Here is a 56,809-nt window from a genome sequence, read left to right on the forward strand (position 1 = left end):
TCATCGAACTGCCGGCGCGCGCGCCCGCCCCCCCCCCGGCGGGGGGCCGCCCCCGCCCCCCCCCGCCTGCCATTCGCGAGGCTTTGCCTTAACTCGACGTCCGCTCATCTGGTCACGGAATAGACTGGCGCGTCCGGAACCCGGACGTCTGTCGGCGGCACGTTGACATGCGCCGTATGCATGAGTTGATTTTTTTAATGAATTGGTAAGACCGGACGAATTACGGTCGAATGGCGGGCGCTACGCGCCGGATGCGGCTCCGACTGTAGGGGCCGCCGCTCTTTCGTTAAAAAAGTCATGAAAGGAGAAACATGAAATCCCTGCTTGCAAGCCTGACCATTGCGCTGCTGGCTATCTCATCCGGCAGCGCGATCGCGAAGGATTGGTCGACCGTGCGGTTCGGTGTCGACGCGAGCTATCCGCCATTCGAATCGAAATCCGCCGACGGAAAGCTGGTCGGCTTCGACATCGACCTGGGCAATGAAATCTGCCGCCGCGTGAACGCAAAATGCGTGTGGGTCGAAAACGCGTTCGACGGGATGATTCCCGCGCTGAAGGGGCGCAAGTTCGACGGCGTGCTATCGACCATGTCGATGACGCCGGCGCGTCAGGCGCAGATCGCGTTTTCGTCGAAGGTATTCCGTATTCCGACGCGCCTCGTCGCGAAGAAGGGCTCGACGATCACGCCAACACCAGAAGCGCTGAAGGGCAAGCGAATTGGCGTAGAGCAGGGCTCGATCCAGGAAACGTATGCGAAGACGTATTGGGAGCCGGCCGGCGCGGTGATCGTGGCTTACCAGGATCAGGATCTCGTTTACTCGGACCTGATCGCTGACCGCATCGATGCATCGCTGCAGAACGCGGTGCAGGCCGACGTCGGTTTCCTGCGCACGGCGCGAGGCAAGGATTTTGCGTTTGCCGGCAATGCGCTCTACGATGCGAAGACGCTCGGAAGCGGTACCGCGATCGGTTTGCGCAAGGAAGACACCGACCTGAAGGCGAAGATCGACAAGGCGATCGCCGACACGCGCGCGGACGGCACATACGACAGGATCGCGAAAAAGTATTTCGACTTTGACGTCTACGGGCAGTGAACGCGGCAACCTTCGCTAAGCCCGGAATGTCTTGCCCAGCTCGTGCTTCGCTAGCCGGAAATAATGCCGGAAGTTGTAGATGAGCGGCGACCACTTTTCGGCGTCGATATGGTTGCCGCCCTTGATAAACGCTTCGCTCGCATGCACGCGAAGAATCTCCACTTCCGCCGCGACGCCGCCGCCGAGCTGTTGAAGCTTCTCGCCACCCATCGTGTGAATATGGCGCACACGTGCCTCCAGATGGACAGGGCACTCCGCTGCGCGCAACGGCTTCACCTGCTCGCTCGCGAGCTGGCTCAAGCCTGCCACGTCGAACTTGCACTTCTCGAAGCGGAACTGCTTCGCCTTGATGTCCGGCACCGGATCCTTGCCGGTGAGCGGGGCCAGCTTCTCGACATGCCGCCACATGTCGGGTGAGGGCAGATTGATCACGCACTCCGGATGACGTGCGAGGTTTTCAGCGGTTTTCGTTTCGTCGAGCAGGCCGAGCATCAGTGTCCAGCCGAGCGCCCAGAACGAGGACATCGGCGCGAGATTGGTCGTGCCGTCTTCGTTGAGCGAGCTGACCAGCGCGACGGGCGTGCCGAAGTAGAGAATCTTCGGCTCGATCGTACGGAATGTATCGTTAGCCATTCGAGGTCCTTTGTAGAAGTCCGTTCGTGGTAGACAGGAGCGGATCATCAGTCAACGGGCGTCGCCACAATCGCTCATGACGTCCGGGTGTCCATCAACGTCATTCTCAAGGTTTGCAATCGTCGATGTTTCAGGCTGTTTCGAAACGTGCTCGCCATTGCGAACCCGCGCGGAGTATTAGGGAGCCGGGAGCAAGCGTGATTCCCGCGATAGGGGAGCACCTGGTCGCGCAAGGCATGCGGCTTGCTGTGGCGCGATGATGTCCCCGCTTAAGCAGATACCTGTCACGAAGCATTGGCAACCGGTGCGGCACCGTACCGACGTCTCATACGGATTCACGCATCCTGAAGGTCTTGTACGCTGCGCGATATCACTGATCGGAAGCGAAGCGTTCGGATCGGCACTACGTTGTCGTAGAAAGAAGGTCAACTTGTTCGATACTTCACTCGCATTCCTCTCAGACGGTCTGCTTGCCCTTTCCGGGTGGCAGATCCTGTTAGCTACGCTGATTTCGACGCATGTCACGATTATCAGCGTAACCGTCTACCTGCACCGGTGCCAGGCTCACCGCGCGCTCGACCTGCATCCTCTCGTCAGCCATTTTTTCCGGTTCTGGCTGTGGATGACGACCGGCATGGTGACGGGCAAGTGGGCTGCGGTCCACCGCAAGCACCACGCGAAGTGCGAGACACAAGAGGATCCGCACAGTCCACAGATCAGGGGCATCTGGAAAGTACTGCTCGGCGGTGCCGAACTCTATCGCACTGAAGTGAAGAACGAGGAAACACTTCGCAGGTTCGGCCACAGCACGCCGGTCGACTGGATCGAGCGGAACGTCTATGCGAAGTATCCGAACCTCGGCATCAGCCTGCTGATCGTGATCGATGTCGCGCTGTTTGGAGTCGTCGGCGTGTCGGTGTGGGCCGTCCAGATGATGTGGATTCCTTTCTGGGCTGGCGGGGTAGTCAACGGGCTGGGTCATTTCTGGGGTTACCGCAACTTCGGTCCTCCGGATGCGAGCACGAATGTGATCCCGGTTGGTATCCTGATCGGCGGCGAAGAACTTCACAACAATCACCACGCGTATGCGACATCCGCAAAATTGTCGAACAGATGGTACGAGTTCGACATGGGCTGGATGTACATTTGCGTCCTTGCCGCGCTCGGGCTGGCCACGGTCAGGAAAGTGGCGCCGAGGCCGCATCTGGTCAAAGGCAAAGCGGAGATCGACGACGATACGCTGCAGGCCGTACTTCGAAATCGCTTCGAGGTGATGGCAAGCTATGCCCGAACAGCTGAGCGCGCATTCCGGCAGGAACTGGCACATGTGAAACACACGAGCCGCCGCGAGAAAGCCCTGCTTATGCGTGGCGTAAGACACTGGTTTCGCGACGACGGGCAGGCAGGTCAAGCCAAGGCGTATCAACCTGTGCCCAAAGGGCTATACGACAACGCCCCGACGCTTCGTGTCTACGTCGAATTGCGCGAGGATCTGTTGGCAATCTGGGCGCGCTCGAATCTCTCTCGTGAACAGCTACTCTGCCAGTTGCAGGACTGGTGCCGTCGTGCGGAACAAAGTCGCATCGACGCCCTGAGACAATTCTCGCTACGTCTTCGTCATTACGGCTGACGCCTGGGTTTAGACCATTTCCGGGTACGCGCATGTAGATGCGCATAAAACGGTGATCAGAAGCGGATTTCCCGAACCGGTACGCCACCGTACCGACTTCCGCTCACTGCACGAGCACCGTCATTGCAAGGTCCTGGCGTAACGCAACTACAGGAAACGAAGCAATTTCTCGAGTCACGATCTCCGTGACCGATCTACTTTGCCTTGCCCGGTGACTTGCGCTGCAATGGCGCAATGGCTCGCGGGAAAGCATTTTTCAAGCACGCACCAAAGCGTGCGAGGAACACGTGATGTCAACTACCGATTCGATTCTGGAGGAACCCCAGTCATTCCTCCCACACCCCAGTGTGGCGGCTTACGCCGCAATATCCGGCATGGATGCCTATCGCGCGCTGGTTGCCGAGGCAGAGCGCGATTACACAGGATTCTGGGCCCGTCTCGCACGCGAAACGCTGCAATGGAAAACGCCGTTTTCTTCGATTCTCGATGAATCCCGCGCGCCGTTCTATGCATGGTTCAAAGACGGGACCCTGAATGCCTCGTATAACTGCCTCGACCGCCATGTTGAAGCGGGTAACGGGGACCATGTCGCCGTAATTTTCGAAGCCGACGACGGTACCGTCACGCATGTCACCTATCGCGCGTTGCTTGAGCGGGTGAGCCGTTTTGCCAACGCGCTGCGAACCCGCGGTGTGAAAAAAGGCGACCGCGTGGTGATCTATATGCCGATGTCGATCGAAGGCATCGTAGCCATGCAGGCCTGCGCGCGGATCGGCGCGACCCATTCAGTCGTGTTCGGCGGCTTTTCGTCGAAGTCGCTCAATGAGCGGATTGTCAATGTGGGGGCGATTGCGCTCGTCACCTGCGATGAGCAGATGCGCGGCGGCAAGGCGTTGCCTCTGAAGAACATTGCGGACGAAGCCCTCGCGATGGGCGGCTGCGACGCGGTGAAGAGCGTGATCGTCTATCGGCGCACGGGCGGCAAGGTCGCGTGGCATGAAGGGCGCGATCTGTGGATGCATGAACTCACGCAAGCCGAAGGAGACGTTTGCGAGCCGGAGTGGGTGGGCGCGGAGCATCCGCTCTTCATCCTCTATACGTCCGGTTCGACCGGCGTGCCGAAGGGCGTCCAGCACAGCACGGGCGGTTTCCTGATGTGGGCCGCGCAGACCATGAAGTGGACGTTCGACGCAAAGCGCAGCGACGTGTTCTGGTGTACCGCCGACATCGGCTGGATCACCGGCCATAGCTATATTGCGTATGGTCCGATGGCGATCGGCGCAACCCAGGTCGTGTTCGAGGGCGTGCCGACGTGGCCGAACGCCGGCCGTTTCTGGGAGATGATCGCGAAACACCGGGTGACGGTGTTTTACACCGCACCGACCGCCATCCGCTCGCTGATCAAGCTGGCCGAATCCGATCCGAAGGTTCATCCGGAGCGTTTCGACCTCTCGACGCTGCGTCTGCTCGGCACGGTCGGCGAGCCGATCAACCCGGCTGCGTGGACGTGGTTCTATGAGCACGTCGGTCACAGCCATTGCCCTGTTATCGACACCTGGTGGCAAACCGAAACGGGCGGTCACATGATCGCGCCGATGCCGGGCGCCACGCCGCTCGTGCCGGGCTCGTGCACGCTGCCGTTGCCGGGCATCATGGCCGCGGTGGTCGATGAGACCGGGCGCGATGTGCCGAACGGGCAGGGCGGCATCCTCGTCGTCAAACGTCCATGGCCTTCGATGCTGCGCAACGTATGGGGCGACCCGGACCGCTACACGAAGAGCTACTTTCCTGAAGACCTCGGCGGCAAGCTGTATCTCGCGGGTGACGGGGCGGTGCGTGACGAAGACACGGGCTACTTCACGATTACCGGCCGGATCGACGACGTGCTCAACGTATCGGGCCACCGGCTCGGCACCATGGAGATCGAGTCGGCACTGGTCGCCAATCCGCTGGTTGCGGAGGCCGCTGTTGTCGGGCGCGCTGACGATACGACCGGCGAAGTCGTCGTCGCGTTCGTGGTGTTGAAGGGCGAGCGGCCAACCGGGGACGTGGCGATCAGAATTGCGAATGAGCTGCGCAATTGGGTCGGCAAAGAGATCGGGCCGATTGCAAAGCCCAAGGAAATCCGCTTCGGCGAGAATCTGCCGAAAACCCGTTCAGGGAAGATCATGCGCCGTTTGCTGCGTTCGCTTGCGGCCGGCGAAGAGATCACCCAGGACGTATCCACGCTGGAAAATCCGGCCATTCTCGATCAGCTCGGGTGATTCGTCGCCAGCGGCGGGGGATCGCCGGATTGTTTTTTATCTTCAGGAGCAGGCCATGGCCAGCGCACCGAACCGAACACCACTCGCGAACCCCGCGCCACTGGGTCTCGCTGGCTTTGCACTGACGACGTGGCTGCTGAGCATGATCAACGCCGGCTGGTTCTCGGGCGAGTCGATGGGCCTCGTGCTCGCCTGCGCGCTAGCCTACGGCGGGACCGCGCAGGCGATTGCCGGCGTGATGGAGTTGCCGCGCGGCAACACCTTCGGCGCGACCGCCTTTCTGAGCTACGCGGCGTTCTGGTGGTCATTCGCACTCTTCGTGTTGTTTCTGCACGATAAAGTGCCGGCCGCTTTCGTTGGCTGGTATCTGTTTCTGTGGGGTGTGTTTACGTTCTATATGTGGCTGGCCACGTTTCGTTCGCCCCGCGCGCTGCAGGCTATCTTTCTGGCGCTGTGGATCACGTTCGGCTTGCTGGCGGGTGGCGAGTGGACGGGTTCGGTCCTCTTGCGGATGGCCGGTGGTTACATGGGACTTGTCACGGCGGCGCTCGCGTTCTATCTGTCCGCAGCCGATGTGATCAACGAGGTGCACGGCCGGATAGTCATGCCGATTGGCGAGCCACAGGTCTTCAGCCGGCACGCCGTCGCGCTCTGACGAAAGAGGCATTGAATCCGGCTGCCGTATCAGCACGAGCATCGTGACGCCGCGTGCTGCGATCGCGCGTGAGTTCTCGCACGACCCGCACCCCACGCATGCAACCGGAGTTATCGAAAATGAAGGCACTCGTCTATCTCGGCCCGGGCAAGAAAGCGGTTGAAGACCGTCCCAAACCGGTAATCGACGCGGCCACCGACGCCATCGTCAAGATCAGCAAGACGACGATCTGCGGAACAGACCTGCACATACTCAAGGGCGACGTCGCGACCTGCCAGCCGGGTCGCGTGCTCGGGCATGAAGGCACGGGCGTCATCGACGAGGTGGGCCCGGGCGTGACCACGTTCAAGCCGGGTGAGCGCGTTCTCATCTCATGCATCAGTGCTTGCGGCAAGTGCGAGTATTGCCGCAAACAGATGTACTCCCATTGTGCGAGCGGCGGCTGGATTCTAGGTAACAAGATCGACGGCACGCAGGCCGAATTTGTCCGGATCCCGCATGCGGATACCAGTCTTTACCGCATCCCCGACAACGCCGACGAAGAGGCGCTCGTGATGCTGAGCGATATCCTGCCGACGGGTTTCGAATGCGGCGTGCTCAATGGCAAGGTTGAACCCGGCAGTACGGTGGCCATCGTCGGTAGCGGGCCGATCGGACTCGCGGCGTTGCTCACGGCCCGCTTCTATTCGCCTGCCGAAATCGTCATGGTCGATCTGGACGACAACCGGCTGGAGACCGCGAAGCGTTTCGGTGCGACCGCGGTGATCAACAGCACGGACGGCAACGCAGTGAAGGCGATCATGAAGCTCACATCCGGGCGTGGCGTCGATACTGCCATCGAAGCGGTGGGCATACCCGCCACCTTCGAATTGTGCGAGGAGATCATCGCGCCGGGCGGCACGATTGCCAACGTCGGCGTGCATGGCGTGAAGGTGGATCTTTATCTGGAGCACCTGTGGGACCGGAATATCACGATCACCACGCGGCTGGTCGATACCGTGAGCACACCCATGCTGCTGGAGACGTTGCGCTCCGGCAGGCTCGATCCCAAACTTCTGATCACCCATCGCTTCACGTTCGAACAGATCCTCGATGCGTATGAAACCTTTGCGCACGCGGCCGACACCCGCGCGCTCAAGGTGATCATCGCGGCCTAGCTCGCCGCGATGCATGGGGCGCCATTAGCCGGGCAGTTCGTACATCGCGGCGGCGATGTCGGTGTGTGCGGGCCTCGCGGTCTCTGTGACCGCGGTTTGCGCTTGCCGGCTCGGGACGAGCAACACGGGCAGGCTTGCGCTGCGCACGACGCGCTCGGCCACGCTGCCCAGAAACAGACGCTTGAAACCCCGTCGCCCGTGCGTGCCGAGCACCAGCAGGTCCGCATTGAATTCGTTGGCCGAAATGCGGATCCGTTCCGAGATGTCTTCGCCGATCGGCGCGACGTCGACGATCCGCGGTGTGCCGGCGACGTTTTCGTGCTTCATTCGCGCCAGCGCATCCGCCATCAGTCTTTGGCCTTCTTCAATGCAGGCATCGCGCAGGATCGTCGGATCGTAACCGGACGAGTCGTATGCCATCAGGGGATTGTCGACCACATAGAGCGGCTGCAATTGCGCGCCATTGTCGTGCGCGAGTTGCAGCGCGCTGTCGAACGCATGTTCAGACGTCTCGCTGCCGTCGATCGCTACCAGAATGCGTTTATACATGTCGGCCTCGGAAGAATTCGTTCGGACGGCGAGCGCCGTCGTGGGATTCGCTTGCCTGCGCGCAGAGCGCCGCAGCCTCAATGTCGCCGTTCGATGTCTTGCCGAACGGTCTAGGCGAGGCGTTCGCGCCTTGCACGGCGCGGATTCGAAGTGCGGCCCTATGTTATTTCAGATTGTTGAGCTCGGCACGCGCGAGCGTCTCAACCGATTCCCACGCGACATCTTCATGTTCGAAGAACGTGTCGAGTTTGATGAGTTCCTTGCCCTTTGACGCGCCTTTCCGAACAAGACACACGCTCGCGACCCAGCCATCGGCAACATGATCCTTGACCGTCATGTAAGCGTCGTGTGTTCTGCCTGAAATGATTCTGTCTGCCATAGTGCCGCCTGTCTGATTGATCGACAGCCACAGTGGCCGTCGTCGCTGCAAGGTAATGCTCGCGGTTCGTCGATAACCGTCGGCGCTGCTACATCCCGAACTTATGTTCCGCAATGTATTTGTCGCCATATGCGAGTGCAGCCTCATAGCCTTGCTCGCTGGTTGCAAAAACGCCGATGTCGTAGTGCTTGTCGGCCGAAGGAAGGCAGCCTTCCACAGCATGCCGAAGATGAAAATTGAAGGTGCCGTCCTGCAGCTCCATGCATTCGGGAGTGAATGTATGAATACGGGCCTGATACAACTTCTGGATGTTTTGCCTCATGACCTGCTCCTGCCTTTTATGCCTTGAATACTCGCGTGTGCGATCGGGCCAGGACCGCCTGAACCGGGCGAGAACGGTGGTCTGCGCGGCGCACTCATTCCGATGCAACCCGCTCGCCGGCGCCGGCATCCAGCCAATAGCCGTGTTTGCCGTAAAACTGGTGCAGTTCAACTTCGTAATGCCGGTCGATCGGCATGGAGTCGTCGTAAGCGGGGCTATTCTTGATGACGTCGCGCGTCAATGCCGTCGATACGGTCGACTCGACCCAGTCGACTTCGTCTATCCAGTGAGTGGCGATGAGCACGGCCTTGCCGCCGGGCCACCAGTTGCGCGTCTCTACGACCAGGTAACGAATCGCCCAGTCGGTATCGTCGTAAATGAAATCCGACACGTGGCCGATACTGCCGTCGGCTGTTTTGACGTGATAGCCCTTGACCTCGTCGGTGCTGCGCAGATGAACGTCGGGTGGCGGGTTGTTCGCGTGCAAGGTTGGCCTTGACGGCGTATCGAACAGGGCGTCCGGAGCCACCCCTGTCGGGTCATAGGCCGGATAGGCGCCCATGCCCCACAGGTTGGGGCCGCCCCAATACGTCGGATAGCTGTAGTAGCGCAGATACTCGATCTCGTGCTGCCGCGATACCGGCTTGTGGGTGTCCAGCATTGGACTGTCCCTCACTTGCTGGCGGGAAAGGCCGACATGCACGATTTCCGATCCGGGGTCGGTGTGTTTCACGGCATACGGCGAAACCAGCACCTGCCGTTCATTGAGCCAATTGCCTGTTTCGACCACCAGATAACGCACACCCCATGACTCGTCGTCGAAATAGGCCTGACTGACTGAGCCAATGTCGCCGTCCACTGCGCTGACGGTGCTGCCGTGCAAGTCTCGAACGCTTCGCAACATGGTTTCTCCACCCTGTGTGTCGGCGAGGGCGGGCATGGCGCCGCGTCCCTCGGTCTTGAATGTCAAAGCGACGCGAGCCTGGTGACTTTGGTGCCTTGCAGCGACGCACCCGCCATCAGCCCGGTATTGGTCAGCACGAAAGCTTCGACCTGTCCGGTGACGGTGCTGGTGTCGAGATTGCCGTTTGCGCCGACCTTCAGCACGGCCACGGAAGCATCGCCGCCAGCCGACCATCCGTCTCTGCTGCGGAAGCGGGTCAGCGACTCGTCGGTCATGAACAGGAACACGATCGCGCGCGACTGCGCGCCGATCTGCCAGCCGATTGAACCGGTCGCCGTGCTGTAGTAGCCGATGGTGTGTCCGCCGACGCGCAGCGAACCCTCGCCATACTGGCCGCCGACCACGAAGCCGGCGTCGATGACCGACGGAAACGTCAGTACCCCGCGTGCCTTACCGACCAGTTCACGCGAGCCGTTCGCCATGCCATAGAGGCGCGCCAGCGTGGAGTCGACGCCTGCATCGATAGTGCGGCGCTTGTCCATTTGCTCGCTGCGGCTCGCGTCGGAAGAAGAGGTGGTGGTGCAACCTGAGAGCGCCGCGCCGAGTGCCAGAAGCGATCCGGGCGTACTCCAGATGAAGGTTCGTCTAAGCATGATTTTCTCCCCGCTGGTCGACGATAGAAAACACGTTACGCGCGGGCACGGGAGAAAGCGGTACGACAACGTACAGACGCCTGTCTATGTTCGAACGCACAAACCGCGCCGATCTCGCGAGATTCTTCTGACGCCGGTGGGCACTGGTCCGCCGAGGTTCGCCGCATTCATCAGACGTGGGCTAAAACCTGGCCGATTTGCCGCGCAACGCGGTCGTTTTTTCCGGTCCGAACCGCACCGTACAGACTTACCGGACTGCATCGGCGAATCTGTTGTTTCAACCTGTGTTCGTTACGCGATTTCCTGATCGTGCCAGCGACGCAGGCATGGCGAACCGCGCGGTTCTGATGCTTTGCAAGCAGCCTGCTTTGGTTGACCACCAGCCCGAAACGCGCTTCTCGTCGCTCTTCGTTGCCGACCCAGGCGCGAAATGGGGATCAAAATGTCAGCACATCTGGCGTCCACCGAGTCCTTTTCGGACGGCTCTGCCTTCAACTATTTCGTCGTGACAGATGCAATGATGACGCGTGGCACGCGGGCGGCCGCGGATAACTCCGTGGAGGACGCTTGCACGACGGCTCTCGGCGGCGCGGCACCGCCAGTCAGCAACCAGATCCTGGCGATGGTGGCGCATGAGCTGCGCGGCCCGTTGACGCCGTTGCGGCTCGCCAGCCAGTTGATCCGCCACGCGTCGGCTGAACGCCCGGAGATACTCCGCTTGATCGATATGATCGACCGGCAGGTGAACGGAATTGCACGGTTGGCGCAAGATTTGATGGACGCGACCCGTGTCGATCGTGACGCACTTCGTCTCAGCAAGGCCGACATCGAGATCGCGGCCCTGTTGGCCGACATCTGCGAGATCACGGCAGCCGCCGCCGCCGAGAAAAACCAGGTTTTCACCGTGTCGATTCCCGACGCGACTTTGCGCGTTGAAGGCGATCCCGTCCGCTTGACGCAGGCCGTCAGCAATCTGTTGCATAACGCGGTGAAATACACGCCGGTCCGCGGCAATATACGAATGACCGTGCTTGCAGAAGGAAACGATCTTGTCATCAAGATCAATGACGATGGTTCGGGGATTTCGGCCGTCCTGCTGCCGCATATTTTCGAGCTATTCGCACAATCGAGCAGAACGATCGCCGCCAGTGCGGGCGGCCTCGGCATTGGCCTCGCGGTCGTGAGAGCCATTGCTCAATCTCACGGTGGCGCGGTGTCGGCAACCAGCGCAGGTCCCGGGGAGGGCAGTGAGTTCACGCTCAGGTTGCCGATTGTCACGTCCGGCGGCGCCTTTTTTGGCAACGTATAAGTCGAACCAACGATTGCCGTTCAGCCGATGCGTTAGTTCGGGAAGGCCGAGGACGGCCATGGTTTTCGAAGGTCGTGCAATCCGCATGCACGGCGTGTCGTACCGCGAACTCATGCCAGGACGCGGATCGGCGCGTAATTTCGACGCGACTTATAATCTTTTTGCGTATCGCGCCAGATCTCGAGTAACGCGAAGATTACCGCATCGTGACGCGCTGCGGCACAAGCCGCAAAGGTGTTGGAGCATTCCTCCTTCTATCCATATTCACCCGTCAGGAAATCGTCGGCGAAAGCGGCGCGGTTCCGGGCGAGCTGCGGAGAGTGTGAAATGTCTCAAGATCACCGTCAAAACGAAAACCATCTGCTGGTAGTGTTGCCTGACCTGGAGTGGGAACGTCTGTCGCCGCATCTGTTACTCGTGGAGATGCCGCTCGGCAACGTCGTCTACGAATCCGGCGATCGCCTCAATTACGTTTATTTCCCGACCACCTGCATTGTGTCGCTGCTCTATGTCATGGAGGACGGTGCGTCCGCCGAAATCGCGATCGTCGGCAACGAAGGGCTTATCGGCATCGCGCTTTTCATGGGTGGCGACACCACGCCCAGCCGCGCGGTCGTACAAAGCGCGGGGAAGGCGTATCGCCTGGACGCTCAAATCCTGAAAGAGGAATTTCATCGTGCAGGGCCTGTCCAGCGCCTTTTGCTGCGCTATACGCAGGCGTTGATCACCCAGATGGCGCAGACCGCTGTTTGTAACCGTCACCATTCGATCGACCAGCAGTTGTGCAGGTGGCTGCTGCTCAGCATCGACCGCCTCTCGTCGAACGAACTGAAGATGACGCAGGAACTGATCGCCAATATGCTGGGCGTGCGCCGCTCCGGCGTAACCGAGGCCGCACTGAAACTGCAGGATGCGGGTTTGATCCGGTATAGCCACGGCCATATCGAGGTATTGGACAGGCCGGGACTCGAAAAGCGTGTGTGCGAATGTTACAGCGTAGTGAAGCGTGAATTCGACCGGTTGCTGCCCGCTTTGAAAGCGCTATAGAAACGGCGTGAACGGGAGAGCGAATTGGACGATCCTTTCGACCTTCAGCGCTTTATCGACGCTCAGGATCCGCTGTACGCGCAGGTATGTGACGAACTGCGCAACGCGCGTAAGCGAAGCCACTGGATGTGGTTCGTGTTTCCGCAGATCCACGGGCTTGGAACCAGCGCAATGGCGCAACGGTTCGCGATTTCGTCGCTGGCCGAGGCCGATGCTTATCTGCGCCATCCGATACTGGGTGAGCGGCTGAGGGAATCGACGCGACTCGTCAACGGGGTCGATGGTCGTTCAATCGAGGAAATTTTCGGGTATCCGGATTACCTGAAGTTTCACTCGTCGATGACGCTATTCGATCGCGCGGCGATCGACAAAGAGCCCTTTGCGGAAGCGCTCAGGAAGTATTTCCATGGCCAAGGCGATCCTCTAACGCTGGAGCGCCTCTAGCAGGCGCTTGCCGGGCCGGCGCAAGGTCGCTACGTCCGACATTGATTCAACTCACCCTCGACCGACCACCGCTCGGTTGAACAGTTAAGCCTTGTCCAGGACGCTTCGCGAGCGTACAAAGTATCGAATGCATTTGCGAGGCGGCCCGTCATCGATTGCCGGTGCTGTAAGCGATGTAATGTCAATGGCGGGGTTGGACAACCATGAACGAGAAAGACATTCACTCAGCCAGCACAGATCGCAGCGCGCGCCGCCGGAACGTCGTCGCGGGTCTCGTTTACGTGTTCGAGCAGGTCATGCCGGACCCATTCGTCCTTGCAATTGGCTTGACCCTCGTGGTGGTCCTGCTGGCCATGGCCTTCGCGCCGCACGCGTCGCTCGCCGTCATCCTGAGCGCGTGGTATGGCGGCACCTTCAACATTCTCGGCTTCGCGCTGCAGATGATCCTGATTCTCGCGACTGGCTATGCGATCGCCGACGCACCCCTCGTCCAGCGCGGACTGCGGGCGATGGCTGCGGGCGTGCGCACGCCGACGCGCGCCGCGCTGTTGGTCTTCCCGATCGTCGCGGTCGCCGCGTGGCTCAACTGGGGGCTCGGCCTGGTTGTCGGCGCGCTCCTGTCGCGCGAAATCGCGAGGCGCGTGAAAGTGGATTTCGCATGGCTCGTTGCGGGCAGCTACTCCGCGTGGTCGGTCTGCAATAGCGGCTTGTCCAGTTCAATCGCGTTGTCACAGGCATCGCACGGCAACGCATTGAACCTGGTCGAGAAAGCCACGGGACAGGTGATTCCGTTGAGTGAGACCGTGTTCGCGCCGTTCGTCTTCATCCCGACGGTGCTGGTCGTTGTCGTCATGACGGCGATCTTCATCTGGATGCACCCGAAGCAGGAGAATGTGGTCGCTTTCAATGAAACGCAGCCTGAGCCCGAAACACAGGCAGAGGCCGATCCCCATGCCAGGGACGCGAAGACATCGTCATTCGCTGCCCGCGCCGAGCGCTCCGTGCTCGGCACGCTGCTCCTGCTGGCGCTGGGCCTGGGCTATCTCGCGCTGACGTGGTCCAGCAAGGGCTTCGAGTTGGACATCAACACGACGATCCTCATCTTCCTGCTGGCAGGGCTGGCGCTGCAGCGCACACCGATCGCTTATGCCGATGCGATTCGCCGCGCCGCGCGGCAGACCGGATCGATGTTGCTTCAATATCCGATGTACGGCGGCATCATGGGCATCATGACGGGGACCGGGTTGGCGTCGACGATTGCCAAGACGTTTGTGGCCATTGCCACCCCGGTGACGCTTCCTGTCCTGAGTTACTTCAGCTCGCTGATCATCACGCTGCTCATTCCCAGCGCCGGCGGACACTGGGCTGTTCAGGGACCTTTCGTTCTTCCCGCCGCATTGAGCCTGCATGCTTCGGTTCCGCGCACGGCAATGGGCGTTGCCATGGCGGAAAACGTCTCGAACATGCTGCAACCGTTCTGGGCTGTACCCGTCGTTGCGATCGCTGGCATTCGCATCCAGCGTGTCATGGGCTATACGGCGATCACTTTTGTCGTATCGCTCGTTATCTATGCAGCGGGGCTTTGGCTGATTCCGTGATTCGACTGCACGTGCGCCCGGCAGAAGCAGCTGTCGGCATGCGGTGTACCTACATTGACGGACCTGGTTCAGAAGCTCACGTGCGTCGCTCGGAGGCGGGTGGACATGGTCTGATGAAATGCTCGTTCAATCAGGCTCGACATGCACACGCGCTCGGGTCAGCGACGCGTGGGCCTTTTCTTTTTGGGTTTCGGCGGCGCGAGCGCAGCGGTCCAGAAAGCGGTGGTCCCGCGCTTCGCCGCCGCCGTCGCGTGACCGCGCGCTGAACCCGCCACTGCATTTGCGCCGCTCAACCACATGCTGAGGAAGGGATTCTTTTTCATCCACGGATTTTTCATGTCAGGCCCGATCGAATAAGGGTTGTCCAGTTCATGCCGAACGAAGATCGCAACGCGCATGCCTATCGGGCTGCGATCGGTGCGCAGGTGCAATTCGAACGCGGAACCGATCCTGCCGAACGTAAATGGGCAAATCGCGCGCGGGAGATGGTAGCTGTTGGCGGAAATCGCTTCTCTGACCGACTGCGAATTGACCACACCATGCGCATTCGCGCGGTCGGGCTGACACGAACACGTCGGGCCCGTCACTTCCCCAGAACTCACGCTGGCTGGGCATGACGTTTGCTCGATTAAAAAACGTTCAACTGCACGACCGAGGAGAGCAGCATGGAAGCGACGAAGCAGGACAACAAGGCGACTGAATCCGGCTCGCACGATGCATTAGCCTTTCTCGAGGCGGAGCATCGCGCAGTCGAAAAATTGTTTACGGCGTTCAAAAAAGCCGCGGACGATGATCTTGAAGCGAAGTCGGCGCTCGCGCAGCGCGCCTGCGAGGAGTTATCCATTCACACGATGCTCGAAGAGGAACTGCTTTATCCAGCGGCGCAGGAAGCACTACCTGATAGCGACAGCATCGACGTCGAAGAAGCGTACGTCGAGCACTTCCTCGTCAAGACACTGATCGCGAAGTTTGAAACGATGAAAGCAGGTGACAAGGGCTTCGACGCGACCTTCAAGGTGATGAGCGAGATGGTGGGCCATCATGTGGAGGAAGAGGAGGAGGAGCTCTTTCCGGAACTGCGCAAGTCGAATTGCAATCTGCGCACGCTGGGCGAGAAGATGGCGAAACGCAAGGCGGAACTACAGAGCAAGCTCGATGCGGTGGGCAGCAGATCGGTGGGCGACAAGACTGCGGCACTTTAAGGGCAGCAAAGCGATAGTGGACCGCGGACGCCAGGCAAAAACGCAAAAACATATGACGCTAGAGCAACTCGTTGCGAGAATGGCGCAGCCGTATGCTGCCGTCGTTTTACCTGGCAGCCGCTCGTCGAGCGGTTGCCTCTTCAACACTCTTTGATCGATAGGGGAGGATCATGCCGCTGAAAAAAGGAACGTCGAAGGGCACTGTGTCGCACAACATCAAGACCGAGACGAAACAGGGTAAGCCGCACAAACAGGCCGTGGCGATTGCGTTGAATCAGGCGCACAAGTCAGGCGCGAAGATTCCGAAAAAGAGCGACAAGTAAGGGACGGCGAGCAGTCCTCGGAGTCCGCGAAGGAGGCATCGTGACGACGAATGAATCGGTCGAAGAAACCGGCGGATGTGCGTGCGGCGCGGTGCGATTCCGCGTCAGCGCGCGGCCCCGGCGAGTGTCGATATGCCACTGCATGACATGTCGGCGAATACATGGCAACGTGTTTGGCGGCTATGCCATGTTCGAGCGTGGCACGGTGGAGTTTTCCGGTTCTACGCAGGCGTGGCAGAGTTCGTCAGGGGCGCGAAGGCATTTTTGCCCGACGTGCGGATCAGTCGCGTTCATGGAATACCTCGACAGCGACGAACTGGATCTCCCGCTGGGAGGCTTCGACCGTGTGGGCCTATATGAGCCGAGCTACGAGCTTTGGTGTTGCCACAAAGAGCCATGGCTACCCGCCGGAGTGCGCGCCGAATATAACGAGAACGGACCATGATGTCCGCACACCGGCCGTCAGGTAATCCCGCCGTAATGAGCGTCTGGGAGTCGCACTCGCGAGGCAAGAAGTACAAAGCCGGTATCAGTTGCCAAAGCGCAATCCGCGCGGATGCGGCTGGGAGCGACCAATCGACGCCGGCGGCGGCTCTGTCCTTGCAGAACGATTTCAACCGACAGCGGCATGAAGTTTGCAGAAGAGGACACGTGCAACCTTCTGGAGCCGGTCATGACTACCCAACCTGTCGCACCTTCGCCAACTGACGAACTCGCCACTGTTCCAGACACATCGAGCCCTGCCTACGCCGGCCGTCACCCGCTAACGCGTCTATTCGACCGGTTTGCAAGCCTCGTCACGCGCTGGGCCGGTTCACCCGCTGCGTTCTGTCTTGCCGTGCTGACGGTCGTCGCCTGGGTCATCACGGGGCCTATCTTCCACTACTCGGACGGATGGCAACTGGTCATCAACACCGGCACCACCATCGTTACCTTTCTGATGGTCTTTCTGATCCAGCAGAGCCAGAACAAAGACAGCGTCGCTTTGCATCTGAAGCTGAATGAACTGCTTTCCTCGCATCGAGCCGCAAACAACAATCTGATTGGCATCGAGGACGCGTCTGAGGAAGAACTTCGAAAGCTGGCGGCAGCTTACCTCCGTTTGTCCACTCAGTCTGATGCTCAAGTTTCGCCCGGAAAGGGCGGCGCGGTGGAGGAACCGGTCGGGCAATCCGTCGAAAGTTGACTTCAGCGTTGGCAGACAATCTCGCGCGAAGCGTTGCACCAACGTTTCATGGCCCGCTTTGATGAGCGGGCTCAGGATGGACGGCGAGTCGTTCGCCCAATCGAGGCGATTGTGTGGGACTGCGCAGGCTCGCGCGCCGTCCCGCCGGCAGCGTTGACTGCGCGGCAAGGGTTATTCGATCGTGGCGGCGTGAAAGCCGCACAGTACTTGCTGATCAACGACTGCGTACGCTGCTGCCTTATAGGCGGGTGATCCCGCTGTCTATCTGGTCAAACATGCACAGCAGGCGAGTCACTCGCCGGGCGCCACCGGGAGGCAATGTCTGCGCTGTTTCGAGCGCTGTAATACGCTGGCGCCAATAGACAAGTCCGAGAACACTGTTAGCGACAAGTTGTGGGAGTATGTGTTCGAGGTGAGTGAGATCTTTCTCAAGCTGATGATGCGACATATTGATCCTTTACCGAGATTGAAGCTCCCGAAATCTGACGCTCCGGTCGATTTGGTGGCCAGTCCCTCCGCCATTCAGCGGCCGAACCCTGCATGCAATTCGCTTGGCTTCGCCGACAACTGGCTGCGAAGGCAACCAGAAGCCTCGGAAAGAAGGGTTGTGAAGAGTCCCAGTTGGTTCGTCCTGCTGGGCATCCACATCTGGAGTGGACACGCGACAGCGTAATTTTCATTTCGCCGATAGCCGCAATATCCCAACGGGAATCACCACATGGTGTGCTTTAACAACCTTATGCGCGGTTGGTGGTGCATCTCCGCAGCATTGCGATTATGTTTTCCACTCTATCTGGCATGCGGGAGCATGTCTGTACGGTGGCGTACCGCGAAGGCTTCGTTTCTCGCGTGGGAATGGGTAACGAACGCTGCGAAGGCATTCATACTTGGCGAATCAATATCGAGTTCCGCCGCAGGCTCGTGAATATCCAGTTTTTACGGGCATTTCCCGTGTGCCTGATCCATCGTTTGATCGTTACGGATTGAATCGACTCCGTGTCGCGTTCCTTTTCTTCCGCAAGCACTGGCATGCCATCATCCGTCGCATTTTCCGCGGCTTCTCTTCGCCTTCTGTTTTCTTCCAATTCCTCTGTATTGACCTGGTCATCATTCATGATTCTCTCCTACCGATAGAAAACGGCTTCACCAACGGGATGTCGGCATCCGTCCCATAGCGTCGGCGACGGGGCACACTCGTAGCACGGGGCACGGGTCTTCTTTGCGCGCTAGCGCGTACGATCTGTTTCGTACACGAAGTGCCGCCGGCACCGACGTCCGGAATAATTGCGTTGCGGCGACCGCGGCAACGAGTGAAAGCGGCAACACACGATTCAGACAGGCTGATACAGAAACACGTTCGTTAAGCCAGCGGCAAGTGCCGCCGTTGACTCTTCAGGCCTTGCAGTCAGTGTGCAGATCCGGAACGGGCGCGTGCCGCAATGCCAGAAGGCTTGCCGGTCATCAAGTGGATGGGGTCTAGAGACCTCGGCGTCAACGCTCTGCCAACGGCGCTGAATAGCGCCACTTGCTTGCGTTTGAATCGATGAGGGCGTCATTGATGCGTCGTTTTTCCGCCCGTGCACGATCCGCCTGTTCGAGGGAGAGTGCTTGTGCCTGACGCGACAGAGCATACTCGCTCACGTTGCCCGACGTACGTGGTGCAATTTTGATTTGTGATCGCATGATGATTCCAGAACAAGGGACACTGAGTGCGACCCATGTACTGACTGTATACCCATCGCCCGATGCAAGCACGCTTTCCTTTACAAAGGTTAAAACCGGAACGGTAGGGCTGCGTTTTTCTCGAACGCGAAACGGCACGCTGGACATGTTCGACGACGCATCCTTTCGCGCGTTCTTGCAAAAAGGTGTTCATCAAAAAAGTGCCCGCGAGGAATTGCGAGCACCGTTGACTCTTCAGCGTTCGTCAGAGCGTGATTATCAGCCGGGCTGAAGTAGCAGCCGGGCTGAAGTAACAGCCCCAGCATCGCTGGCGACAGATGTCGGGGCCGGCTCTATGATTTTTGAGGGCATCTCAGGCGACCGCGGACGGCGCGCGCATCGAGCATACAAAGCAATTCTCGAACTAGAACAGCGGGTGCTCGTGCGGATACAGCGCCGTCCTGAGGGCAAAGCCGCCGAGAACAACGAAGATGACGGCGGCCAGAATGTGGACCGCCTTGGTTGGCAGACGGTCGGCGAACTTGTGACCCAGGTAGATGACTGGCACGTTCGCCAGCATCATGCCGAGCGTGGTGCCGGCGACCACCCCGAAGAACTCGTGAAATCGCGCGGCCAGAGCGATCGTTACAACCTGCGTCTTGTCACCCATTTCGGCCAGGAAAAACGTCAGCGCCGTGGTGCCGAACACACCCATCGGATGCGTGGTCGAAACCGCTTCCGCACCGTCAAGCTTGTCGGGAATCAGAATCCAGACGGCCATGACGGCAAACGATGCAACGACCGCCCAGTTCAGGATCGTGGGACTCAGAACGCTGGCAAGCCATGCTCCCAATGCGCCGGACGCAGCATGATTGATGAGCGTTGCGACAAAGACGCCGAGAATAATCGGCATGGGCTTGCGATATCTGGCAGCCAGCACCAGGGACAGCAGTTGGGTCTTGTCGCCGATTTCGGCTAGGCCGACCACGCTGGTCGAAACGAGGAACGATTGCATAGGTTGTGGGCCGGGCCGCGCGATAAGTACGCGATGACGCACATTCCGGCGACCCGGTCAGGTCGGAATGCGAGTCATCGGTCTTGCCAGGCATAGTGCTGTGCACGCCATGGCGGTCTGACGACCACCAAGTATGTTGACGGGCACCCTCGAGCATTGCGGTCGAGGCGGCTACTCCCCAATGAGAGGGGCGATTCTACAGTGTCCCGACCCGGTAACGCAAATCGTCAGCTTTCCGAAAGTCGGTGCGTTGAGATAGAACGACGCGAAGTTACGGATGCGGAATCTGGAGGCGACGGAGGCAAGGGCGCCTGGCAAGGGCGAGCATCGACGGCGCAGCGATCATCGAGGCGACCATTCCCACAGCGCCCTTGTAACCGACTGTAATGGCTGGCGCTCGTCCAGCGGGAATAAAAATTCGACCGATACCGTTCAAAGGGAGCCGTCATGGCTCCCTTTCGCCTTTGTCATCCAGACGCGGGCGAGAGCGGACGACAAATTGCAACAGCACGAAGTGCACTTCGCGGCAGATTCCGTCGACGGAGGCCCCAACCTTGAATAACAGGAAGAAAAACCAGAATTTTTATGAATATAAATCGTAATGATTTGCATTCTGGAAAAGGGTTTCCGATGTGGACGCCCTTGCATTGGCGGCCGATACGTGGAGTTGCACGCGGGGCCGCGAACCGGCACCAGACAAATGAGACAGGAGAATAAAACGTGATGAAGATGGATGTTCGAAGGTTTGGGAAAAGGGCGAGCGCGGGACTGACCAGCTCACTTATTGCACTGACGCTAGCGCATTCGGCTGCGGCACAGGACTCACTGCCGTCAGTCGGCGAACAGGACGGTGTCGCCGACGCGCCGACTCTACCGCCTGTACAGGTTCGCGCGGCAGCATCCGGGCAGGTCGCTCAGGACGATAACGTGAACGACCCCGACCAGGTTGCGGCCGTCAGCAAGACGGGAACCGCGCTCAAGGATTTGCCCGCAAGCGTGCAGGTGATCCCGCGCGCGCTGATGACCGAGCAGGGCGCGACGATGCTTCGGCAAGGCGTCAGCAACGCTAGCGGCGTGAATGTCGGTGGCCAGGATACCAAGGGCTATTACGATCATTTTCTGATTCGCGGCCTGAACGCGCAGATCTATAACGACGGATTCTCCGACGGAGATCTTTTGGGCGGCATCTCACACTCGTTGAATGGCGTCGAGCACATCGAGGTTCTGGAAGGCCCCGGGTCGGCGCTGTTCGGCAGTGGGCCGCCGGGAGGCACGATCAATATCGTCCACTACACCCCATCTTCCGATTTCCATTTCGGCGGCAATATACAGTCGGGCTCGTTCGGCACAATCTCCGGTAGCGGCTACGTGACGGGGCCAACAGGGATCTCGGGGCTGAACTATCGGGTCGATGCGACCGTATCGCGTTCCGATGGATTTCGCGATCTGGCGAGCCGTGACGAGGAAATCAGACCCGCATTCGAATGGAAGCTCGACAATCACAAGATCAATTTCTCAATCGATGCGCGCGACATTCATGAAACGCCCGACTCGTATGGCCTGATCTATTTTCATGGCTCGCCCATCACGAATGTGTCAATCGATTCGAAGTACTCGACACCCTTTGCGTTCGCGCGCGGCAACTACGTCCGCCCCACGCTCACCGACGAGTGGAAGGTCAATGATTTTCTGACCATCAATAACCGTTTCTCGTATTTGCACCGAAGCCTCGATGTGCTCGGCAATGGCGACAGTACGAGCACGAAGGTGAGCGGCGATCAAGTTGTCGGCCGGCAGCTACGGCAGCAGGATGATTCGGATAACAGTTTCGACTATCAACTGGAGCCGGTGTGGCGGTTTGGGACCGGCAGCGTCAAACACACGCTGTTAACGGGATTCGAGTATCAGCACCAGACGATCGATACTGAGCGCACCACGGCGGATTTGCCGAACATACCGAACGCTTTCGCTCCCGTGCCACCGGAGACGTCGCTCGCTGGGCTGGCGTTTCTTTGCGACGCAAAGCACTCGTGTGATAACGATCACCTGGTTGCAAACTACTACAGCGTTTATGCAACCGATCAGATCGACGTGACCGACAAGCTGAAAGTGCGGGCGGGCGTGCGCAAGGACTGGTGGGACACATCGCTCACGCCGAATATCACGGTGCCCGGGCGCTTCGACACAGAGGGACAACCGCTCGTTGCCGGTGTGACCGACTCACGCAACGACGCGCCGGTGAGCTGGAACATTGGCGTGCTGTATAAGGCACTCCCGTGGATGTCGCCGTACTTTGGCGTGTCGAAGAGTCATCTCGCCAATTTCAACTCCGAAAATACGCAAAATGGAATCGGCGCTCCGGAATCCGCGTTGCAATACGAGGTGGGCGTCAAGTTCTCGTTTCTCGACGAGCGGTACGTCCTCAATACGGCATTGTTCGACGTAGAGCGCGATAACGTGGCTGCGCTGACCACGATCAACAATGTGGAAAGCGTCATCTTCGACAGTCAGAGGACGAAGGGCGCTGAGGCGTCTCTTGACGCAAGCATTACCTCGCAATGGCACGTCGTCGCCAATTTCACGGCGCAAGATGCGAAGATCACCGACAATCCGCAAGGGGTGACGTCGGTGGGCAATCACCCGCAAGGCGCGCCTGCATACATTGCGAACCTATGGACCACGTACGGCTTTTCCATCGCGGGACTGCCGGGGTTTCATGTCGGCGCGGGTGTCAACTATGTCAGCAAGACCTATAGCGACATCACGAACGTCAATTCCATTCCGTCGTATGTGATTGTGAATGCCGCGTTTGGCTATGAAACGCACCGATGGGGTGTCGATCTCAACGTTCACAATCTCACGGATCGGCGCTACTTCATTGCTGCAAATGCTGCTGGAGCGTATGTCGGTGAATCCTTGAGTGCGTTTGTGAACCTCCATGCCAATTTTTGAGCCTGGGGAAATGTCACCGGGTGAAGTCGCAGGGGACTCAACTGGATTGACGGATAGATGTTGAGACGGTGACGTGGTTTGTGTCACCAGTCACGTTCGCGGTCGTGAGTGGTCACTCGGATTAGCTCACGGGTGACCGCCGCACGACTCCGACGACCCCGGCACGCATCGGCGCATCCTGCTGACGGCAGCGCTCGCGTTAGCGGAGCCCGGCGCACCTAGAGCTACATCCGCCGCGCCAGCGTGTCAGACGGGGATTCGCCGAATCGTTTCTTGTACTCGATCGAGAATCGCCCCAGATGCATGAAGCCGCAATCCATAGCAACGTCTGAAACATAGACACCAGCTGTCGCTTCACGAAGAATCTTATGCGCCTTGTCGAGACGTACTTGTCGTAGATACTGGGTGGGACTGACGCCCCGGAACTGCTGGAAGCCGTCACGCAGTGTCCGCTCGGCCAGCCCTAGCGCCATCGCCATATCTGGCAGTCTCAGGACTTCTCCACAATGTTCGTGCATGAAATCCTCGGCCCGCTTGACGAAGCCTGGCGACGCCGTCCGACGATTCGGCTCAGGCGCCGCGGTTGCGTGACCTGGCGTCAGCAACTCGAGCAGAAGTCCACCCAGTTGCCTGCCAACGCCATCATTCTTTCGAGCCAGATCGAGCAGAGCCGAGGAATTGGCAATCAGATTGAGTTGCTGCATCCAGCCTCCCAGCGCCGGGCTGTCGACATGAATGTGCGAGCCGAGACCGAGGCATGCAGACCACGCTTGATTGCCTGGCAAACCGGTGTCGATGCGCAGAATAAACTGCTCGCAATCCGGCGAAAGAACGGCGTCGAACGGCTCGCCCGCCGCACATAGAACCGCGTTTGACTGATCCACGCAGACAGTTCGCCCTTTTGTCCGTACTTTCGCCTGACCGGTGACGCAAAACATCAACAGGTGATAGCCGTCAACCGCCTCGACATCCACGCGCATCGCGGTTCCGAACGCAATGGTGCCGATCCCGACCCCGCCGAGCCTGACAAAGTCCATATGCGAGAGACCTGCCTTTGCGCCAGAGGGCACGAGGAGGTGTGGCTGCATCACACGGGAGATACGCTCACGCGTTTCATCGAGATCTGCGGATTCGAAGAGCCGGAATTCGCGCAAGGCCGGCGCGCTAAACGGAGACGTGAGCATGACCAACCGATGGGTAAGTGCCGCAATGATCAACTGTGGAAGTGTGGCCTAAAAATGGCCACGGCGAAATACGATTCGCCCGTCCCGACGAAACGTGCCGAAAATGGATAACGCCTCCTGTTTCCACCGGAAACGGATAGCGAATGCATTTTGGCAGCGTCAGCATTCCTCCATGGCGATATTCCAAACATGGAGGAGCATGATGCAAACGACTGAGATACCCCTGCGGCCAGCCGCCGAACTCGACGATGATTTCGTCAGATTTCCGCATACGGACGGCTCGCGTGTTCCGTACAAGGTGTTCAGCTCTCAAGCAGTATTCGAACGGGAGCAGGCACGGATTTTCCGCGGCCCGACATGGAACTTTGTGGCCCTCGAGGCTGAGATTCCGAATATCGGCGACTTCAAGAGCACGTTCGTCGGCGATACACCGGTTGTCGTTACCCGCATGGAAGACGGCGTGGTTGCCGCGTGGGTCAATCGCTGCGCGCACCGGGGCGCGATGGTTTGCCGAAAGGCGCGCGGCAACGCGACGTCGCACACCTGCGTCTATCACCAATGGAGTTTCGACAACGGGGGCAATTTGCTCGGCGTTCCGTTTCGCCGCGGGCAAAAAGGCATGTCCGGCATGCCTGCGGACTTCGATCCGAAGGCGCACAGTCTGAAGCAACTGCGCGTTGAGACCTATCGTGGCCTCGTATTCGCCTCGTTCAGCGAAGAAGTGGTTCCGTTGCCGGAATACCTTGGCAACGAAATGCGCCCGTGGATCGACCGCATCTTCCACAAGCCCATCGAATATCTCGGTTGCACGCGCCAGTTTTCCAGGTCGAACTGGAAGCTCTACATGGAGAACGTGAAGGATCCGTACCACGCGAGCATGCTGCACCTCTTTCACACCACCTTCAATATCTTCCGTGTGGGCATGAAAGCGCGCTCGATTCCGGATGCGAATCATGGCCTGCACAGCATCATTACCGTGACGAAAACAGAGGACGACACGTCGAGCGCGTACAAGCAGCAGAACATCCGCTCGTTCGACGAGGGCTTCGCGCTGGAAGACGATTCGATTCTTGCGCTCGTTTCCGAATTCGAAGAAGACACGACCAATCACATCCAGCCGATTTTCCCGCAACTGGTGATCCAGCAGATTCATAACACGCTGGTTGCACGTCAATTGCTGGCGAAGGGACCGGACAGCTTCGAGCTGATTTTCCACTTCTTCGGCTATACGGACGACACCTCCGAAATGCGCGCGCTGCGCATCAAGCAGGCCAACCTCGTCGGGCCGGCAGGGTACATCTCGATGGAGGATACGGAGGCCACCGAACTCGTGCAGCAAGGCACGGTGCGGGACGCCGACGCGACCTCCGTTATCGAGATGTCGCGTGGAAATCCTGATCAGCAGGACACGGTCATAACGGAAAGTCTGATCCGAAAATTCTGGGTCGGCTATCAGAAGATCATGGGTTATTGAATCAGGGGGTGTCGAGAGATGGAACAGGAAACACAACTGTGGATTGACCTCCATATGCTGCAAAGCCGCTACGTCAACGCGCTGGACAATGATCGGCTCGAAGCCTGGCCCGACTTCTTCGTCGAAGACTGCCTGTACGAGATCGTACCCCGCGAGAATGACGATGCCGGTTTGCCAATCGGCATCATTCACTGCACGAATAAGCGCATGTTGCGCGATCGGGTGGTGTCGCTGCGTAACGCAAACATTTTCGAAGAACACTCCTACCGTCATATGACGTCCGGTTTGACGGTCCTCGAGCAATCCGCAGATGAAGTGCGCACGGAGAGCAGTTACATCGTCGTTCAAACGCTGACAAACGGTGAGTCGTTCGTGTACCAGGCGGGTCGTTATCTTGACCGCGTGGTTCGGACGCCCAATGGCTGGCGCTACGCTGAAAAGCGTGTGATCTACGACACGTCGCGAGTACGGACGCTGCTCGCAACGCCGATCTGAACGGGGGTTTGAATGTCGGAAATTATGCAGTGGGTTGACGTGGGCGCGATGAGTGACTTTGCGGAGGACGAGCCGGCTCAGGTTGCCGTCGGCGCGCACCCAGTAGCGGTGTTCCGCGCCGATGGCGAATGGTTTGCCCTGCACGACCTGTGCTCTCATGGTCATGCGCGCCTGTCGGAGGGATTCGTCGAGAACGGCTGCGTCGAATGCCCGCTTCACCAGGGGCTGATTGACCTGCGTACGGGTGCACCGTGCTCTGCTCCGATTACCGAACCGGTTCGCACGTATCCGATTCGGGTAGTCAATGGTCGAGTGGAAATCGGCAGTACCGGAACAGAGTGACGGTCGGGCAACCGCGGGAGCTGAGCTATGCAGAGTCAAAATCTTATTATTGTCGGTGGCGGTCAAGCCGGCCGCAGGGCCGCGGAAGTGTTGCGCGAGCGGGCGCCCGATGCGCGCATCTGCATTATTGGTGATGAAACCCATCTGCCATATGACCGGCCGTCGCTTTCGAAGGATGCGCTGCTCGACGCAGAGCGGGAGCGGCACGCGTTCATTCGAAACGTCGATTACTACCGGAGCCAGCGTATTGAAGTGCGCCTGGGACTGGCAGTCACGGCGATCAATCGTGCGTACCGTTTGCTCACCTTGAGCGATGGTTCGGAGATCTCTTACGACCGTCTTCTGCTGGCGACCGGATCGCGTGTCCGCAAACTGCAAGGCGGCCCCGTGCATTACCTGCGCACGCTCGACGACGCCCGGAATCTGAGAATGCGGCTCGCACAAGGGGCGCGAGTCGTGATCGTGGGAGGCGGGTTCATCGGACTGGAGGTCGCGGCAACCGCCATCGGCCGTGGATGTGCGGTGACCCTCGTCGAGCCGGCTGACCGGTTGCTCAAGCGCTCGATGCCGCCGGAAGTCAGCGAGTTCATGCGGCAGCTCCACGTTGGTCGCGGCGTGGAGTTTCGCCTTGGGGCGCAGGTCACGGATATCCAGCAGGCACTCGACGGATCGGTGCGCGTGGCAACCAGCGAGGGCGAACTGTTCGCGGACGTAGTCGTGGCTGGAATTGGTGTAGTTCCGAACACGGAGCTGGCTCAGCGGGCAGGGCTCGAAGTTAGAGATGGCATCGTGGTCAATGACGAATGCCGCACCTCTGACCCGGACATTTTTGCTGCCGGCGAGGTCACGCAGCACTTCGTCGCCTCGATCGGACGTCACGTGCGTGTCGAATCCTGGCAGGTCGCGGAGAAGCAGCCCGCAGTGGCGGCCGCCAACATGCTCGGTGCGACCGAGCGCTATGATGAAACGCCGTGGCTTTGGTCGGATCAATACGACTGCAATATGCAATCGCTTGGCACTTTCGAAGGCGCTCATACGGTGGTCCTGCGCGGTGCGATTTCCGATGGCGCTTTCAGCATGATCGGCCTCAATGACGCCGGCAATGTACGGGCCGCAGTAACGGTCAACAAGGGCAAGGACATGGCTATATTCGTGAGAATGGTCGCTGGTGGTCCGGTAGACGCGAATCAGTTGGCCGATACGTCCGTCTCGCTTCGCTCTCTACTCAAACGATAGCTGCCTGCGGTGTTTCTCGAGGGGCTGATCTTGCGGGATGCAAGGTTGGCCTCTTTTCGCTTGCATTGTCCGCGAACGAAATTATTGTGTGTAGTCCAGGGGAGTGAGTTCGAAAACGCCCTAGCTTAGCTTGGCTTAGCTTGGCTTCGATTCGCCCGCTTGCTCGTTCGGAGCAGGCGGCCTGGTTTCGGTTCGCACAGTTGCGGCGGCCGCGGCGCACCCCGACCACCGTTGCGCCCGATGCGCGCCGTCGCAATAGGGTTTGCTCTCCGAGTGCCCGCATCGACAGAGACTGAAGATGCCACTGTTCGGAAAGCGATTGCCCAGGCCGTCGACGATTTCAAACTCGCCGACCACGTGAAGCGGGCCGGCGTCCATGATTTGACCTTTGACGATAGACATAGCAGTACCAGGTGGAAACTGATTATTGTGGAGCGGCGCTTGTATTCGACGCCGACGCCGACGCCGGATCGGAGCCGGCTTCGCTTTGCGGTGCTCTCGGAGAACTCGCGAATCCAGCCGTCTCGTGCGATGCATCACAGAACGGCAGCCTCGTTGACAGGCCACATCGGCACAACGTATAGACCTTGCGAGCGCGCACGATTTGCCCGTTGTCGTCCACAAGCTCGAAATCGCCCGTCAGTTGCATTGGTCCGTTGTCTACTATCTGAATCCTGTTCGTCATGGAGAATGTCCGCTTGTCGTAGTAAGTGACGTCGCTTGCCGCTATCAATCGGATTTCCCGACGGCTTGCAGGTCTGGATGGACGGCTTCCACCGGCTGACCCAGCGAATAGAAAGTCCCGCGATTGCAGACTAGCGGTCGATCATCCGTGCGGTGAATCTGCAATGCTTCACCCACCAGAATGGTGTGGTCACCGCCTTCGTATGCGGCCCAGCGGCGGCATAGAAACCAGCCCATCGTCCCGCTGAGAATAGGCGTGTCCGCGATCCATTCATGCGGAGGATCCCAGCGCTCGGGTATCCGGTTAGCGAAGTAGTGGCCGTGAAAGCCCTGATTTTCAGCCAGAATGTTGATTGCGTAATAGTTGTCGCTCGACAGAAACGCATGCGACTTCGCAGTCTTCGCGATACTGACTGCTACCAGCTGGGGGTCGATTGAAACGGCTGCAAATGAACTCGCGGTCATAGCGTGCATGCCGCCCTGGCCGTCAGGCATGGAAACGACGGTGACGCCCGTCGTAAAGGCTCGGAGTCCTTTGCGGAACTCTTCGGGATCGATCTTCAACACTAGCCTCGTAGGTGGGGTTTGTGGGAACGCGCGCCTGCATACGCTGGTCAAGTCCTATCGTTGCACTCGCCGGTCGCGATATCAAGACGAAGCCGTGAAACGTCACGTTCCATGCGGGGAACAAGGTGGCGAGCGAATGCAGATGCGAACGGTTGAGCAGCGCTCTCAAAGAGTGCTGGAAATCCCGGTTTGACAGATATTTTTGTCACCGCTACAAGTCGATAGGTAAGGAATGAACTGCAGTTTGCCGAGTGGAAAGCATTTTGTTGCAATCGGGAACGGCGTCAGCTTCAACGTTTCGGCATCCAGAAACCTATGATTGAACTCATCGACATTCGCGTATTTTCGAAACTTTCCGAGTTGATGAGCTTCAGTGCGGTAGCCCGGGTGCTGGCGATGCCGAAATCTTCAGTCAGCCGGTCTCTGTCGCGGCTTGAGGAGCATCTTGGCGTGGCGCTGATTATCCGGTCCAATCGCAAGGTGGCGTTGACGGATACCGGCCTGCTGTTCGCCGAGTCCGCAAAGAAGATACTCGACGACGTAGAAGAAGCGGAGGAGAAGGTCGGGCAGGTGCGACTGACCCCGCGAGGACTTCTGCGGGTCAGCTCGCCGGTAACGCCCGGGCAGTTCATGATCGCACCGCTTGTCCCTGCGTATCTCGCTGCCTATCCGGATGTCCAGCTGTCCCTGGAACTCACCAGCAATAAGATGGAGCCGCTGACGGACGAAATGGATGTCGTCATTCGGACAGGCACACTGGAAGACTCCAGACTGATTGCGAGAAGACTGGGGAGCGCCCGGCTGGTCCTGGTTTCAACTCCTGCATATCTCCGTAAGAGCGGCACACCTGAGTCGCCGCACGACCTCCCGGCCCATTTCCTCCTTGACATTGCCGACGGCCCGTCCGAGTGGCGCTTGCGTCGGGCCGAGGAGTTGTCGACCATCGGCGTCCATCCGCGCTTCTTTGCCAATGACACGAGCACGCTCCGGACAGTCTTGCTGTCTGGATCGGGATTGGCCTGGTTGCCTGACTATCTGTGTCGTCAGGACATAGCAGATGGCAGATTGGTACGCGTGATGCCGGATTGGGAAAGAGGCGAGCGGGAAATCAACGCGGTCTTTCCACGGCACCGAACGCTGTCGCCAAAAGTACGGTCATTCGTGGACTTTCTGGCCACTCATTTCAGCAGCGAAAAGCGCTAGATCTCGTTACGCCGACCTCCTTCCCCAAGAGGCGAATCCACTTGCGTGCGCGCTCCGCGCGTGTCCGGTTTGCACGGGTTTTCATTGCCATTGGCCGTCGCAGCTGTACCGACGCGGCGCGATGTGGCGCCCGGTCTCCATGTCGGTCTCCATGTCGAGTCTGAGCGCCGGTTGATCCGCGGCGCAAAAAATCTTTTACCGAATCTCATAGGCACGTTCTCGCTAACACCGTGAAAACCCGGATGACCAGATTCGGAATGTGGTGTTCCAGTCCGGAGCCTTGTGTGCCGAATAATGGCTGGGCACTTTTGAGTCATTGCGCGGAGCACGGAACGTTCAACTTAATCAACAAAACGTGCCGTCACGCAAGCAGTGATTTTGTGAAACTCATCAGTACAAGGGGACAAAAGTGAAGTCATGGTTCTATCCAGGTGTTGCAGCTGTCGTTGCAACGGCCGTACCCATCGTGCACGCGCAGAGTTCCGTTACATTGTACGGAATCCTTGACGTTGGGATTCAGTACACCACAAATCAGGGTGGTCACCATAGTGTGCAGGAGGCCAGCAGCATGATGCGTGGAGACCGATGGGGTCTTCAAGGCCGTGAGGATCTTGGCGGGGGGCTCAGGGCGGTATTCAGACTTGAAAGCGGATTTTCCCTGAACAACGGCGTGCTAGGCCAAAGCACAGCGACTGCTCAGAGAATATTCGGTCGCTACGCCTATGTCGGACTGGCAAACGACAAGGTGCAGGTGCTATTCGGACGACAGCCCGACTTCATGCTGGACTACCTGCAGACTACGGCGAATTCCTGGTACGGCACATCGCTTGAGTTTCACCCGGCAATCAACGCCAACTTCTTCGGGAACAACGGCAGCAATCCCTCGCTTGACCGCATTGGCGGAGGTGAAGTCGACAGTTCAGTGAAGGCGACGTGGAGTCCTGTGGAGTCACTCCACTTTGGTGCGATGTACGGGTTCGGCGATGCGCCCGGAATCGGATCGCCCAATAGCACGCAAAGCTATGGAGCGACATGGACGACGACCGGTGCGCTTCTGGGCGCTGTCTACACCACGCGAAAGGACAATCTGACGCCAGGAACACTGCGTACGCTAGGCGCCGGCGGCACGGCGTCTTTGGGCGATTTCATGTTCAATGCGCTCTACACCAACTCGAGGTGGACGCTGACCGGCGACGTAGCCGACATCTTCGATGTCGGTGTCCGGTACAACATCACGCCGTTCCAGGTTGTCGGAGTGGAATACACGTTCCTCGACAAGAACAATGGTCCGAAAAATGTCTTCTATGCAAGTATCCGAAGCACATACGGCGTGATCTACGACTACAAATTCAGCAAGGCCACGGACATCTATGTGACCTACGTTTTCCAGCATGCGACGGGTGGCCGTCAGGCCCAGCTATTCGGCATGTCACTCAGTTCGAGTTCCGCACAGGGCGTCGCGGCAATCGGCCTGCGCCACTACTTCTAGAGACGGTGGCCGCTGCGGACTGAAGACCGCAGCGGCCAGTCTGGGCGATACGCCCAATCGCCAGCCCGCCTGCAAACGATCGACCTCAGATCGACCTCAGATAGTTTCCACCGCCTTCTGCTTGCGGATGCGTGGCGGATCATAAATGCTGAGCAACATCAGCCAGCCCTCGCCAATATTTCGGATCGCATGCACCACGCCGCGCGGAATCCGGACGACTGATCCTGCCTTGACCTGATAACACCGGTCGGCGATGTCAATTTCGCCTTCACCGTCGAGGATATAAAACGCGTGGTTATCCTGATCAATATGCAACGGCGAATATCCGCCAGGCGCAACCTTCGCAATATCGATGTTATAGGCGTCGGTATATTCGGTGCCCAGAATGTTGAAGATGAATTCGTAGCCGCGCGATCCTTCAATCTGATGCGATCTCCACGGCGTATCGAAAGTATGGGTAATGTGGTTCATTCCAGTCCTCTCTTGATGATGGTGGCGCTTTTGCCCAGGCGTGCTGGTTGGAAGTCGAAACATGACTGTTGCAACTTGAGGCGCCATACGGGCGATGAGTGTCGCCCGCATGGCGCGGGTCATCGGATGATTATTGGCTGGCGTGCTCTTTCACAAACAGCATGCAGATCGCGCCCAGGAGCGGGCCTACTGCGAGCGCGGCAAAGGCCATCTGAAATGAGTGACTGGCCTGAAACACAAGGCCTACGACAGCCGGTGACATCGCCGAGCCCGACTGCCAGACCGCATTCGCGATGCCGGCGGCTGAGCCGGCCCGATTGATGCCGCTCTGCTCGGCAACCAGCGTCACCAGCAGCGGGCTGTAGACGAATGCTCCGATGCCGATGAACGGAGCCGCGAGACGAAATGCATCGATATCTGAAAGGTGCCCGAACGCCAGCAGAACTACAAAGAAGAAGATAAACGACGCGACCGTCAATGCTTTCCGGCGTCCGCCCAGTTTGTCGGAGAGCCAGCCGATCGACGGTTTGCTGACTAGCCCTGCAATTCCCGCGATCGCCACAATGAATCCCGCTTGCACCGGAACGAGGTGATGTCCTTTTACCATGAGCGAAATCGCCCACGACGCAAAGCCGAGTGTGCCCCAGAACCCGCCGCAGCCAGCGAGCGCAAGCAAAACGAAGTTGCGCGTGAGGAGGGTCCTCAAGCGCAATTTTTCCGGGGTGCGTCCCGACAGATTGACGTCGGAATGGACGGAATGGTTGCGGACGATCACCGCAGTCAGGATCGCCAGTATCAGCGCACAAATGCCGAGTCCGTGATAGGTGTTGCGCCAGCCAAGCTGGGTGACGACGCCAGGCAGAACCGCGTTGGTCACAATGACCGCGATGGAAGACGCGCTCATCAGCAGGCCGACGGCTCTCCCGCGTTCGTGCCGGGTAAACCACGTCGAAACGAGCTTTACGCCGGCCGCGTAGTCGGCGCCCGCAGTCAGTCCCATGATGCATTGCAATACGAGCCCCACACCTAATGACGGGGTGTAACCGAAGCAGAACGTCGCGACTGCGAGGCCGAAAAGGGAGACGGACAGCGTTGTGCGGCCACCGATCCGATCGGTCGTGACACCGCCCACGACATTGGAGAGAACGTAGCCCGCGTAGAACGCCGTGACAAATACGCCGAGGGCGGCAATGGGAAGCCCCAGTGACTGTCCGGCGGGAAGTGCCAGCGTTCCCCAGGCGAGGCGGCAGACCGTGCTTAGCATGAGCCCGGCCCACGCGAAAAACAGAATCACCCAGCGGAATCTGGCGACTTCTACTTCGTCACTACAGCCAGTTGGCGTCGGAATGGCCGCTTGCATACTGTCTCCTCGCTACGATTGTCGGCTCGCTTTCGCGAGCGGGAATGGTGTCTATGATCGTGCGAAAACCCGGAGAACAAAATCCGTCTACGGCAAAACCATGTTCCCGGCGTGGAACGACAGCGCGGCACCTCCAGAAAATCCCGAGCATGCCGTAAACAAGCGGTGGTCCGACAAAACGCGGGCCGGGATCAGCGTCGTTCGTCATGGGTCGTCCCCCGGAAACCGGCACCTCTGATGGCCTTCCGCCCAGCCTGCTCGAACAGATTAACCCGTCGACGTGACGTTCCACATTGGAGCAACCGTGACCAGAAAGAAAGATACCCAAAGGCGTCGCTACCTGTGGCGAGGCGATTCAGGGGCAGACCCATTGGCGCAGTCGTCGTTGAATGCGCCCCCACCGGCGCGGCGCACCGCAGTATTTGGACTCATCCTCGTTCTGCTGAGCGTGCCGCTTCTGGCCTTCTGGGGAGCTTATGAAAGCTTGAGCGCCGGCTTCGCCGCGCAAGCTGCCAACGAGGCGGATAACGCTTTCGAGGAAGCCCGCTACAGCGTCGCATGGGAGGAGTCGGCCGAACGCAAGTACTTCCTCGACCCACGTCCGGAAGTTCTGCGCGAGCACAGCGAAGCCGGCGCGGCACTGGACGCTTCGCTGAAGAAGGCGATGGCGCTTGAACCCGGCAGCAGCACGATGCTGCTCGGCCTGCTGGAGAAGCACGCGAAGTATCGATCGTTCGCCAAGCCGATGTTCAAGGCCGTCGACGATCACGACATCGCGAAAGCCAATGAGATCGACGAGGATTCGGCCGATCCGCTCTTCGACGATATCGAGCATCAGGTCCTCGCAGCAGCGGCACAGCATCGCGACGATGCGACGACGCAACTCAACCGGCTCGTTGCCGTGCAACGGATCGTCCTGATATCGACCCCTGTGGTTCTGGCGATCGGCGTGGGGCTGACGCTGCTGTTTCTGCAGATGCTGCGGCGTATTCGCAAGAACGCGGACGCGGCGGCCCAGGACGCGCTGCGCACGAGCGAGCAGAGGCTGCAGGCGCTTGTCGCGAACACCTCGGACGCGATACTCGTTTCGGACATCGACGGGACGGTGACTTACGAGGCGCCGACGCGAAGACCGGATCCGTTGCAGAACATGGGTCAGCTCGTCGGTAGCAGTCTGCTCGATCCGATCCATCCCACTGATCGTCCCGCGTTGGCGGGTCTGTTGCAGACCGTGGCGTCGACGGCTCGATCCACGAAGTCCATCGAGATTCGCACGCGAGGCGAGGGCGATGCGTGGCGCTATATTCAGCTTACTCTGACGAACCTGCTCGACGAACCAGCGGTCGGCGCGATCGTGGCGACAGCGAGCGACACCACCGAAAGAAAGAACTTCGAAGAGCAACTCGCGCGCAGGGCGTTCTACGATACGCTCACCGCGTTACCAAACCGCGCACTGCTGCTCGACCGGATTGGTCAGGCCGAAGTTCGCGCGCGTCGACGCAATGCGATGATCGGCGTCGTTTTCATCGACCTGGACAACTTCAAGCGCGTCAACGACAGTCTTGGACATCACGTGGGAGACCGGTTGCTGATCGCAGCGGCCAAGCGCCTCGAAGGCTGTGTTCGTCCCTCCGATACTGTCGCGCGATTGGGCGGAGACGAATTCGTCATCCTGCTGGAACACCTCGGCAGTGAAGCAACCAGCGAAGGGACTCTGGTCGCGGACAACATCCTTGCTCAGTTCAGTCAACCGTTCGATCTCGACAACAAGCAGTACATCGTCAGCGCGAGCGTCGGGCTCGCATTCGCGCGCGCCGGTGGCGGCCGCGGCGATGCTGAAACGTTATTGCGGGACGCCGACGTCGCGATGTACCGGGCCAAGAATGGCGGAAAGGGCCGCTATGTGGTCTTCGAAGAGAACATGCACACGGAAGCCGTCAAAAAGCTGGAGATCGAGACGGACCTGCGTTACGCGATCGAGCATCGCGAACTGCGCGTGTATTTTCAGCCCATCATGCAGCTTCAGGCGGCCGGGTTCAGTGAAATGGAAGCGCTCGTGCGGTGGCAGCACCCCACGCGGGGTTTGTTGCCGCCGTCCGAGTTCATTGCGATTGCAGAAGAAAGCGGCCTGATCATTCCGCTCGGACGATACGTACTGGAAGAGGCTTGCCAGCAAGTCGCGCGCTGGCAAAGGGAGTTCCCAACCGAGCCGCCACTGCAGATCAGCGTCAATCTTTCCCCCAGGCAGTTCGATGATCCTAACCTCGTGGCGGACGTGGCGGCGGCGCTGACCAGTGCTCACATCGGCGCGTCGGCGTTGAAACTGGAGGTCACGGAAGGTCTGATCATGCGGGATACGGCAAAGAGCATCGAGACGCTCCGAAAGCTGAAAGAATTTGGCGTAACGATCGCAATCGATGACTTCGGTACGGGTTACTCGTCGCTAAGTTATCTTCGCAAGCTGCCGCTGGACGTGCTGAAGATCGATCGATCCTTCGTTCAGGGCATCGGCACGAGTGCCGAAGACGATGCGATCGTTCGAGCCGTCATCTCCATGGCGCAGTCTCTTGGGTTGTCCGTCACGGCCGAGGGCATTGAAACGGCCGAGCAGGCGCGGCTCCTGCGGGAATGGTCCTGCCAAACGGGACAGGGCTATCTGTTCTCACGGCCTCTGCCCGCGGAAGAGTTCACGACTTTGTTTCGCGCGCGTTCTCCTGGTTCCGGCCACAGCCATTCCGCGGGGGACGTCACCGCGGAACTGCTCTGACGCAAGGCGCGTCTCACATCATGCCGCCCGAGCTTCCAATGCCGCCCACCCCGGTCCCGCCCGTGCTGTTATTCGGTGATGCCGCAATCGGGTGTGCCGCCCCCATCGTGGCCATCAGTGCGACGGCGGCGGCGGCCGGTTCGCCGTTGGCGTCGATGGCGCCGCGAGCGAGCAGCGCTTCGAGATCGCTGTCCTCGCCGGGTTGACCGGCAGCGAATGCGGTAGTCAGGAAATTGGGTGTGGACAGCGTGACAGCGTACGTTTGCTGCACATTCTGGACGACCGCGGCCTGCGCAGTCAGAACGTCGGTCTGATTCGCGAGCACCTGCTGAAACTGTGTGTTCACCCCGAAGCCGGCGACGAGTCCGGTTTCATTCGTGCCGAGTTGCGCCGCCAGATACGACACCAGCAGATCCGTCTCCGGCGTGACGTTGTACGTGCCGCCGGCGAATGCAACGGAATGCAGCATTGTCACGCCCGAGGTCGCGGCGATCATGCACGGCATCACTGCGCCGAGCGTCGCGTGGTAGTTTCCGTTCGCATCCGCTGCAACCGACATCGAGCCCCGCGCGCAGTCGATGCTGATCGTCGCGTTCGCAAGTGCCTTGCCGGTTGCCGCGGTGCCGGCGATCGAAACCATCGACGTGCTGCCGCCACCACCCCCGCCTCCGCAGCCGGCGACCAACGCAACGGATGCCATCAGCAGCAGTGTGCCGACAGGCCGAATGAATTGCTGCTGTCGAATGTTCATCGAAGTCTGCCGTTGGTTCGGACATGCTGTCTAAACGATTCGGTGCGGCCGCCTATTCCATCTTTCGTGTAAACGTTCATGCTGAACAGGCATGGCAAAATGGGCTGGCCTGAGCGGCGGCGCAGCTTTGCGCCACAAATATTCACGGCTCGCAACGGCAAACGCTCACTTCACACGATTGGAATAGAGCGACCCCTACGGACGTTTACTCACGGTATTGACGCCGGATATTTCGAGCGCGTTCCGTGCCGGGGCGTCATTCCCGGGCAAGAAAGAAGGATTTATGCCGCGGGCCCTGATTCGCCGCGCGCGTGCGTGGACCTGCGACGGACGGCATTCCGTCATTGAGAGGCATCAGGGCAGCGTAGTCGCAACCTGCAAACGAGCCATGAACGACGACCGTGACCGGAGGACGCAAGGCTTGAGCGGTACAGATTTGCGGCCGCTGTCGGCGTTTGCCGACAATGAGCTGTCCGCGTCGGAGCGCGCAGCCACGCTCGTCTGGCTGACGACCGACCTCGGGGCGGCCGAACGTGTGGGCGATTACCGCGCGCAAAAAGCCGCGCTTGCTGCCTTGTTCAGGGATCCGCGAGACGATACGCGTTGTATCGTCGTACGCCGTCTCACGCCATGGTGGCGGCAGGCTGGCCTCGCAGCCTCCTGCATAGCGATGGGCGTGGCGCTCGGCTCGTCATCCGGTTGGGTGTCGGCGAATTTCGCGGCCGATCCACCCGTGTTCGCGGAGCGCGCCGACATCGCTTTCGCGGTGTACGCACCCGAGCAACGCCACCCCGTGGAGGTCGCGGCGCTGCAACGCGACCAACTGGTCAACTGGCTGTCGCGGCGCCTCGATCGACAGTTGTCAGTGGCTTCGCTTCGGGAATATGGGTATTCGCTGATCGGCGGCCGCCTGCTGCCCGGCGAGTCCGGGCCTGCCGCGCAATTCATGTATCAGAACACGGCAGGCGCCCGGCTCACGATGTACGTAGCCGCGGTTCCAAAGGATGCGACAGCATTCCGCCTGTTTCGTGACGGTAATCGCAGCACGTTCTACTGGGGGAGCCAGGGAACGGGCTGCGCGCTGACCGGTCAACTCTCTGAGGCGCAATTGCGACCCATGGCGATCGACGCATGCAGCATGCTAGGGCAACCCTTCAAACGCCGGTAAACCAGCCACGGATTAAACCCATGACGTTTTGCGGATTTGGCATCTCCAATCATCCGGTACGCCGGCGCATGCTGCCTGCCGCGGGATGGCGGACAATCGCGCGGACGTTGCTGAATGGGCTCGCATTGACGTGCCTGATGGTCTCGATGGGCGCGTTCGCCCAATCGACCAGCCCGATTGCGCCGGCTTCATCCGGCACGGCGGCGGAATGCACGGATGCTGCCACGTCGGATACCGTGAATGCGGACATCGACCAGTTCCGGTGTCTCACGGCTCGCGAACAGGCAGCCTCATTGCGCACGCGGATCGAAAACCACTCGATTCTGTCCCTGACCGACGATCAGATCTTTGCCCTGATGGACGCGATGAAGCCTGAGGCCTTCGTCGAGTACGCGAAGTCCGACATGATTGCCGAAGACGCCTACGAATACAGCATGTTCCGTCAGGAGCGCATATCCGGAAGATGGCCGGAGCGCCCCGACCACATGCTTATCCGATACCAGCACAGCCCTCGAAAAGTCTACGCAAAATGGCTGCCTGATGGCGCCCATGCGGGACAGGAGATCCTCTACGACGAGACCACGGACCCGAACAGCATGTTCGGCCATCTGGGCGGCCGGCTGCGTGTCGTGTCGGGCAAGGTCGCCGTCGACGGCCCGTTCGCGCACGCCCAGTCCCGCCATAGCGTCCGGGATCTCGGCTTGCAGTTCATCGCGCGCACCGTCGAGCACGATGCGCGCAGCTTTCGTGAAGAGGGCCTCAGCGAAAAGCCGAGCCGCATCGAACTCATGAACGCGCACGGCACGCGATTGCTTGCGTGGACATGGACCGCTCCGTCAGGACCGCCCGCGCATTACGCGCCGCGCGTCAGACTGCTGTTCGATCTTCAGCACACCTGGCCCTGTGGCGAAGCCGCGTGGGACGAACAGGGCGGCATGCTGGAGTTGATCCGCTTCGAAGACGTCGTGCCTCGTCAGTGGAGCGATTCCATTTTCGATCGTGGTAACCCTGAATACGGTTTCCGCTGATGCGCGCCGCCCCGCGGAACGTTCACGCAACCGCCGCTTCCTCACCTTCACCGACCTTTCATTAATATCTTTTCCGACTTAATTGCACCGGAAAAATATATTGGACGTCTTAAGCGTCCTCTCGCACTATTCGTACCTTCCCAGCCGCACGCGCACGCGCGCGCCATTGCGAGCCACCTGCGGCAATCGCCGCGCCGGTCGCCGTCCGCAACGGTGCATGGCCGGCATGGGCACAATTCTAATGTCGACGACCCCAATACCTGAGGATACAGATGCCTGACTATCGATCGAAAACTTCGACCCATGGCCGCAACATGGCCGGCGCCCGCGCCTTGTGGCGCGCCACCGGAATGAAGGACGGTGATTTCGGCAAGCCCATTATTGCGGTGGTGAACTCGTTCACGCAGTTCGTGCCGGGCCATGTGCATCTGCGCGACTTGGGCGCGCTGGTCGCGAAGGAAATCGAAGCGGCCGGCGGCGTCGCCAAGGAATTCAACACCATCGCGGTGGACGACGGCATCGCCATGGGTCACGGCGGCATGCTGTATTCGCTGCCGTCGCGCGAACTGATCGCCGACTCGGTGGAGTACATGGTCAACGCGCACTGTGCCGACGCCATGGTCTGCATCTCCAATTGCGACAAGATCACCCCGGGCATGCTGATGGCCGCCATGCGCCTGAACATCCCCGTCGTGTTCGTCTCCGGCGGTCCGATGGAAGCGGGCAAGGTCAAATCGCCGACGGACGGCCAGGTGATCGCCAAGATCGACCTGATCGACGCGATGATCAAGGCGGCCGACCCGAAGATCAGCGACGCTGAAGTGGCCGAGGTCGAGCGCAGCGCCTGCCCGACGTGCGGCTCGTGCTCCGGCATGTTCACCGCGAACTCGATGAACTGCCTGACCGAAGCGATCGGCCTCGCGTTGCCCGGCAACGGCACGATCGTCGCCACGCATGCATGGCGCAAGGGCTTGTTCGAGCAGGCCGGCCGCCTGGTGGTGGACCTGTGCCGCCGCTACTATCAGGAAGAAGACGTGTCGGTCCTGCCGCGCAGCATCGCGAGCAAGCAGGCATTCGAGAACGCCATGACGCTCGACGTGGCCATGGGCGGTTCGACCAATACCGTGCTGCACCTGCTGGCCGCGGCGCAGGAGGCCGGCGTCGATTTCACGATGTCCGACATCGATCGCATCTCGCGCAAGGTGCCGTGCCTGTGCAAGGCGGCGCCCGCCACCGACAAATACCATATCGAAGACGTGCATCGTGCCGGCGGCATCCTCGGCATTCTCGGCGAACTGGCCCGCGCGGAACTGCTCGACCTGTCGTGCGGCAACGTGCATAGCGGCACGCTGGGCAACGCCATCGCCAGGTGGGACGTCGCTGGCGGCGCGGGCGAAGAAGCGCAGAAATTCTTCCGCGCGGCCCCGGGCGGCATTCCGACCACGGTTGCGTTCAGCCAGGAAGCCACGTTCGCGTCGCTGGATACCGACCGCAAAACCGGCTGCATCCGCAGCAAGCAGAACGCGTATTCGAAAGATGGCGGTCTCGCCGTGCTTTACGGCAACCTCGCGGACAAAGGTTGTATCGTCAAGACCGCGGGTGTCGACGAATCGCAATGGATCTTCTCCGGACGCGCGCGCGTCTTCGAGAGCCAGGACGACGCCGTCGAAGCCATTCTGGGCGACAAGGTCGTGGCGGGCGACGTGGTCGTGATCCGTTACGAAGGTCCCAAGGGCGGCCCCGGCATGCAGGAAATGCTTTATCCCACGTCGTATCTGAAGTCCAAGGGATTGGGTAAGACCTGCGCGCTGTTTACCGATGGCCGCTTCTCGGGCGGTTCGTCGGGGCTGGTGATCGGGCATGCATCGCCGGAAGCCGCCGAAGGCGGCACGATCGGCCTGGTGGAAGAGGGCGATGTGATCGAGATCGACATTCCCAAGCGCAAGATGCACCTGGCGGTGTCGGGCGAAGAATTGGCACGCCGTCGCGAAGCCATGGAGGCACGCGGCGATAAGGCCTGGCTCCCGGTGAATCGTGAACGCGTGGTGTCGCAAGCGTTGCAGGCCTACGCCGCGCTGGCGACGTCGGCCGACCGTGGCGCGGTGCGGGATCTCTCGCAGCTTAAGCGCAAGTGACGTGGGACGGCTCTGGCGCTCGCCGTAGGGCGCCCAGGGCCGAAGGGATCGGTAGGCGCAGGAGTGCCTACCGGTCGCTGCGCAGCCAGCGCGCGGCTGCATGCCGCAACCCCGCCGCCATCAGAGCGGCGCAAGGCGCCGCGGGACAACGCGAACCGCGCTACCGTACTGACGCACGCGCTCACCCATGAGTCGTGGAATGATGACGGCGTGAGCCAGTGTGTGAAGCGCTGCTTCGACGGGACGGGTTCCGGCCATCGCCCAGAGGCCGGATCGGACAGCCGGCAAGCGGCTCTCATCGCCGGTAAACAACGCCGCTTCAATGCGCGACATATTTGCCGAAGCTCGAATGGCCTCATTTGCCCCTACGCTGTTCCAGCAGAAGGATCCCAGCGCTCGAGACGAAGACTTGACCAGATGGATGATCATGCCGGCGCCGTCGCCATCCCGATGGCGAGCGATCTCCCAGGAGAGCAGGCCGTCGAGTACCGGCAGACCGGCGAGCCACGCTTCGACCTCGGCCTCGGCAAAGCCCCACAAGCGCAGGCCGACGCGCAACGCCGCGCCGTCGGAGCGTAGCGGCCGATTGCCACGACGTCCGCTGATTTCGAGCGCATTGGAACCCAGGTTTCGCATACTGTCGTACTCCTCGCTGTTCAATAGGTTGAGAGTGTGGCGGGCCATGGAGTCAAATCGTGTCCCGATCGATCCGCAATTTTTTGCTTTACCCACGAAAGCATTCGATCCTCGTTACGTTTTGAAAATGGTCCATGACGTTTGAGGCGTGATCTGTCAGGACGCGCTCGAAGAACGCTTGCTGGCGCGAGATTGCGTGGGTGTGGTCGCAAGGTGTTTGCGCAAGAGCTTCGCGAGTTGTCCGCCGCTGCCTGTTTGAATTACGTCGATGCAGGCGGCGCGACACCCTCCGCGGCTGTGCTTTCGGACAATCGTTGTCCCATCCAGCTTCTCAATTCGTTCGTCATATCGAGACACTTTTTGTCCCGATGAAGTGGTAGCGGGGCGAGGCATGACGTGCGATGCCTCACCCGAAATCTGTGTTTGATGCATTCACTTAAGATTTGCCGCGCTCCGCCGTTAACATCTATGTCGTGAAGCCTATAACTAATCGAAAGTTCTTCCGCATGGACATTCTTGACAGCAAGATCATTAGCGTATTGCCCAATGCCGACTCGAGCGCCGAGTATCTCAGCACACCCGCTGTCCACAAGAAGCTGGAGATCATCGAGTCTGACGCGCCTGTTATAAAAACGGTGCAGCGGCGGCTGGAGAAGCTGCAGCTCGAAGGCTTCGTCGAAATGGAGAAGCGCGGCGCTGCGTGGTACTGGCGTAAAGGAGCGGGTGCGGGTGGCATGGCGGGGAAATCCGGCGCGATCATGACGCGCGAGGAGGCGCTCGCCCTGCACATGCTGCGCAGCTTCACGTCGCGGCAGATCCCGACGCTCGTCGCAGAGGCGCTGTCCGACCTGTTCAAGGTCGCGGAAAAGCGGCTCGAGGTCGCGGTGACCGAGGACGAGCGTCGTTACAGCCGATGGGCGGACAAAGTCGCAGTAGAAAACAGCGGATTCGCGCTGCGTTATCCGGCGATCGATGCCGAGATCTTCGCCATCGTGTCCCAGGCGTTGTTTCACGAACGCAAACTGGAAATCGTCTATCGTCCGCGCTCCAATGTGACGAATGACAAGTGCAAGGTCATCTTGCCACTCGGTCTGGTCGAAGTAGGCGGCCTCGTCTACCTGATCGGCGGCACCGAAGGCCGTCCTAGTCCGACCATGTACCGGCTGGATCGTCTGGGGAGCGCGAAGATGATGCTGGAATCATTCACGTATCCCCGTTCCTTCAGGCTCGACGACTATGTGAAGCAGCAGAGGCAATTCGATTTCATGGTCGAAGGCGAAGTGACGCTCAAGCTGCGGTTCCTGAACGGCGCCGGCGATCACCTTCTCGAGTCGCCTTTCGCGGCGGACCAGGATGCCCGGCAGAGCGGCAATGGGCTCGAAGTGCGGGGCACTGTGTTGCTGAGCCAGCGCTTGCGCTGGTGGCTGCGCTCCTTTGGGCCTTTCGTCGAAGTGATCGGGCCGGCGAGTCTGCGCGCTGAGTTTGCCCAGGAAGCGCTTGCGCTTGCGGAGATCTACCGGGGCTAAGCCCCGGCGACATGCATCGTCTGCCTATTCAATAATATGGCTCGAATATTTCCCGACGGCTGGGACACCCTGCGCCTGAGCGGAGGGGCGCGGCGCGAAGTCGAAACGCTTGCACTGCTCAAGGCCACACTTGCCGATACGTACACGGTGTATCACGGCGTGCACTGGACCAAGCTGCGCAGCGGGTTCGCGGTGTTCGGCGAGGCGGACTTCATTGTTGTCAGCCCCTCGGGACGACTCACGGTGATCGAGCAGAAATCAGGCTTGCTCGAGGAGACAGAAAACGGTCTGGTAAAAACGTACGCCGCCAAACCGAAAAATGTCGCGGCGCAGATTTCACGCACTGTCGCCGGCTTGCATAGCCGTCTGACGGCGGCGTTTGGTTCGAACACTTACCGGATTGAAGAACTGCTTTACTGTCCGGATTATCAGGTTCGCAACCGCGCAATCGCGGGCGTGAATCCGTCCAGAATTGTCGACGCTTCGCAGCGAGACAAACTGGCCGGGATCATCGAAGCGATGATGCCGGAAGACGAGGTACCTCTGCCGAGCCGTGACCAGATTCACGGATTTCTGGCGAACGAGTTGTCGCTTGTTCCCGACGCGGGCGCCATGATCGGGCAAGCCGCGAAGCTCGTCACGCGCGTGTCGGATGGGCTGGCCAGCTGGGCGCGCTGCATCGAATTTCAGCCGTTTCGGCTACGCGTAGTCGGCACCGCCGGTTCAGGCAAGACGCAGCTCGCCATCCGCGTGCTGGAAGACGCGGCGAGAATGCGGCTTCGTGCCCTCTACGTCTGCTACAACCGTCCCCTTGCCGATCACGTTCGGCGAATTGCGCCGCAAGGCGTCACGACGATGTCGTTTCATCAATTGTGCGAAGCCGTCGCGACGAGGGCGGGCGTGAAGGTCGACTTCAATGACGCGCGCGCGTTCGGCTCGCTCGAGCAGGCGTTCCTGAGCGGCAAGACAAGCGAAGATCTGCAGTTCGACGTGATCATAGTCGACGAAGGCCAGGACTTTATTCAGGCGTGGGTCGAGCCGCTCGAGCGGTTGCTGAAGGCCGGCGGTCGCTGGTGGTGGCTCGAAGACCCGATGCAAAACCTCTACAGGCGCGAGGCTATCGTGCTGCCCGGGTGGGTGGAGGTCCGCGCCACGTCCAACTATCGAAGCCCGCGCGATATCGTGCGCTTCCTCGGGCAACTCACCAGCACGCCGACAGCGATTGAAGCGGCAAGCCCATTCGACGGGTCGGATATCGGCGTGATTTCTTACCCGGGAGCGAGCGCGCTACAGGCAACCCGCGACGCGTTAGCAGAAGTGCTGGCGCTAGGGTTTCGCCCGCAGGACATTGCCGTGCTGACTTTCCAGGGAAGAGAGAAGTCGGTATTCCCCGTGCTCGATCAACTTGGCAAGCATCGTCTGCGAAGCTTTACGGGCAATTACGATGCAGCGGGCACGCCGCTCTATCGTGACGGAGAGATCCTGTTCGATTCGGTATTTCGCTTCAAAGGTCAATGCGCGCCTTGCGTCATTCTGACTGAAATAGATTTTGAAGTTCTGGATGAGGTTGCGCTGAGGCGGCTATTCGTTGGCGTAACGCGAGCCACGATGAAGTTGATGCTGGTCATGTCGGAAAGGGCGGCGGGTGAGGTGATGGGGAGGCTTTGAGATATGGCGATGTCTTGAATGTTCGAGACATATTTTGTCTCATCGCCTCGATAGCATCCGGTCATAAGTCGCACGTAAACATCGGTGTCAAGTTTGTTCCGGGTTTGCCGATATTAGCGTGAAGTAAGCACTCGGAGAGTTGAATCGGTCAGGGCGCGACGCCTGCGTCGTACTTTCTCCATTCGAAATCTCCGGAAGAACAGAGAACAAAGATGAGGCTCGTAATTGGCGGGGTTGTGTTTTTGTTTCTTCTCGGCGCGGTGGGGAATTCGTTGAATTCTCCGCAGTGGCGTGAATGGCGGGCCTATATGGGGCTATTCCTGATCGCGTTGCTGGTCGCTGTTATGGGGTGGGTTGTCGATCTGGTTTTACCAGGAGCTTCAGATACTTTTCTCCTCGTCGCGAAGTGGATTGCAGTGGTATCCGCCGGATTAATCTGTCTCAGGATGATTGTCGGCGTGTGCAAGACATTCTTTATCAAATAACACAATCGGTACCTCTGCTGTGGGCGGGACACGCAATGTCCAATAGAGCAGTGCCGTCGTCACGCAGTCGATTCCGCATCACAATCTTTGGCGCAGCGCGCCTTAATGGCATCAAGAGGATCCTTTGAGCAATCTGGATGTGCCTGAAGAACAGGCCGTGTCGAAGCGGCGCCAAGCTGTCACGGATGAGGGTGCGAAATTCGAGAGTCGTCCGCCCCGCTTTGAACTGGGTCGTGACGTTATTCTGCCCGACAGCACACGCGTTCAACTCGAAGAGTGTATTGCGAAGATCGATTTTCATCGACAAATCTATATCGACTGGGGTTTTGGCGCAGTCGATCCGATGGGCCACAGTACGATCCTGAATTTCTACGGGCCGCCTGGAACCGGCAAGACGCTGGCGGCTGAAGCGTTTGCCGGAACGCTTTGCATGCCGATCGTGTCCATCAGTATTGCGGAGCTCGAAAGCAAATACATGGGTGAGACCGGGAAGAATCTTCAAGCCGCATTCCGTACCGCGTACGAAATGGATGCCGTGCTGTTCTTCGACGAGGCCGACACCTTGCTCGGCAAGCGCCTGTCGTCCGTCACACAAGGCATTGACAATGAAGTCAATGCGATGCGCTCAACCTTGCTGATTGAACTTGAACGTTTCGACGGTATCGCGATCTTCGCGACCAACTTCGCCAGGAACTACGACGAGGCGTTTCGCAGCCGGATCACGCACCATGTGCGCTTCGACCTGCCGGATGAGAAAGCGCGCGCAGGCATCTGGCAGCGCATGCTGGTCGAAGGCATTCCGCTGGAAGGCGAGCGCCAATCTTTGGTCGATGCCGCGAGCCGGCAATCCGATGGTCTGTCCGGGCGCGACATTCGCACCTGCATGCGTCTTGCGCTCCCCAAAGCGCTCGTCGCCGCGCGAACGACGGGTGCCGCGCCGCGATTGCAGATCGAACACATCGAGTCTGCCATCGCGGAAGTCGTCAGCGCGAGGCATGAGGTTGGCAGTGCAACCGGCCGCTCGGAAAGCACCTCCGTTCTTGGGGCCAAGCGGCTTCTCGGCATCGAATCCTGAAAATAAAAGAGAGAAATGATATGGGCTGGCTTTCAGATTTTGTTTCATCGGCGGTGAGTACGGTTTCCTCAGTCGTTAGCGCGGTCGTCTCCGGGGTGAAGGCGGTGGTGCAGAAAGGTAAGGAAATCGCGGCCAAGGTAGTAGGCGTCATGGCAAACGAAGCCGAGGCGATTGTTGGCAAAGTGAAGCGCGTGTGGCAGACCGTCAAGCCGTGGCTGGCGACAACCAGTATCGTGATGAAAGCGGCTGCTACGGCGACGAGGGCTTATCCGTGGCTGAGCGGCGCGCTGAGCGCATGTAGTCGCGCTCTCGATGCGCTGGTTGCTTTTGATAAGAGCGCACTTGCCGCGCGTCTCGACGCAGCCATTGCCTGGGCGATTGAAAAGGCGAAGAAGCTGCAGGCGCAATACCTGACCGACGAGGAAGTCGCGGAGGCTCAGAAGCACAAGCGCGCCACCCATGAAGCCGCCAAGGCCGTCGATGAATCGGAACGCCACGCGATTCAGGTCGCCGGCTTCCTGATTGAATCGATGCGTGTGCGGCGCCAGATTCACGATCTGCTGCAGGCCGACAGCATTCCGGGTTTCGAGCACTATTTGCGGTTGAGAGCCGCGCAAAAGCTGCTGCAGAACGCGGAGCAGGTGCTTCAGTCGGCGCGTTCGGTTGAAGCCATTTCCGCGGACGATCTGTTCCTCGTCAAGGTCGGCGCCGAATTGCTGGCGGATCTCCCAAGCCTTTCGGACGCAGACGCGGAACGTCTGGATGCCATTGTGGAAGTCCGCTTCGGCAAGTCATTGCAGCCATTCGTTTTCGAAGAAATGATCATTGCGTGGGCGAGCGAATATCAGGTACGCGAGGCCCAGCAGAGCGCGCTCGAATCGCAACTCATCAATGAACATATCGAATACAAGCGGCTGCTTCGCAAGAAGAAGAGCGGTCGGCTCTCTGCCACGGAAGAGACAGAGGTCACGCAGCAAGGCGTCGAACTCGACCGGCGCATGGAAGAGATGAAGGCGGTGCAGACGGAAAACAGCGAATTCAAAATCTTCCTGCAGGCCGCCGAAGGATTTCTTCAGATCATGGAGAAAGACGAGGATGCCATCCTCCAGGAGGACATCCTGCATCTCGCCGAGAACAGCCCAGTCGTCGGGCAAATCATTATCGAGTGCCTGCAACACAACAAGCCATGGTCGACGCTCACTGACGACGAAAAGTCGCTCGTCGTCGGCTTTTCCAATATCTTCGAGGCGGCCAGCCGGGCTCGTGCGTCTCAACTGGTTGAGGTGGCCGTCTGATGTCGATTAACGAACTCCTGGCTTTCCTGCTGCCCGGCAATAATCTGGTTCAGTTGGTATTCGGATTGACCATGCTGGTGCTGACGGTGTGGTCGATTGCGGGTGTATTGATCTACGCGCGCCCGCAGACATGGGCACGGAAATGGCAGAACCACGCCGAATCCAACGCGTTTGAATTCGATGCCGATCACGGTTCGATCAACGAACTCTCGGAGGCTGTGGCCTCGCGCGCCGAGAAACTCGCCGACATGATGCCAGGGATCCTGTTGATCCTCGGACTGCTCGGCACGTTTTTAGGGCTTGGCGTCGCACTGAACGACGCCGCCGTGCTGCTCGCCCATCCGCCGGGCGACGGCGCTGCCACGGCCGACACCATGAGCGGTCTGACGCACATGATGAGCGGGCTCGGCACCAAGTTCAAGACATCGACGTGGGGCATCATTTCGTTTCTCGTGCTCAAGGCATTTTCAGCGCTGTGCCAGTACGACGAAAAACGTTTCCAATGGTGCGTGGACAAGTTCAACCAGACGCTCGCACTTAGCCGCACGACGCGCCGCGAGCAGGAAGAGAAGTATCAGGACCGCCTCGTCGGCGCCATTGAGGCGCTCGGCGAGCGTGTGATCGCGACCGTCGAAGAACAAAGCCGGCAGCAAGGCGCCGGTCAGGCAAAGATCCTGGCGTCACTCGCCGGCCTTGGCGAATCGTCGGCCGCGGCCGCGCGAAGCTCAGAGAACATGCAACGCCTGTTCGACGTGAATCTCGAAGCGCAACTGGCTGCGCTGCACTCAGTGGTGGATCACACGCAGAAAACGCGTAGCGCGCTCGAAGGGTTTATCGATGCGAACAGCGCCAACATCGAGGCGATGCGGGACGCCGGCGTGCGGATGTCTGACGGCGCGGACGGCGTTGCCGCTTCGGCGAAAGCGCTGCTTGAAGGGGTTGAAGGATTCAAGCGCGACGTTGCCAGCGTGCTCTCGACTATGCAAGAAGATCTCTCTGGCAACATTGCCGAGATGAACGCGAGCTTCCAGCAAAACATGAGCGGGATGACCGACAAACTCGCGACGGTCACAACCAGGATTAAAGACGCGGTGACAGCGCTCGATCAAAGCGTGTCCACTACCATGGCAGAAATCAGATCGACAATGGAGACCGCGAGCGAAAACCAGAACGATGCAATCCGTGAGTTCGAGGAATGCAGCACCGAGATTCAAAGGATTACCGGAAAGGTGCAAGTGGCGATTGAAAATGTGGCAGGCAGCATCAAGAACGGCTTGGCTTCAGTCGCTGACGCCGGGATGCGCATGCGCGATATTGCAGAGAGTTGCGTCGCGTTGGCCAGCCAGAACAAGGCCGCGATTGACAGTAATGCGGCACAAGCCGACATCATCAGGCAAGCCGCCAGCACGTTTTCAAGTGTGGCGACTGGCTTGGCCGAGCGCAAGAAAGACGAGCGCATGCTGAATGCAATCAACCGGCTTGTCGATATGCGCGCCGAGAGCCACGAGTCCAATCGTCATCGTCTCGAAGAGATCGTTGCATTGCTCGACGGGATCAAGGAGCAGACGAGCGCGGCCCCATCCATTCCCGAAGACTCGTTTCAGTGATCCCGCGCGATGACACAAGCGATGAAAGATAAGCCGAACGAGTGGGTGTCGATCGCCGACCTGATGGCGGGGACTTTGGCGGTGGTCATGCTGCTTCTCGTGGTCTCGATCCTGCAAAACCAGTTCGCGGCAATCAAGCATAAGGAAGAGGCGCAAAAGGGCGCGGCGGCGCAGAAGAAACGCGTCGAAGCCATTCTCGCGGATATCCGCCGCTCTTTCGATGCTCAGGGCGCCGCGGGTCTGGTCGCATTCGACCTGCAAGTTGGCAAGGTGACCTTGAAGGACAACGTATTCGCGCGCGGTAGCGCCTGCGTCACGCCGCAAGCAAAAGCGGCATTCGCCAGTGTCGAACCGGAAATCACGCGTTATCTGACCGAAGCGGGGGAAGGGCAGATCTACGTTGAAGGCTATACCGACAGCTTGCCCGTGGAGAGCCCAGTCACCGATTTCGCGCGTTTTTGCACGGTTTATGACGACAACTACACGCTCTCGGCTGCCCGCGCGCGCGAGGCGCGGCGTCTGCTGATTGGCGGCATGAATGCTGATGTAGCGAAGCGGGTAATCGTCGCCGGCTTTGGCGATTCGCATCCACTCGCGGGTGTGGACCCGGAAGATGCGAAAAATCGGCGCGTCGAAGTGAAGTTCATGCAGTAGGCGTAGCGGGCCGCGTCGGCTGCCGCATTCCAGCGGCACGACAGCTTGCGCTTCCAGTGCGGGCACGCTGGTCGATATGCGCTAACGCACAGACTGGCTTGCAGCAAGGTCAAACAACAATGGAGATTCATACAGTGAATGCGAGAACGGACAACGAGTTGCCGCACGAAGCTCTCAACGACGCCGTGGCGGAGGCGATCAAGGCGGCGACCCAGGGCGTGGGCAAAGTCAACGTGCTGATTGCGGGCAAAACCGGTGTGGGCAAGAGCACGCTGATCAATACGGTATTTCGTGGCCAATTGGCCGAAACCGGATCCGGCAGGCCCGTCACTCAAACGATGAGCGAAATCACGAAGCCGGGACATCCACTGACTATCCTTGACACGAAGGGACTCGAGGTGGCGGACTACAAGGCGACCCGCGCGGCATTGGATGAGCTGATCAGGGAGCGCTCGTCCGAGGAGGATCAGGACCGCCATATTCACGTGGCGTGGATCTGTATCAGCGCGAGTAGCAAACGGGTTGAAGACGCGGAAATCGATCTGTGCAAAATGCTAGTCGAGCATAAGATCCCGGTGGTCGTGGTTCTAACGAAAGCGCGCAAAGGCGATCCATTTATCGACCAAACGAGGGCGCTGATTCCGCAAGCCAAGGGTGTCGTGCCCGTTCGCGCGATCTCCGAATGGATCGAGGAACTGGAAGGGGAGTTGCCCGTGATGGGTCTCGATGCATTGATCGAGATAACGTCGGAACTGATTCCGGATGCCCAGCAACGCGCTTATGCCAGCGCTTTATCAACGCGCAACAAGAAGGCGCTCGACATAAAAAAGCGCCAGGCTGAGAACGAGGTCAACATCGCAGCCACTGCCGCCGCCGCGGCCGCCGCGATTCCCGTGCCGTTCTCAGATGCCTTCACACTAGTGCCCATCCAGATCGGCATGATCGCCAAAATCGGCATGACGTTCGGGATGCAGTTGAGTACGGCCACCGTTACCACGCTCGTCACATCGACGCTCGGTGCGTCGGCCGCAACCATGATCGGCCGCAGTGTCGTATCCGGTCTGCTCAAACTCGTACCCGGCGCGAATGTGGCCGGTGCCGTGATTGCCTCCACCACCGCAGCGGCGTTGACGAGGGCGTTGGGCACTGCATACATCGCCGTGCTTCACGACTTTTGCTCAACGCGTCCTGGTCAGGAACTGGACATTGAAATGATTGCGAAAGCCCTGAAGGAGCGTGTGCAGTTCTAATTTCGGAGACGCTCGCGCAACCGACGCGGCGCGCCCGCGTAACAGTCAAAATCAAGCTCATTTCCTCTCAGGCTTGGAATCGTCCCAGTTCATGCGGTGGCGATCGACTGTTTCGCGATGGCGCGCATCGTCTTCGGTATGGAGGTAAAGACTGGTCGTGTTGAGTGACACGTGGCCCAGGTTGTCACGGATCGTCCGCAGATCCACACCGCCGTCTGCTTGATGCGAACCCGCGGTATGTCGAAGCCAATGCGCCGAGGCTCTTTCCAGTTCATCCGCCCGATCGGAGAACTCGGCGCCTTTGGAGCGCAACCAACTGGCAGCATTGCCAAAAATGCTCTTGATCGCGTCGTGAATGGCAGAACGGGACAGACACCGGTTCCGGCCTCTGAATGGAAGGACCAACGGCGTTTCTTCGCTCCGGGTGGGCAGGGGCGCCAAACCATTTTCAGTTCGGTAAAGCCGCATTTCCTGAATCAGTTCAGGCGATGCGGGGACAATGCGCTCCTTGTTCCCCTTGCCGAGCGTTTCAAGCCACCACTGATCCTTGCCGTCAGCGCCTAGCCGGCGGGAAAAATCCCCCATTTTTCCGCCGGCGACTTCAGATATACGCATGCCCTGCAGATAGAAAAGCGTCGTCAGCCAGCGGCTACGGGCGTAATAGGCCCGCTCATCGGCAGTCTCGCGCGGCAGTTGCTCGACAAACACCTTCACTTCATCCCATAGCGACGTCGACAGATAGCGCGTCACTCGAGGCGCGGAACGTTTGGCGCGCTGCCGAAGCAGCGCCATGGGATTGCCCCGCAGATAACCGGCGTTGACCAGCCACGTGAACATCGCGTTCAGGATGATCAACGCCTGACGCTGGCTGGCCGGCGACAGCGGCCCATTGAACGGACGCCAGCGCTCGTCGCTGCGGGGAAATTTGCCGCCGGTGGCCGAAACCCAGCGAGCCGCCGGCTGTGGATCGACGAGAAACCCCTTGAACCGCAGCAGATCCTCGTGCGTCAGCGACGACAGTGGTTTGCCGAGTTGCACGACCGCCCAGAGCAGTAGCCGCTCGGCTTCCTTGCGGTAGTTGTCGAACGTCGTCTTCGTGTCCGCGTAGTTCGAAAGCCAGGCGCGGACGGCGTCCAGATCGTTGGTGGCCGACAGCTGTGAGCCACCGATTGCGCCACGGTTGGTGCCGTCACGACCGTCGAGAATTTCCGGAACGACGAGCGATTCGACGGGCTGAACGGTCACAAGTTGAGCATCAGGCACGGTTTAAGAGGTTCCAGAGGCAGAGGTTCTTTGCAAAAAGCGGCCGGTACACCATACACGACATTATAGTACTAATGTCGTGTAGTGTATAGGCAGAGATTGTACATTCAACGTTATACGTTGTATTATTAACACATTCGCTAAATTCAGATGCCTAGGGATCCCCATGCCTCTTGAAGCCGACATTGAAGCAGTGCGTGAACGCATCCCGGACACGCAGGAGCTTTATCGCGAGGTTTGCGCGCTGATGTTCTTCCGTTACGGAGAAACGCCGACAGCGAACAAGCTGTATCAACTGGTTCGCAAAGGCAGCATGAGCGCTCCGGCGAAAGCCTTGCGGGATTTCTGGACGGAAGTCAGGGACAAGACGCGGGTCGACGTCGGGCAACCAGATTTGCCGGCCGAAGTCGCAACCGCTGCCGGCGAATTGGCGGCGACGCTTTGGCGGCTGTCAGGTGACGCGGCAAACGCCGCGCTGGAAGTCTTCAGGCAGGACGCCCAGCGCGAAATTGCCGACGCACGTGAACATGCACAAGGGTTGGCTGCGGAACGCGACACTGCGATCGCCGCGGCCGAGCAGGCGTCCCGCGACGCGGCCGACGTCCGGATTGAAAACGCGAAGCTGCTCGCTCGCCTGGTCGAACTGGAAACCGCCAAAACCATGCTGACCGATCAGCTCGCGCAGTCCAGAAAGGAAAGCGCGGTCGCCTCGACGGCGTTGTCGGACGCCAGACGGGAATTCGCCGAGGAGTTGAGCAAGCTACGTGTCATGCACAATCAGAGCGAACAGCGGCTGGCCGCGACTGAAAAGCGGGCGCTCCTCGAGATCGACAGCGAGCGGACGGCGGCGCGCCAGACGCGCCAGGAACTACAGGCCGCTATCGATCGGATGGCCGAGGTCCAGGCCACACATCAGGCGGAGCGAGACCAGCTGCGGGATGCCCTCACTGCGGCGAAAACCCAGTTGGCGACGTCAATGACACGTTGCGCGAGCGTCGAAGGAGAACTGGCGTCACGGGAAATTGCGCTCGACGAACAAATAGCGGCGAGCGAACTCCTTCGCAAAAAGCTCGAAGCGCTATCTCGGCAACTGGTGGAAAGCGGGCGCCCTGCTGCTACGTCCTCACCCTCTCCTCGCCGCCCGTCATCAGCCAGGAGGCGCGGCGTGCGCCGCGATTTGAAGTTCACGGAAACCGCGGCGGTTCGCAGGTCAACCGCGGAAAACCGATGAAATAGCTGACGCAACGTGTCGCGTGCAGCGCCCGCGCACCGAACACCACCCTTGACGATTACAGCCTGCAATACCGCGGAACGGGACTTGCGACAGGCGAAGCAGGCATACGACGAACGGCGGGATGGCCCAGCCACATCCTCAACCGTCGCCGCTTCAATCGTTTTCAAGGAGAGAGTGATGTCCGACACCGTTGGCGACTTCATCATCGAACGGCTCCACGCCTGGGGCGTCCGCCACATCTACGGTTATCCGGGCGACGGCATCAATGGCGTCTTCGGGGCTCTCAACCGAGCCCAGGCCGAGTCCAGAAAACATCGCAAAGACAAAGAACCACCGGCCCCGATCGAATTCATCCAGGTCCGCCACGAGGAAATGGCCGCCTTCATGGCCACGGCTCACGCCAAATTTACCGGCGAACTCGGAGTGTGCATCGCCACTTCGGGACCCGGCGCCTCGCATCTGATTACCGGCCTCTACGATGCACGGATGGACCACATGCCGGTCCTCGCCATAGCCGGCCAGCAAGCTCGCGCGGCCCTCGGCGGCCACTATCAGCAGGAACTCGACCTCGTCTCGATGTTCAAGGACGTGGCGGGCGCCTTCGTCCAACAGGCCAGCGTTCCCGCCCAAGTGCGCCATCTGGTCGACCGCGCCGTGCGCATTGCGCTCTCCGAACGCAAGGTCACCGCTATCGTGCTGCCCAACGATCTGCAGGATCTGCCCTATGAAGCGCCCGGCCGCAAGCACGGCACGCTGCATTCGGGCGTGGGCTATCGCGCGCCGCGTCTCATGCCCTATCCCGACGATCTCCAGCAAGCCGCCGACGTCCTCAACGCCGGCAAGAAAGTCGCCATCCTCGTCGGCGCCGGCGCTTTACATGCCACCGATGAAGTCATCGCCGTCGCCGAAAAACTCGGTGCCGGTGTGGCCAAGGCGCTGCTCGGCAAAGCCGTCTTGCCCGACGATCTGCCTTGGGTCACCGGTTCGATCGGCCTGCTCGGCACCAAGCCGAGCTACGACCTGATGACCGAATGCGACACGCTGCTAATGATCGGTTCCGGCTTTCCTTATGCTGAATTCCTGCCGAAAGAAGGCGCGGCCCGCGGCGTGCAGATCGACCTCAAGGCGGACATGCTGAGCCTGCGTTATCCGATGGAAGTGAATCTGGTCGGCGATAGCGTCGAAACCTTGCGCGCGTTGCTGCCGCTGCTCGAAGAAAAGCGGGACCGTGCGTGGCGCAAGAAAATCGAAGGCTGGACCGCGGACTGGTGGAAGACCCTAGAGAAGCGCGCACACGAGCCCGGCAAGGATGCGGTCAATCCGCAGCGCACGGTGTGGGAGTTGTCCAAACGCATCCCCGCTAACTCCATCGTCACGAGCGATTCCGGATCGTGCGCGAACTGGTACGCACGCGACCTGAAGGTACAACGCGGCATGATGTGCTCGCTGTCCGGTGGACTCGCATCGATGGGCGCGGCCGTGCCGTACGCGATCGCCGCAAAGTTCGCCTACCCCGAACGGCCCGTGATCGCGTTGGTGGGCGACGGCGCGATGCAGATGAACAACATGGCGGAACTGATCACGGTCTCGAAGTACTGGAAAAACTGGGCCGATCCGCGCTGGATCTGCATGGTGCTGAACAACGGCGATCTCAACCAGGTCACATGGGAGCAGCGCGCGATGGAAGGCGATCCCAAGTTCGAGGCATCGCAGGATATTCCCTCGGTGCCCTATCACAAGTTTGCTGAATTGATCGGCCTGAAAGGCATCTATGTCGACGACGCCGAGCAGATGGGCGCGGCGTGGGACGAAGCCCTCGCTGCGAATTGCCCGGTGGTCATCGAAGTCAAGGCCGATCCGAATATCGCGCCCTTGCCGCCGCATATCACGCTCGCGCAGGCCAAGGCGTTTGCGTCGACGCTGATGAAGGGCGACCCGGACCAGGGCAACGTGATCGTCGAGACGGCCAAACAGGTGCTCGGCGCGGTACTGCCCGGCCATCACGACAAATAGAGCACGCGTCATGACGGCTCGGCCGGCATGCACGTTGGCGCATTCCGGCCGACGCCGCCGTCTTTTATGTGAGGCAAACCATGAAGCACACCACTCAACGGACCCCGGACGATGCCGCCGGACACGAAAGTCATCGCAAGCCCATTGCAGACGAAACAGCTACGCGCGACAAGTCATTGAAAGACACCGCTCAAAGCGCGCAGGACGCAAAGGAAAAGCGCCGGCATCCGACATCGGAGAACACGCTCGACTCGTCTCAGGACAAAAACCCGATTCCTCCTGATTCGGTGAAGAAGTGAGCCGCGCACGTGGATAAGCGGTCGCGCAAGCGCCGACGCCACATGCATGCCTTCCACAGCCATTATTTATGCAAGGCATGCCGCACCGCCGACACGTCATGGGTCGTGACCGGCTCGGCCGCGTTGCCCCACGTGTTGCGGATAAAAGTCAGAACGTGTGCGAGCTCGCTGTCGGTCAGCTTGTCCGCAAAGGCTGGCATCTTGCGCGACTCAGGGCCGCCGTCCGTGCTCGGACTGCCCCCGCCCTCCACGAGCAGACGAACCAACGAGGTCGTTTGCGGGGCGAGCACGGCCGGATTGCCCGCAAGGCGCGGATATTTTTGCGTGACACCCGCGCCGTCCGACTGATGGCAGCGCGCGCAATACGCTGCGTAGATACCGGCGCCGGGCCGTTCGACATCGCCAGTTTTCAGCGCCTGCACGCTCTGCAGCGCGCCGCGCGAGAGTGCATTGAAGTGGCCGCTCTGAGCGC

56 protein-coding genes and 1 riboswitch (1 of these 57 cut by a window edge) are annotated in these 56,809 nt (G+C 59.8%); of the genes, 36 read left to right on the plus strand and 20 right to left on the minus strand.

The genetic code is table 11. From position 1 onward, the window contains the following. Positions 1–311 precede the first annotated feature (311 nt). The gene (locus PQR32_RS35925) at positions 312–1,094 is read left to right on the plus strand and encodes an ABC transporter substrate-binding protein (RefSeq protein ID WP_408238766.1); all 783 of its coding nucleotides are present in this window, start codon (positions 312–314) and stop codon (positions 1,092–1,094) included. A 15-nt stretch (positions 1,095–1,109) separates the two neighbouring features. On the opposite strand, the gene PQR32_RS35930 is transcribed toward PQR32_RS35925, so the two are convergent. After that, positions 1,110–1,727: a flavin reductase family protein gene (locus PQR32_RS35930; protein WP_408238769.1), complete on the minus strand. Its 618-nt coding sequence runs from the start codon at positions 1,725–1,727 to the stop codon at positions 1,110–1,112. Positions 1,728–1,986: 259 nt separating this feature from the next. Between PQR32_RS35930 and PQR32_RS35935 the strand changes: the two genes are divergently transcribed. The 4 genes from PQR32_RS35935 to PQR32_RS35950 all read left to right on the plus strand — a co-directional run bounded on the left by PQR32_RS35935 (position 1,987) and on the right by PQR32_RS35950 (position 7,433). After that, entirely contained in the window at positions 1,987–3,357 is a 1,371-nt protein-coding gene (locus tag PQR32_RS35935) for a DesA family fatty acid desaturase (RefSeq protein WP_408238933.1), read from the plus strand. 290 nt (positions 3,358–3,647) lie between these two features. After that, the gene (gene acs, locus PQR32_RS35940) at positions 3,648–5,621 is read left to right on the plus strand and encodes an acetate--CoA ligase (RefSeq protein ID WP_408238772.1); all 1,974 of its coding nucleotides are present in this window, start codon (positions 3,648–3,650) and stop codon (positions 5,619–5,621) included. A gap of 55 nt (positions 5,622–5,676) precedes the next feature. Continuing rightward, entirely contained in the window at positions 5,677–6,276 is a 600-nt protein-coding gene (locus tag PQR32_RS35945; protein ID WP_408238774.1) for an acetate uptake transporter, read from the plus strand. 119 nt (positions 6,277–6,395) lie between these two features. Beyond that, a complete protein-coding gene (locus PQR32_RS35950) occupies positions 6,396–7,433 on the plus strand; it encodes a zinc-dependent alcohol dehydrogenase family protein (RefSeq protein ID WP_408238777.1) in 1,038 nt (345 codons plus the stop codon). Between the two features lie 24 nt (positions 7,434–7,457). Here PQR32_RS35950 and PQR32_RS35955 read toward each other — a convergent pair whose 3' ends face one another. From PQR32_RS35955 to PQR32_RS35975, 5 genes are all read right to left on the minus strand, one after another. After that, the gene (locus PQR32_RS35955) at positions 7,458–7,982 is read right to left on the minus strand and encodes a universal stress protein (protein WP_408238780.1); all 525 of its coding nucleotides are present in this window, start codon (positions 7,980–7,982) and stop codon (positions 7,458–7,460) included. A gap of 163 nt (positions 7,983–8,145) precedes the next feature. After that, a complete protein-coding gene (locus PQR32_RS35960) occupies positions 8,146–8,361 on the minus strand; it encodes a hypothetical protein (RefSeq protein ID WP_408205551.1) in 216 nt (71 codons plus the stop codon). Positions 8,362–8,449: 88 nt separating this feature from the next. Next, on the minus strand, positions 8,450–8,683 hold the full coding sequence (locus tag PQR32_RS35965) for a hypothetical protein (protein WP_408238784.1): 234 nt from the start codon (positions 8,681–8,683) through the stop codon (positions 8,450–8,452). A gap of 94 nt (positions 8,684–8,777) precedes the next feature. After that, the gene (locus tag PQR32_RS35970; protein ID WP_408238787.1) at positions 8,778–9,587 is read right to left on the minus strand and encodes a PRC-barrel domain containing protein; all 810 of its coding nucleotides are present in this window, start codon (positions 9,585–9,587) and stop codon (positions 8,778–8,780) included. A gap of 62 nt (positions 9,588–9,649) precedes the next feature. After that, on the minus strand, positions 9,650–10,240 hold the full coding sequence (locus PQR32_RS35975) for a BPSL1445 family SYLF domain-containing lipoprotein (RefSeq protein WP_408238790.1): 591 nt from the start codon (positions 10,238–10,240) through the stop codon (positions 9,650–9,652). A 430-nt stretch (positions 10,241–10,670) separates the two neighbouring features. Between PQR32_RS35975 and PQR32_RS35980 the strand changes: the two genes are divergently transcribed. The 4 genes from PQR32_RS35980 (at position 10,671) to PQR32_RS35995 (ending at position 14,638) form a co-directional block, all read left to right on the plus strand. Next, positions 10,671–11,549 (plus strand): sensor histidine kinase, encoded by an 879-nt coding sequence (locus tag PQR32_RS35980; protein ID WP_408238793.1) that lies wholly within the window; start codon positions 10,671–10,673, stop codon positions 11,547–11,549. A gap of 327 nt (positions 11,550–11,876) precedes the next feature. After that, positions 11,877–12,596: a Crp/Fnr family transcriptional regulator gene (locus tag PQR32_RS35985; protein WP_408238796.1), complete on the plus strand. Its 720-nt coding sequence runs from the start codon at positions 11,877–11,879 to the stop codon at positions 12,594–12,596. Between the two features lie 24 nt (positions 12,597–12,620). Next, a complete protein-coding gene (locus tag PQR32_RS35990; protein ID WP_408238799.1) occupies positions 12,621–13,040 on the plus strand; it encodes a DUF1810 domain-containing protein in 420 nt (139 codons plus the stop codon). Positions 13,041–13,243: 203 nt separating this feature from the next. Further along, the gene (locus PQR32_RS35995; RefSeq protein WP_408238802.1) at positions 13,244–14,638 is read left to right on the plus strand and encodes a short-chain fatty acid transporter; all 1,395 of its coding nucleotides are present in this window, start codon (positions 13,244–13,246) and stop codon (positions 14,636–14,638) included. A 126-nt stretch (positions 14,639–14,764) separates the two neighbouring features. Here PQR32_RS35995 and PQR32_RS36000 read toward each other — a convergent pair whose 3' ends face one another. Then, entirely contained in the window at positions 14,765–14,965 is a 201-nt protein-coding gene (locus PQR32_RS36000) for a hypothetical protein (RefSeq protein ID WP_408238805.1), read from the minus strand. Positions 14,966–15,303: 338 nt separating this feature from the next. Between PQR32_RS36000 and PQR32_RS36005 the strand changes: the two genes are divergently transcribed. From PQR32_RS36005 to PQR32_RS36020, 4 genes are all read left to right on the plus strand, one after another. Next, the gene (locus PQR32_RS36005; RefSeq protein WP_408238808.1) at positions 15,304–15,840 is read left to right on the plus strand and encodes a hemerythrin domain-containing protein; all 537 of its coding nucleotides are present in this window, start codon (positions 15,304–15,306) and stop codon (positions 15,838–15,840) included. A gap of 170 nt (positions 15,841–16,010) precedes the next feature. Continuing rightward, positions 16,011–16,163 carry a hypothetical protein gene (locus PQR32_RS36010; protein ID WP_408238811.1) on the plus strand — a complete coding sequence of 51 codons (153 nt, stop codon included), beginning with the start codon at positions 16,011–16,013 and terminating at the stop codon, positions 16,161–16,163. Positions 16,164–16,203: 40 nt separating this feature from the next. Continuing rightward, positions 16,204–16,608 carry a GFA family protein gene (locus tag PQR32_RS36015; RefSeq protein WP_408238814.1) on the plus strand — a complete coding sequence of 135 codons (405 nt, stop codon included), beginning with the start codon at positions 16,204–16,206 and terminating at the stop codon, positions 16,606–16,608. Between the two features lie 228 nt (positions 16,609–16,836). After that, positions 16,837–17,349 (plus strand): low affinity iron permease family protein, encoded by a 513-nt coding sequence (locus PQR32_RS36020; RefSeq protein ID WP_408238936.1) that lies wholly within the window; start codon positions 16,837–16,839, stop codon positions 17,347–17,349. An 881-nt stretch (positions 17,350–18,230) separates the two neighbouring features. On the opposite strand, the gene PQR32_RS36025 is transcribed toward PQR32_RS36020, so the two are convergent. Together PQR32_RS36025 and PQR32_RS36030 are read right to left on the minus strand one after the other, a co-directional pair. Further along, positions 18,231–18,464 (minus strand): hypothetical protein, encoded by a 234-nt coding sequence (locus PQR32_RS36025; protein WP_408238817.1) that lies wholly within the window; start codon positions 18,462–18,464, stop codon positions 18,231–18,233. Between the two features lie 376 nt (positions 18,465–18,840). Further along, complete coding sequence (locus PQR32_RS36030) at positions 18,841–19,032, minus strand: hypothetical protein (protein WP_408238820.1); 192 nt, start codon at positions 19,030–19,032, stop codon at positions 18,841–18,843. On the opposite strand from PQR32_RS36030, the gene PQR32_RS36035 reads away from it, so the two are divergent. Next, positions 19,031–19,303, plus strand: a complete 273-nt coding sequence (locus tag PQR32_RS36035; RefSeq protein WP_408238823.1) for a hypothetical protein — start codon at positions 19,031–19,033, stop codon at positions 19,301–19,303. The two genes, PQR32_RS36030 and PQR32_RS36035, sit on opposite strands and share 2 nt — an antisense overlap. 132 nt (positions 19,304–19,435) lie before the next feature. Here PQR32_RS36035 and PQR32_RS36040 read toward each other — a convergent pair whose 3' ends face one another. Next, positions 19,436–20,026, minus strand: a complete 591-nt coding sequence (locus tag PQR32_RS36040; protein ID WP_408238826.1) for a TMEM165/GDT1 family protein — start codon at positions 20,024–20,026, stop codon at positions 19,436–19,438. A gap of 9 nt (positions 20,027–20,035) precedes the next feature. Then, positions 20,036–20,218: riboswitch (yybP-ykoY riboswitch) on the minus strand. A 735-nt stretch (positions 20,219–20,953) separates the two neighbouring features. Between PQR32_RS36040 and PQR32_RS36045 the strand changes: the two genes are divergently transcribed. Next, positions 20,954–22,978 carry a TonB-dependent receptor gene (locus PQR32_RS36045; protein ID WP_408238829.1) on the plus strand — a complete coding sequence of 675 codons (2,025 nt, stop codon included), beginning with the start codon at positions 20,954–20,956 and terminating at the stop codon, positions 22,976–22,978. Between the two features lie 224 nt (positions 22,979–23,202). Here PQR32_RS36045 and andR read toward each other — a convergent pair whose 3' ends face one another. Next, complete coding sequence (gene andR / locus PQR32_RS36050) at positions 23,203–24,162, minus strand: anthranilate 1,2-dioxygenase regulatory protein AndR (RefSeq protein ID WP_408238832.1); 960 nt, start codon at positions 24,160–24,162, stop codon at positions 23,203–23,205. Positions 24,163–24,364: 202 nt separating this feature from the next. On the opposite strand from andR, the gene andAc reads away from it, so the two are divergent. The 4 genes from andAc to PQR32_RS36070 are packed head-to-tail and all read left to right on the plus strand — an operon-like array spanning position 24,365 to position 27,709. Beyond that, positions 24,365–25,636: an anthranilate 1,2-dioxygenase large subunit AndAc gene (andAc, locus tag PQR32_RS36055; protein ID WP_408238939.1), complete on the plus strand. Its 1,272-nt coding sequence runs from the start codon at positions 24,365–24,367 to the stop codon at positions 25,634–25,636. 18 nt (positions 25,637–25,654) lie between these two features. Further along, positions 25,655–26,131, plus strand: coding sequence for an anthranilate 1,2-dioxygenase small subunit AndAd (gene andAd, locus PQR32_RS36060; protein ID WP_408238835.1), 477 nt, complete (start codon positions 25,655–25,657; stop codon positions 26,129–26,131). A gap of 12 nt (positions 26,132–26,143) precedes the next feature. Then, a complete protein-coding gene (andAb, locus tag PQR32_RS36065; protein WP_408238838.1) occupies positions 26,144–26,473 on the plus strand; it encodes an anthranilate 1,2-dioxygenase ferredoxin subunit AndAb in 330 nt (109 codons plus the stop codon). Between the two features lie 27 nt (positions 26,474–26,500). Beyond that, the gene (locus PQR32_RS36070) at positions 26,501–27,709 is read left to right on the plus strand and encodes an NAD(P)/FAD-dependent oxidoreductase (RefSeq protein WP_408238841.1); all 1,209 of its coding nucleotides are present in this window, start codon (positions 26,501–26,503) and stop codon (positions 27,707–27,709) included. Positions 27,710–27,844: 135 nt separating this feature from the next. Here the strand turns inward: PQR32_RS36070 and PQR32_RS36075 are convergent, their stop codons facing one another. The 3 genes from PQR32_RS36075 to PQR32_RS36085 are packed head-to-tail and all read right to left on the minus strand — an operon-like array spanning position 27,845 to position 28,957. Next, on the minus strand, positions 27,845–28,246 hold the full coding sequence (locus PQR32_RS36075; protein ID WP_408238844.1) for a CDGSH iron-sulfur domain-containing protein: 402 nt from the start codon (positions 28,244–28,246) through the stop codon (positions 27,845–27,847). Beyond that, entirely contained in the window at positions 28,134–28,394 is a 261-nt protein-coding gene (locus PQR32_RS36080; protein WP_408238847.1) for a CDGSH iron-sulfur domain-containing protein, read from the minus strand. Before PQR32_RS36080 ends, PQR32_RS36075 begins: the two co-directional genes overlap by 113 nt. A gap of 44 nt (positions 28,395–28,438) precedes the next feature. Beyond that, positions 28,439–28,957: a flavin reductase family protein gene (locus PQR32_RS36085; RefSeq protein ID WP_408238850.1), complete on the minus strand. Its 519-nt coding sequence runs from the start codon at positions 28,955–28,957 to the stop codon at positions 28,439–28,441. Positions 28,958–29,275: 318 nt separating this feature from the next. Between PQR32_RS36085 and PQR32_RS36090 the strand changes: the two genes are divergently transcribed. Both PQR32_RS36090 and PQR32_RS36095 read left to right on the plus strand, forming a co-directional pair. Further along, positions 29,276–30,163 (plus strand): LysR family transcriptional regulator, encoded by an 888-nt coding sequence (locus PQR32_RS36090; protein WP_408238853.1) that lies wholly within the window; start codon positions 29,276–29,278, stop codon positions 30,161–30,163. 409 nt (positions 30,164–30,572) lie between these two features. Continuing rightward, the gene (locus PQR32_RS36095; protein ID WP_408238856.1) at positions 30,573–31,652 is read left to right on the plus strand and encodes a porin; all 1,080 of its coding nucleotides are present in this window, start codon (positions 30,573–30,575) and stop codon (positions 31,650–31,652) included. Between the two features lie 96 nt (positions 31,653–31,748). On the opposite strand, the gene PQR32_RS36100 is transcribed toward PQR32_RS36095, so the two are convergent. Both PQR32_RS36100 and PQR32_RS36105 read right to left on the minus strand, forming a co-directional pair. Then, entirely contained in the window at positions 31,749–32,123 is a 375-nt protein-coding gene (locus PQR32_RS36100; RefSeq protein ID WP_408238859.1) for a cupin domain-containing protein, read from the minus strand. Positions 32,124–32,253: 130 nt separating this feature from the next. Next, the gene (locus PQR32_RS36105; protein WP_408238862.1) at positions 32,254–33,483 is read right to left on the minus strand and encodes an MFS transporter; all 1,230 of its coding nucleotides are present in this window, start codon (positions 33,481–33,483) and stop codon (positions 32,254–32,256) included. Between the two features lie 385 nt (positions 33,484–33,868). Here PQR32_RS36105 and PQR32_RS36110 point away from each other — a divergent pair, with 385 nt between their 5' ends. Then, complete coding sequence (locus PQR32_RS36110) at positions 33,869–36,250, plus strand: putative bifunctional diguanylate cyclase/phosphodiesterase (protein ID WP_408238865.1); 2,382 nt, start codon at positions 33,869–33,871, stop codon at positions 36,248–36,250. A 13-nt stretch (positions 36,251–36,263) separates the two neighbouring features. Here the strand turns inward: PQR32_RS36110 and PQR32_RS36115 are convergent, their stop codons facing one another. Then, entirely contained in the window at positions 36,264–37,001 is a 738-nt protein-coding gene (locus tag PQR32_RS36115; RefSeq protein ID WP_408238868.1) for a hypothetical protein, read from the minus strand. Between the two features lie 388 nt (positions 37,002–37,389). Between PQR32_RS36115 and PQR32_RS36120 the strand changes: the two genes are divergently transcribed. From PQR32_RS36120 to ilvD, 3 genes are all read left to right on the plus strand, one after another. Further along, positions 37,390–38,169: an anti-sigma factor family protein gene (locus PQR32_RS36120; protein WP_408238871.1), complete on the plus strand. Its 780-nt coding sequence runs from the start codon at positions 37,390–37,392 to the stop codon at positions 38,167–38,169. 20 nt (positions 38,170–38,189) lie between these two features. Beyond that, positions 38,190–39,197: a DUF1571 domain-containing protein gene (locus tag PQR32_RS36125; protein ID WP_408238874.1), complete on the plus strand. Its 1,008-nt coding sequence runs from the start codon at positions 38,190–38,192 to the stop codon at positions 39,195–39,197. A gap of 272 nt (positions 39,198–39,469) precedes the next feature. Then, positions 39,470–41,332, plus strand: a complete 1,863-nt coding sequence (gene ilvD / locus PQR32_RS36130) for a dihydroxy-acid dehydratase (RefSeq protein ID WP_408238877.1) — start codon at positions 39,470–39,472, stop codon at positions 41,330–41,332. A 120-nt stretch (positions 41,333–41,452) separates the two neighbouring features. Here the strand turns inward: ilvD and PQR32_RS36135 are convergent, their stop codons facing one another. Then, positions 41,453–42,016 carry a hypothetical protein gene (locus tag PQR32_RS36135; protein WP_408238880.1) on the minus strand — a complete coding sequence of 188 codons (564 nt, stop codon included), beginning with the start codon at positions 42,014–42,016 and terminating at the stop codon, positions 41,453–41,455. 458 nt (positions 42,017–42,474) lie between these two features. Between PQR32_RS36135 and PQR32_RS36140 the strand changes: the two genes are divergently transcribed. From PQR32_RS36140 to PQR32_RS36175, 8 genes are all read left to right on the plus strand, one after another. Next, positions 42,475–43,494 carry a helix-turn-helix transcriptional regulator gene (locus tag PQR32_RS36140; protein WP_408238883.1) on the plus strand — a complete coding sequence of 340 codons (1,020 nt, stop codon included), beginning with the start codon at positions 42,475–42,477 and terminating at the stop codon, positions 43,492–43,494. 36 nt (positions 43,495–43,530) lie between these two features. Beyond that, complete coding sequence (locus PQR32_RS36145; RefSeq protein ID WP_408238886.1) at positions 43,531–45,162, plus strand: nuclease-related domain-containing DEAD/DEAH box helicase; 1,632 nt, start codon at positions 43,531–43,533, stop codon at positions 45,160–45,162. A 212-nt stretch (positions 45,163–45,374) separates the two neighbouring features. Continuing rightward, entirely contained in the window at positions 45,375–45,647 is a 273-nt protein-coding gene (locus PQR32_RS36150; protein ID WP_408238889.1) for a hypothetical protein, read from the plus strand. A gap of 124 nt (positions 45,648–45,771) precedes the next feature. Beyond that, positions 45,772–46,722: an ATP-binding protein gene (locus PQR32_RS36155; protein ID WP_408238892.1), complete on the plus strand. Its 951-nt coding sequence runs from the start codon at positions 45,772–45,774 to the stop codon at positions 46,720–46,722. Positions 46,723–46,742: 20 nt separating this feature from the next. Beyond that, positions 46,743–48,017 (plus strand): hypothetical protein, encoded by a 1,275-nt coding sequence (locus PQR32_RS36160; RefSeq protein ID WP_408238895.1) that lies wholly within the window; start codon positions 46,743–46,745, stop codon positions 48,015–48,017. Continuing rightward, positions 48,017–49,624, plus strand: a complete 1,608-nt coding sequence (locus PQR32_RS36165; RefSeq protein WP_408238898.1) for a hypothetical protein — start codon at positions 48,017–48,019, stop codon at positions 49,622–49,624. Before PQR32_RS36160 ends, PQR32_RS36165 begins: the two co-directional genes overlap by 1 nt. Positions 49,625–49,645: 21 nt before the next feature. Then, positions 49,646–50,278: an OmpA/MotB family protein gene (locus PQR32_RS36170; protein ID WP_408238901.1), complete on the plus strand. Its 633-nt coding sequence runs from the start codon at positions 49,646–49,648 to the stop codon at positions 50,276–50,278. Between the two features lie 134 nt (positions 50,279–50,412). Further along, on the plus strand, positions 50,413–51,528 hold the full coding sequence (locus tag PQR32_RS36175) for a YcjF family protein (RefSeq protein WP_408238904.1): 1,116 nt from the start codon (positions 50,413–50,415) through the stop codon (positions 51,526–51,528). Positions 51,529–51,585: 57 nt separating this feature from the next. On the opposite strand, the gene PQR32_RS36180 is transcribed toward PQR32_RS36175, so the two are convergent. Next, positions 51,586–52,791 carry a tyrosine-type recombinase/integrase gene (locus PQR32_RS36180; RefSeq protein WP_408238907.1) on the minus strand — a complete coding sequence of 402 codons (1,206 nt, stop codon included), beginning with the start codon at positions 52,789–52,791 and terminating at the stop codon, positions 51,586–51,588. A 166-nt stretch (positions 52,792–52,957) separates the two neighbouring features. On the opposite strand from PQR32_RS36180, the gene PQR32_RS36185 reads away from it, so the two are divergent. The 3 genes from PQR32_RS36185 to PQR32_RS36195 all read left to right on the plus strand — a co-directional run bounded on the left by PQR32_RS36185 (position 52,958) and on the right by PQR32_RS36195 (position 56,337). Continuing rightward, a complete protein-coding gene (locus PQR32_RS36185) occupies positions 52,958–54,022 on the plus strand; it encodes a DNA-binding protein (RefSeq protein ID WP_408238910.1) in 1,065 nt (354 codons plus the stop codon). Between the two features lie 180 nt (positions 54,023–54,202). After that, a complete protein-coding gene (locus PQR32_RS36190) occupies positions 54,203–56,038 on the plus strand; it encodes a thiamine pyrophosphate-requiring protein (protein WP_408238913.1) in 1,836 nt (611 codons plus the stop codon). Positions 56,039–56,118: 80 nt separating this feature from the next. Next, on the plus strand, positions 56,119–56,337 hold the full coding sequence (locus tag PQR32_RS36195) for a hypothetical protein (RefSeq protein ID WP_408238916.1): 219 nt from the start codon (positions 56,119–56,121) through the stop codon (positions 56,335–56,337). Between the two features lie 62 nt (positions 56,338–56,399). Here PQR32_RS36195 and PQR32_RS36200 read toward each other — a convergent pair whose 3' ends face one another. Then, positions 56,400–56,809, minus strand: partial view of a c-type cytochrome gene (locus PQR32_RS36200; RefSeq protein WP_408238919.1) — the 3' portion only. 898 nt of this gene lie beyond the right edge of the window; only the last 410 of its 1,308 coding nucleotides appear in the window; the start codon falls outside the window, past its right edge; the stop codon is at positions 56,400–56,402.

The organism is Paraburkholderia dipogonis (genome assembly GCF_046027395.1).
Lineage (GTDB): Bacteria > Pseudomonadota > Gammaproteobacteria > Burkholderiales > Burkholderiaceae > Paraburkholderia > Paraburkholderia dipogonis_A.

Excerpts from the sequence above, each read along its gene's own strand:
- PQR32_RS36115 (WP_408238868.1), bottom strand. The coding sequence starts at position 37,001 with ATGAACATTCGACAGCAGCAATTCATTCGGCCTGTCGGCACACTGCTG.
- PQR32_RS36025 (WP_408238817.1), bottom strand. The coding sequence starts at position 18,464 with ATGAATGATGACCAGGTCAATACAGAGGAATTGGAAGAAAACAGAAGG.
- PQR32_RS35960 (WP_408205551.1), bottom strand. The coding sequence starts at position 8,361 with ATGGCAGACAGAATCATTTCAGGCAGAACACACGACGCTTACATGACG.
- andAb (WP_408238838.1), top strand. The coding sequence starts at position 26,144 with ATGTCGGAAATTATGCAGTGGGTTGACGTGGGCGCGATGAGTGACTTT.
- PQR32_RS36185 (WP_408238910.1), top strand. The coding sequence starts at position 52,958 with ATGCCTCTTGAAGCCGACATTGAAGCAGTGCGTGAACGCATCCCGGAC.
- PQR32_RS35945 (WP_408238774.1), top strand. The coding sequence starts at position 5,677 with ATGGCCAGCGCACCGAACCGAACACCACTCGCGAACCCCGCGCCACTG.
- PQR32_RS35980 (WP_408238793.1), top strand. The coding sequence starts at position 10,671 with ATGGGGATCAAAATGTCAGCACATCTGGCGTCCACCGAGTCCTTTTCG.
- PQR32_RS36150 (WP_408238889.1), top strand. The coding sequence starts at position 45,375 with ATGAGGCTCGTAATTGGCGGGGTTGTGTTTTTGTTTCTTCTCGGCGCG.
- andAd (WP_408238835.1), top strand. The coding sequence starts at position 25,655 with ATGGAACAGGAAACACAACTGTGGATTGACCTCCATATGCTGCAAAGC.
- PQR32_RS35965 (WP_408238784.1), bottom strand. The coding sequence starts at position 8,683 with ATGAGGCAAAACATCCAGAAGTTGTATCAGGCCCGTATTCATACATTC.
- PQR32_RS35955 (WP_408238780.1), bottom strand. The coding sequence starts at position 7,982 with ATGTATAAACGCATTCTGGTAGCGATCGACGGCAGCGAGACGTCTGAA.
- PQR32_RS36165 (WP_408238898.1), top strand. The coding sequence starts at position 48,017 with ATGTCGATTAACGAACTCCTGGCTTTCCTGCTGCCCGGCAATAATCTG.
- PQR32_RS36135 (WP_408238880.1), bottom strand. The coding sequence starts at position 42,016 with ATGGCCCGCCACACTCTCAACCTATTGAACAGCGAGGAGTACGACAGT.
- PQR32_RS36080 (WP_408238847.1), bottom strand. The coding sequence starts at position 28,394 with ATGACGAACAGGATTCAGATAGTAGACAACGGACCAATGCAACTGACG.
- PQR32_RS35950 (WP_408238777.1), top strand. The coding sequence starts at position 6,396 with ATGAAGGCACTCGTCTATCTCGGCCCGGGCAAGAAAGCGGTTGAAGAC.
- PQR32_RS36125 (WP_408238874.1), top strand. The coding sequence starts at position 38,190 with ATGACGTTTTGCGGATTTGGCATCTCCAATCATCCGGTACGCCGGCGC.
- PQR32_RS36100 (WP_408238859.1), bottom strand. The coding sequence starts at position 32,123 with ATGAACCACATTACCCATACTTTCGATACGCCGTGGAGATCGCATCAG.
- PQR32_RS36140 (WP_408238883.1), top strand. The coding sequence starts at position 42,475 with ATGGACATTCTTGACAGCAAGATCATTAGCGTATTGCCCAATGCCGAC.
- PQR32_RS36190 (WP_408238913.1), top strand. The coding sequence starts at position 54,203 with ATGTCCGACACCGTTGGCGACTTCATCATCGAACGGCTCCACGCCTGG.
- PQR32_RS36040 (WP_408238826.1), bottom strand. The coding sequence starts at position 20,026 with ATGCAATCGTTCCTCGTTTCGACCAGCGTGGTCGGCCTAGCCGAAATC.
- andR (WP_408238832.1), bottom strand. The coding sequence starts at position 24,162 with ATGCTCACGTCTCCGTTTAGCGCGCCGGCCTTGCGCGAATTCCGGCTC.
- PQR32_RS35975 (WP_408238790.1), bottom strand. The coding sequence starts at position 10,240 with ATGCTTAGACGAACCTTCATCTGGAGTACGCCCGGATCGCTTCTGGCA.
- ilvD (WP_408238877.1), top strand. The coding sequence starts at position 39,470 with ATGCCTGACTATCGATCGAAAACTTCGACCCATGGCCGCAACATGGCC.
- PQR32_RS36020 (WP_408238936.1), top strand. The coding sequence starts at position 16,837 with ATGACTACCCAACCTGTCGCACCTTCGCCAACTGACGAACTCGCCACT.
- PQR32_RS35935 (WP_408238933.1), top strand. The coding sequence starts at position 1,987 with ATGTCCCCGCTTAAGCAGATACCTGTCACGAAGCATTGGCAACCGGTG.
- PQR32_RS36195 (WP_408238916.1), top strand. The coding sequence starts at position 56,119 with ATGAAGCACACCACTCAACGGACCCCGGACGATGCCGCCGGACACGAA.
- PQR32_RS36070 (WP_408238841.1), top strand. The coding sequence starts at position 26,501 with ATGCAGAGTCAAAATCTTATTATTGTCGGTGGCGGTCAAGCCGGCCGC.
- PQR32_RS35970 (WP_408238787.1), bottom strand. The coding sequence starts at position 9,587 with ATGTTGCGAAGCGTTCGAGACTTGCACGGCAGCACCGTCAGCGCAGTG.
- PQR32_RS35995 (WP_408238802.1), top strand. The coding sequence starts at position 13,244 with ATGAACGAGAAAGACATTCACTCAGCCAGCACAGATCGCAGCGCGCGC.
- PQR32_RS36035 (WP_408238823.1), top strand. The coding sequence starts at position 19,031 with ATGATGATTCCAGAACAAGGGACACTGAGTGCGACCCATGTACTGACT.
- PQR32_RS35985 (WP_408238796.1), top strand. The coding sequence starts at position 11,877 with ATGTCTCAAGATCACCGTCAAAACGAAAACCATCTGCTGGTAGTGTTG.
- PQR32_RS36170 (WP_408238901.1), top strand. The coding sequence starts at position 49,646 with ATGAAAGATAAGCCGAACGAGTGGGTGTCGATCGCCGACCTGATGGCG.
- PQR32_RS36005 (WP_408238808.1), top strand. The coding sequence starts at position 15,304 with ATGGAAGCGACGAAGCAGGACAACAAGGCGACTGAATCCGGCTCGCAC.
- PQR32_RS36010 (WP_408238811.1), top strand. The coding sequence starts at position 16,011 with ATGCCGCTGAAAAAAGGAACGTCGAAGGGCACTGTGTCGCACAACATC.
- PQR32_RS35925 (WP_408238766.1), top strand. The coding sequence starts at position 312 with ATGAAATCCCTGCTTGCAAGCCTGACCATTGCGCTGCTGGCTATCTCA.
- andAc (WP_408238939.1), top strand. The coding sequence starts at position 24,365 with ATGCAAACGACTGAGATACCCCTGCGGCCAGCCGCCGAACTCGACGAT.
- PQR32_RS36090 (WP_408238853.1), top strand. The coding sequence starts at position 29,276 with ATGATTGAACTCATCGACATTCGCGTATTTTCGAAACTTTCCGAGTTG.
- PQR32_RS36145 (WP_408238886.1), top strand. The coding sequence starts at position 43,531 with ATGGCTCGAATATTTCCCGACGGCTGGGACACCCTGCGCCTGAGCGGA.
- PQR32_RS36120 (WP_408238871.1), top strand. The coding sequence starts at position 37,390 with ATGAACGACGACCGTGACCGGAGGACGCAAGGCTTGAGCGGTACAGAT.
- PQR32_RS36075 (WP_408238844.1), bottom strand. The coding sequence starts at position 28,246 with ATGCATCGCACGAGACGGCTGGATTCGCGAGTTCTCCGAGAGCACCGC.
- PQR32_RS35930 (WP_408238769.1), bottom strand. The coding sequence starts at position 1,727 with ATGGCTAACGATACATTCCGTACGATCGAGCCGAAGATTCTCTACTTC.
- acs (WP_408238772.1), top strand. The coding sequence starts at position 3,648 with ATGTCAACTACCGATTCGATTCTGGAGGAACCCCAGTCATTCCTCCCA.
- PQR32_RS36105 (WP_408238862.1), bottom strand. The coding sequence starts at position 33,483 with ATGCAAGCGGCCATTCCGACGCCAACTGGCTGTAGTGACGAAGTAGAA.
- PQR32_RS36030 (WP_408238820.1), bottom strand. The coding sequence starts at position 19,032 with ATGCGATCACAAATCAAAATTGCACCACGTACGTCGGGCAACGTGAGC.
- PQR32_RS36160 (WP_408238895.1), top strand. The coding sequence starts at position 46,743 with ATGGGCTGGCTTTCAGATTTTGTTTCATCGGCGGTGAGTACGGTTTCC.